General features: G+C 59.2%; 55 protein-coding genes (2 of these 55 only partly in view). 25 read left to right on the top strand and 30 right to left on the bottom strand.

Annotated features, from left to right (window positions below; translation table 11 throughout):
- The 4 genes in view from ACQZ6F_RS25530 to ACQZ6F_RS25515 are tightly spaced (at most 38 nt apart) and all read right to left on the bottom strand, a layout consistent with a single transcriptional unit that may run on beyond the window.
- Positions 1-257: the beginning of a dipeptide ABC transporter ATP-binding protein gene (locus ACQZ6F_RS25530; RefSeq protein WP_449094542.1), read on the bottom strand. It extends 1,474 nt beyond the left edge of the window; 257 of the gene's 1,731 nt are visible here — the first part of the coding sequence; the start codon lies at positions 255-257; its stop codon lies off the left edge, out of view.
- Positions 236-1,084: an ABC transporter permease gene (locus ACQZ6F_RS25525; protein WP_449094541.1), complete on the bottom strand. Its 849-nt coding sequence runs from the start codon at positions 1,082-1,084 to the stop codon at positions 236-238. The genes ACQZ6F_RS25530 and ACQZ6F_RS25525 overlap by 22 nt, the downstream gene beginning before the upstream one ends.
- Complete coding sequence (locus ACQZ6F_RS25520) at positions 1,081-2,091, bottom strand: ABC transporter permease (protein ID WP_449094540.1); 1,011 nt, start codon at positions 2,089-2,091, stop codon at positions 1,081-1,083. The genes ACQZ6F_RS25525 and ACQZ6F_RS25520 overlap by 4 nt, the downstream gene beginning before the upstream one ends.
- A 38-nt stretch (positions 2,092-2,129) precedes the next feature.
- Positions 2,130-3,782: an ABC transporter substrate-binding protein gene (locus tag ACQZ6F_RS25515; protein WP_449094539.1), complete on the bottom strand. Its 1,653-nt coding sequence runs from the start codon at positions 3,780-3,782 to the stop codon at positions 2,130-2,132.
- A 421-nt stretch (positions 3,783-4,203) separates the two neighbouring features.
- Here ACQZ6F_RS25515 and ACQZ6F_RS25510 point away from each other — a divergent pair, with 421 nt between their 5' ends.
- The 8 genes from ACQZ6F_RS25510 (at position 4,204) to ACQZ6F_RS25475 (ending at position 13,595) form a co-directional block, all read left to right on the top strand.
- The gene (locus tag ACQZ6F_RS25510; protein ID WP_449094538.1) at positions 4,204-5,568 is read left to right on the top strand and encodes an LLM class flavin-dependent oxidoreductase; all 1,365 of its coding nucleotides are present in this window, start codon (positions 4,204-4,206) and stop codon (positions 5,566-5,568) included.
- Between the two features lie 341 nt (positions 5,569-5,909).
- Entirely contained in the window at positions 5,910-7,121 is a 1,212-nt protein-coding gene (locus ACQZ6F_RS25505; protein WP_449094537.1) for an ROK family transcriptional regulator, read from the top strand.
- On the top strand, positions 7,121-8,377 hold the full coding sequence (locus ACQZ6F_RS25500) for a M20 family metallopeptidase (protein WP_449094536.1): 1,257 nt from the start codon (positions 7,121-7,123) through the stop codon (positions 8,375-8,377). Before ACQZ6F_RS25505 ends, ACQZ6F_RS25500 begins: the two co-directional genes overlap by 1 nt.
- 37 nt (positions 8,378-8,414) lie before the next feature.
- A complete protein-coding gene (locus ACQZ6F_RS25495; protein ID WP_174073260.1) occupies positions 8,415-9,479 on the top strand; it encodes a substrate-binding domain-containing protein in 1,065 nt (354 codons plus the stop codon).
- 64 nt (positions 9,480-9,543) lie between these two features.
- Positions 9,544-10,608 carry a substrate-binding domain-containing protein gene (locus ACQZ6F_RS25490; protein ID WP_449094535.1) on the top strand — a complete coding sequence of 355 codons (1,065 nt, stop codon included), beginning with the start codon at positions 9,544-9,546 and terminating at the stop codon, positions 10,606-10,608.
- 85 nt (positions 10,609-10,693) lie between these two features.
- Positions 10,694-11,635, top strand: a complete 942-nt coding sequence (locus ACQZ6F_RS25485; RefSeq protein ID WP_449094534.1) for an ABC transporter permease — start codon at positions 10,694-10,696, stop codon at positions 11,633-11,635.
- A gap of 14 nt (positions 11,636-11,649) precedes the next feature.
- Positions 11,650-12,849, top strand: a complete 1,200-nt coding sequence (locus ACQZ6F_RS25480; protein WP_449094533.1) for an alanine racemase — start codon at positions 11,650-11,652, stop codon at positions 12,847-12,849.
- An 11-nt stretch (positions 12,850-12,860) separates the two neighbouring features.
- On the top strand, positions 12,861-13,595 hold the full coding sequence (locus tag ACQZ6F_RS25475) for an ATP-binding cassette domain-containing protein (protein WP_068399492.1): 735 nt from the start codon (positions 12,861-12,863) through the stop codon (positions 13,593-13,595).
- Between the two features lie 716 nt (positions 13,596-14,311).
- Here ACQZ6F_RS25475 and ACQZ6F_RS25470 read toward each other — a convergent pair.
- The gene (locus tag ACQZ6F_RS25470; RefSeq protein ID WP_449094532.1) at positions 14,312-14,743 is read right to left on the bottom strand and encodes a DUF3846 domain-containing protein; all 432 of its coding nucleotides are present in this window, start codon (positions 14,741-14,743) and stop codon (positions 14,312-14,314) included.
- Between the two features lie 629 nt (positions 14,744-15,372).
- Entirely contained in the window at positions 15,373-16,317 is a 945-nt protein-coding gene (locus ACQZ6F_RS25465) for a LysR family transcriptional regulator (RefSeq protein ID WP_449094531.1), read from the bottom strand.
- Between the two features lie 95 nt (positions 16,318-16,412).
- Between ACQZ6F_RS25465 and ACQZ6F_RS25460 the strand changes: the two genes are divergently transcribed.
- The 5 genes from ACQZ6F_RS25460 to ACQZ6F_RS25440 all read left to right on the top strand — a co-directional run bounded on the left by ACQZ6F_RS25460 (position 16,413) and on the right by ACQZ6F_RS25440 (position 20,931).
- A complete protein-coding gene (locus tag ACQZ6F_RS25460) occupies positions 16,413-17,162 on the top strand; it encodes a phosphoribosyltransferase family protein (protein WP_449094530.1) in 750 nt (249 codons plus the stop codon).
- 354 nt (positions 17,163-17,516) lie between these two features.
- Complete coding sequence (locus tag ACQZ6F_RS25455; RefSeq protein ID WP_077467372.1) at positions 17,517-18,089, top strand: aminotriazole resistance protein; 573 nt, start codon at positions 17,517-17,519, stop codon at positions 18,087-18,089.
- Between the two features lie 19 nt (positions 18,090-18,108).
- Positions 18,109-19,632 (top strand): ABC transporter ATP-binding protein, encoded by a 1,524-nt coding sequence (locus tag ACQZ6F_RS25450; protein WP_449094529.1) that lies wholly within the window; start codon positions 18,109-18,111, stop codon positions 19,630-19,632.
- Positions 19,629-20,309: an energy-coupling factor transporter transmembrane component T family protein gene (locus ACQZ6F_RS25445; protein ID WP_449094528.1), complete on the top strand. Its 681-nt coding sequence runs from the start codon at positions 19,629-19,631 to the stop codon at positions 20,307-20,309. The genes ACQZ6F_RS25450 and ACQZ6F_RS25445 overlap by 4 nt, the downstream gene beginning before the upstream one ends.
- A complete protein-coding gene (locus ACQZ6F_RS25440; RefSeq protein WP_449094527.1) occupies positions 20,299-20,931 on the top strand; it encodes a phosphoribosyltransferase family protein in 633 nt (210 codons plus the stop codon). The genes ACQZ6F_RS25445 and ACQZ6F_RS25440 overlap by 11 nt, the downstream gene beginning before the upstream one ends.
- Positions 20,932-20,982: 51 nt before the next feature.
- Here the strand turns inward: ACQZ6F_RS25440 and ACQZ6F_RS25435 are convergent, their stop codons facing one another.
- The 8 genes from ACQZ6F_RS25435 to ACQZ6F_RS25400 all read right to left on the bottom strand — a co-directional run bounded on the left by ACQZ6F_RS25435 (position 20,983) and on the right by ACQZ6F_RS25400 (position 29,252).
- Positions 20,983-22,296, bottom strand: coding sequence for an ROK family transcriptional regulator (locus ACQZ6F_RS25435; RefSeq protein WP_449094526.1), 1,314 nt, complete (start codon positions 22,294-22,296; stop codon positions 20,983-20,985).
- Between the two features lie 11 nt (positions 22,297-22,307).
- Positions 22,308-23,441: an ABC transporter ATP-binding protein gene (locus tag ACQZ6F_RS25430; RefSeq protein WP_449094525.1), complete on the bottom strand. Its 1,134-nt coding sequence runs from the start codon at positions 23,439-23,441 to the stop codon at positions 22,308-22,310.
- 30 nt (positions 23,442-23,471) lie between these two features.
- Positions 23,472-24,293, bottom strand: a complete 822-nt coding sequence (locus ACQZ6F_RS25425) for a carbohydrate ABC transporter permease (RefSeq protein WP_449094524.1) — start codon at positions 24,291-24,293, stop codon at positions 23,472-23,474.
- A gap of 8 nt (positions 24,294-24,301) precedes the next feature.
- Entirely contained in the window at positions 24,302-25,201 is a 900-nt protein-coding gene (locus ACQZ6F_RS25420) for a carbohydrate ABC transporter permease (protein ID WP_449094523.1), read from the bottom strand.
- Positions 25,198-26,184 (bottom strand): ROK family protein, encoded by a 987-nt coding sequence (locus ACQZ6F_RS25415; protein ID WP_449094522.1) that lies wholly within the window; start codon positions 26,182-26,184, stop codon positions 25,198-25,200. Before ACQZ6F_RS25415 ends, ACQZ6F_RS25420 begins: the two co-directional genes overlap by 4 nt.
- The gene (locus tag ACQZ6F_RS25410) at positions 26,181-26,975 is read right to left on the bottom strand and encodes a 6-phosphogluconolactonase (RefSeq protein WP_449094521.1); all 795 of its coding nucleotides are present in this window, start codon (positions 26,973-26,975) and stop codon (positions 26,181-26,183) included. The genes ACQZ6F_RS25415 and ACQZ6F_RS25410 overlap by 4 nt, the downstream gene beginning before the upstream one ends.
- A 50-nt stretch (positions 26,976-27,025) precedes the next feature.
- Entirely contained in the window at positions 27,026-27,898 is an 873-nt protein-coding gene (locus tag ACQZ6F_RS25405) for a sugar phosphate isomerase/epimerase family protein (protein WP_449094520.1), read from the bottom strand.
- Between the two features lie 76 nt (positions 27,899-27,974).
- Positions 27,975-29,252 carry an ABC transporter substrate-binding protein gene (locus ACQZ6F_RS25400; RefSeq protein ID WP_449094519.1) on the bottom strand — a complete coding sequence of 426 codons (1,278 nt, stop codon included), beginning with the start codon at positions 29,250-29,252 and terminating at the stop codon, positions 27,975-27,977.
- Between the two features lie 201 nt (positions 29,253-29,453).
- On the opposite strand from ACQZ6F_RS25400, the gene ACQZ6F_RS25395 reads away from it, so the two are divergent.
- On the top strand, positions 29,454-30,542 hold the full coding sequence (locus ACQZ6F_RS25395; RefSeq protein WP_449094518.1) for a Gfo/Idh/MocA family protein: 1,089 nt from the start codon (positions 29,454-29,456) through the stop codon (positions 30,540-30,542).
- Positions 30,543-30,761: 219 nt separating this feature from the next.
- Here the strand turns inward: ACQZ6F_RS25395 and ACQZ6F_RS25390 are convergent, their stop codons facing one another.
- Positions 30,762-31,547, bottom strand: coding sequence for an IclR family transcriptional regulator (locus tag ACQZ6F_RS25390; protein WP_449094517.1), 786 nt, complete (start codon positions 31,545-31,547; stop codon positions 30,762-30,764).
- Between the two features lie 142 nt (positions 31,548-31,689).
- Between ACQZ6F_RS25390 and ACQZ6F_RS25385 the strand changes: the two genes are divergently transcribed.
- The 6 genes from ACQZ6F_RS25385 to ACQZ6F_RS25360 all read left to right on the top strand — a co-directional run bounded on the left by ACQZ6F_RS25385 (position 31,690) and on the right by ACQZ6F_RS25360 (position 36,459).
- Complete coding sequence (locus ACQZ6F_RS25385) at positions 31,690-32,571, top strand: transporter substrate-binding domain-containing protein (protein ID WP_449094516.1); 882 nt, start codon at positions 31,690-31,692, stop codon at positions 32,569-32,571.
- A 78-nt stretch (positions 32,572-32,649) separates the two neighbouring features.
- Positions 32,650-33,315 carry an amino acid ABC transporter permease gene (locus ACQZ6F_RS25380; RefSeq protein ID WP_077467361.1) on the top strand — a complete coding sequence of 222 codons (666 nt, stop codon included), beginning with the start codon at positions 32,650-32,652 and terminating at the stop codon, positions 33,313-33,315.
- A complete protein-coding gene (locus tag ACQZ6F_RS25375; RefSeq protein WP_449094515.1) occupies positions 33,316-33,963 on the top strand; it encodes an amino acid ABC transporter permease in 648 nt (215 codons plus the stop codon). It abuts the gene before it with no gap.
- A gap of 4 nt (positions 33,964-33,967) precedes the next feature.
- Positions 33,968-34,753: an amino acid ABC transporter ATP-binding protein gene (locus ACQZ6F_RS25370; RefSeq protein WP_068399540.1), complete on the top strand. Its 786-nt coding sequence runs from the start codon at positions 33,968-33,970 to the stop codon at positions 34,751-34,753.
- 19 nt (positions 34,754-34,772) lie between these two features.
- On the top strand, positions 34,773-35,234 hold the full coding sequence (locus ACQZ6F_RS25365; protein ID WP_449094514.1) for a RidA family protein: 462 nt from the start codon (positions 34,773-34,775) through the stop codon (positions 35,232-35,234).
- A gap of 19 nt (positions 35,235-35,253) precedes the next feature.
- On the top strand, positions 35,254-36,459 hold the full coding sequence (locus tag ACQZ6F_RS25360; RefSeq protein WP_449094513.1) for an aminotransferase class V-fold PLP-dependent enzyme: 1,206 nt from the start codon (positions 35,254-35,256) through the stop codon (positions 36,457-36,459).
- Positions 36,460-36,528: 69 nt separating this feature from the next.
- On the opposite strand, the gene ACQZ6F_RS25355 is transcribed toward ACQZ6F_RS25360, so the two are convergent.
- The 9 genes from ACQZ6F_RS25355 to ACQZ6F_RS25315 all read right to left on the bottom strand — a co-directional run bounded on the left by ACQZ6F_RS25355 (position 36,529) and on the right by ACQZ6F_RS25315 (position 45,609).
- Positions 36,529-37,137, bottom strand: a complete 609-nt coding sequence (locus tag ACQZ6F_RS25355) for a J domain-containing protein (RefSeq protein WP_449094512.1) — start codon at positions 37,135-37,137, stop codon at positions 36,529-36,531.
- A gap of 188 nt (positions 37,138-37,325) precedes the next feature.
- On the bottom strand, positions 37,326-39,611 hold the full coding sequence (locus ACQZ6F_RS25350) for a molybdopterin cofactor-binding domain-containing protein (protein WP_449094511.1): 2,286 nt from the start codon (positions 39,609-39,611) through the stop codon (positions 37,326-37,328).
- Positions 39,604-40,974 (bottom strand): c-type cytochrome, encoded by a 1,371-nt coding sequence (locus ACQZ6F_RS25345; protein ID WP_449094510.1) that lies wholly within the window; start codon positions 40,972-40,974, stop codon positions 39,604-39,606. Before ACQZ6F_RS25345 ends, ACQZ6F_RS25350 begins: the two co-directional genes overlap by 8 nt.
- Positions 40,975-40,976: 2 nt before the next feature.
- The gene (locus ACQZ6F_RS25340) at positions 40,977-41,435 is read right to left on the bottom strand and encodes a (2Fe-2S)-binding protein (RefSeq protein ID WP_449094509.1); all 459 of its coding nucleotides are present in this window, start codon (positions 41,433-41,435) and stop codon (positions 40,977-40,979) included.
- 315 nt (positions 41,436-41,750) lie between these two features.
- Positions 41,751-42,140: a hypothetical protein gene (locus ACQZ6F_RS25335; protein WP_449094508.1), complete on the bottom strand. Its 390-nt coding sequence runs from the start codon at positions 42,138-42,140 to the stop codon at positions 41,751-41,753.
- Positions 42,141-42,337: 197 nt separating this feature from the next.
- Positions 42,338-43,117 carry an anti-sigma factor family protein gene (locus tag ACQZ6F_RS25330; protein WP_449094507.1) on the bottom strand — a complete coding sequence of 260 codons (780 nt, stop codon included), beginning with the start codon at positions 43,115-43,117 and terminating at the stop codon, positions 42,338-42,340.
- Positions 43,114-43,641, bottom strand: a complete 528-nt coding sequence (locus ACQZ6F_RS25325) for an RNA polymerase sigma factor (RefSeq protein ID WP_449094506.1) — start codon at positions 43,639-43,641, stop codon at positions 43,114-43,116. The genes ACQZ6F_RS25330 and ACQZ6F_RS25325 overlap by 4 nt, the downstream gene beginning before the upstream one ends.
- Positions 43,642-43,692: 51 nt before the next feature.
- Positions 43,693-45,144 (bottom strand): YncE family protein, encoded by a 1,452-nt coding sequence (locus tag ACQZ6F_RS25320; RefSeq protein ID WP_449094505.1) that lies wholly within the window; start codon positions 45,142-45,144, stop codon positions 43,693-43,695.
- A gap of 15 nt (positions 45,145-45,159) precedes the next feature.
- On the bottom strand, positions 45,160-45,609 hold the full coding sequence (locus ACQZ6F_RS25315; RefSeq protein ID WP_449094504.1) for a DUF305 domain-containing protein: 450 nt from the start codon (positions 45,607-45,609) through the stop codon (positions 45,160-45,162).
- 239 nt (positions 45,610-45,848) lie between these two features.
- Here ACQZ6F_RS25315 and ACQZ6F_RS25310 point away from each other — a divergent pair, with 239 nt between their 5' ends.
- A complete protein-coding gene (locus ACQZ6F_RS25310) occupies positions 45,849-46,409 on the top strand; it encodes a class I SAM-dependent methyltransferase (RefSeq protein WP_449094503.1) in 561 nt (186 codons plus the stop codon).
- Between the two features lie 536 nt (positions 46,410-46,945).
- Here the strand turns inward: ACQZ6F_RS25310 and rpsU are convergent.
- Entirely contained in the window at positions 46,946-47,185 is a 240-nt protein-coding gene (gene rpsU, locus ACQZ6F_RS25305) for a 30S ribosomal protein S21 (RefSeq protein WP_077467344.1), read from the bottom strand.
- 157 nt (positions 47,186-47,342) lie between these two features.
- Entirely contained in the window at positions 47,343-48,041 is a 699-nt protein-coding gene (locus ACQZ6F_RS25300) for a TetR/AcrR family transcriptional regulator (protein WP_449094502.1), read from the bottom strand.
- A 142-nt stretch (positions 48,042-48,183) separates the two neighbouring features.
- Between ACQZ6F_RS25300 and ACQZ6F_RS25295 the strand changes: the two genes are divergently transcribed.
- Together ACQZ6F_RS25295 and ACQZ6F_RS25290 are read left to right on the top strand one after the other, a co-directional pair.
- Positions 48,184-49,443: an HlyD family secretion protein gene (locus tag ACQZ6F_RS25295; RefSeq protein WP_267553496.1), complete on the top strand. Its 1,260-nt coding sequence runs from the start codon at positions 48,184-48,186 to the stop codon at positions 49,441-49,443.
- Positions 49,440-51,023 (top strand): DHA2 family efflux MFS transporter permease subunit, encoded by a 1,584-nt coding sequence (locus ACQZ6F_RS25290; RefSeq protein ID WP_449094501.1) that lies wholly within the window; start codon positions 49,440-49,442, stop codon positions 51,021-51,023. The genes ACQZ6F_RS25295 and ACQZ6F_RS25290 overlap by 4 nt, the downstream gene beginning before the upstream one ends.
- Before the next feature lie 193 nt (positions 51,024-51,216).
- Here the strand turns inward: ACQZ6F_RS25290 and ACQZ6F_RS25285 are convergent, their stop codons facing one another.
- Positions 51,217-51,729, bottom strand: coding sequence for an NUDIX hydrolase (locus ACQZ6F_RS25285; protein ID WP_077467341.1), 513 nt, complete (start codon positions 51,727-51,729; stop codon positions 51,217-51,219).
- A gap of 343 nt (positions 51,730-52,072) precedes the next feature.
- Positions 52,073-53,893, bottom strand: coding sequence for an ABC transporter ATP-binding protein (locus tag ACQZ6F_RS25280; protein WP_449094500.1), 1,821 nt, complete (start codon positions 53,891-53,893; stop codon positions 52,073-52,075).
- A gap of 2 nt (positions 53,894-53,895) precedes the next feature.
- On the opposite strand from ACQZ6F_RS25280, the gene ACQZ6F_RS25275 reads away from it, so the two are divergent.
- Both ACQZ6F_RS25275 and ACQZ6F_RS25270 read left to right on the top strand, forming a co-directional pair.
- Complete coding sequence (locus tag ACQZ6F_RS25275) at positions 53,896-54,174, top strand: hypothetical protein (RefSeq protein ID WP_169055462.1); 279 nt, start codon at positions 53,896-53,898, stop codon at positions 54,172-54,174.
- A 181-nt stretch (positions 54,175-54,355) separates the two neighbouring features.
- A complete protein-coding gene (locus tag ACQZ6F_RS25270; protein ID WP_449094499.1) occupies positions 54,356-55,189 on the top strand; it encodes a DUF4118 domain-containing protein in 834 nt (277 codons plus the stop codon).
- 36 nt (positions 55,190-55,225) lie between these two features.
- Here ACQZ6F_RS25270 and ACQZ6F_RS25265 read toward each other — a convergent pair whose 3' ends face one another.
- Together ACQZ6F_RS25265 and ACQZ6F_RS25260 are read right to left on the bottom strand one after the other, a co-directional pair.
- Complete coding sequence (locus ACQZ6F_RS25265) at positions 55,226-55,408, bottom strand: hypothetical protein (RefSeq protein WP_449094498.1); 183 nt, start codon at positions 55,406-55,408, stop codon at positions 55,226-55,228.
- 189 nt (positions 55,409-55,597) lie between these two features.
- A protein-coding gene (locus ACQZ6F_RS25260; RefSeq protein ID WP_449094497.1) for a 2-keto-4-pentenoate hydratase crosses the window boundary here: on the bottom strand, positions 55,598-56,231 show its 3' portion. The gene runs 137 nt beyond the window's last position; the window shows 634 of its 771 coding nt (coding positions 138-771); its start codon lies off the right edge, out of view; its stop codon occupies positions 55,598-55,600.

The raw sequence follows: 56,231 nt of genomic DNA, 5'->3' as shown, positions 1-56,231 counted from the left end.
CGGCCGGTGGCGTAACCTCCACTCGGAAGCAGCCGCAGCACGGCGCGAGCGATGGTCGACTTGCCGGAGCCGGACTCTCCGATCAAGGCGAGGCTCTTGCCGCGACCCAGCTCGAACCCGACGTCGGTAACGACCTCATGCGGCCCGTAGGAGACCGACAGGCCGTCGATCCGCAGCAAGGGTTTTGCCGTCTGGGTGGAAAGCTCGATTGCTTCGGCGTGGTGAAGGGCGAGGGTCAGTCTGTCTTGCGTAGCCATCGGCTGATCCTGTTCACGGAGAGGACGGTCGCGATCGTGATGAAGGCGGGCGCATATACGAGCCACGGCCATTTGAGGTAGTCCTTGCCGATCGAGATCAGCAGGCCCCAGTCGGAGGCGGGGGGTGGGTCGCCGTAGCCGAGGAAGGCTAGGCTGGCGATCACCAGGATCGAGTCGCCGAACTGCAGCACTGCAAGGGGAAGCACCGAGCGCGACGCGTTCGGCAGCACGTGGCGCCACAGAATGTGCCAGCGCGAGCCGCCCTGCAGAAACGAAGCCTCGACGAACGTTGCCTGCCGGGTTTTGATAACCTCCGAGCGCATGACGCGGGCGAAGACGGCCACCGCCGAGACACCTGTGGCAATGGCGGCGTTCGTCGTGTCGAAGCCGATTGCGGTTACCACAATGACGGCCAGCAGGAATTTCGGGATCGCCAGCAGCACGTCGACCAGACGAGCGAATAGGATATCGACCCAGCCGCCGAGGAAGCCGGCCAGCAGGCCGATGAAGCCGCCGGCGACAACGCCAATGACGACGGCGATGAGCGCGCTCCTCACCGATGAGGCCGTGCCGTAGACGACGCGCGTATAGACATCGCGACCCAGCTGGTCGGTGCCGAACCAATGCTCGATACCGGGGCGGAGCAGTTTGTGAGCGGGAACACCGATGGCCGGGTCATGGCTCGTGAACAGGCTCGGTACGAGCGACCAGGCAATCACGAGCGCGATGATGGCGAAGGCGAGCGCAACGGTTGGCGGTATCCGAAGGGCTGCCTGCCGGCTCTTTACCTTGATATGCGTCGTGGAACTGACGGAGGCGAGGGTCATGATGTCACCTCGTGGGAAATGCCGGTCGTGTCGTCGTCAGCGGTGACAGGGCGCCGGTCGGAATTGCCAAGCAGCTTCACGCGCGGATCCAGCAACGGATAGGCAAGGTCTGCGATCAGATTGACGAGGACGAAGATCACCGCCGCCAGCGAGACGACCGCTTGTAGGACAGGCAGGTCCTGGGTGCTGACCGAACGCTGCACCAGGCTGCCGACGCCGGTGCGGCCAAAGACCGCCTCCGTGATCAGCGAGCCGCCGAGCAGTTCACCGATGGTGAGTGCGATGATCGTAATGACGGGGAGGGAGGATGGCTTCAGCAGATGTTTGGCAAAAAGGCGCATCTGCCCGAGGCCGCGACTGCGCGCGACGGCGGCGTATTCCTGCCGGGACTCGTGATCGAGGTTGGCGATCAGCACTTCGGCGATTTGTGCCGAGATGGGGATGCCGAGCGCGATAGCCGCAAAAAGGGTCGCCCAGACGCTGTCGGGCTCGATGACGCGGAAGAGACCGAGCTGAAAGCCGAAGATGTGAATCAGCACCAGACCGATCACGAAATTGGGCACGGACAGGAACAGGGATGGAAAGCCGCGCAGCAGGCCTTGGCCAAGCCGTTTCGGAAGAAACTGGGTGCCGTAAGCGATCACCATCGCCAATAGCAGCGCCACGACAAGACCCGTAGAGGCGAGGATCAGTGTCGAGGGCAGCACCTCGCCGATCAGGGTTGTCACGGGCCGGTTGGTTCGCATCGACAAGCCAAGATCGCCGGTCAGGAAGTTCGAGAGGGATGTCGACAACTGCACCAGGACCGGCTTGTCCAAACCCTGAGCGGCGATGATCTCCTGGATCTCTTCCTCGGTGAACCCGTTCTGCGGGTTACGCAGAACGTTGGTCACGGGGTCACCGGGCAGGACACTGACAACGACGAAGGTCAGGACATAGGCCAGCAGGATGACGACCACGGCCTGGACGAAGCGCTTTGCGGCGTAGTTTATGTAGGCATTCCTCATGCCGCTCACATCCTTCCGTTGCTCGATTGCATTGCGGGTTAATCGGTGATCGTCGCCGTGTAGTAGCTGGCATAGGCGACGCCGTTGTACGTCTCGCCCTTGAGCTTCGGCGACTGCACATAGATCCGCTGGACGATCTGCGTGCGCGGGATGAAATAGCCCTGTTCGAGGACATACTTCTGCAGTTCGTCGAGGAGCGGCGCACGGATTTCGGCAGAGCCGGCGCTGGCAATCTTGTCGCGCAGCTCGTTGATCCTCTGGTCCCTCTCATCAAGAGCGAACCAGTTCTCGCCGTTATTGGCGTTGGTGAGGATGCCGGCGACGGTGCCGGCGTCGATGAAGCTGCGTGTCACCTCATAGGCCGCCACAGCCGGGCCGCCGAACGCGACCTTTTGGCCAAACGTCACGACGTCATAGGCCCGGATATCGACCTTCCAGCCGATCTTGCCAAGCTGCTGGGCGATGAGCTCATCGATTGACTTGGAGGTTGCGAGATAGGGGTTGGAGTAGATTGTCAGCGACAGCTGCTTGCCATCCTTCGCGCGAATGCCGCCGGAGCCCTTGATCCAGCCCGCCTCATCGAGGAGTTTCTCTGCCTTGCCCGGGTCGTAGGCCAGCAGATCGCTGTGGTCGGTCGCGCCGGGCACGTTGCTCTGGATGAAGGATGTCGCCAGCTTCCAGTCGGGCGTATAGACGGTGTCGATGATTTCCTGACGATTGATGCCGGCCTGCAGGGCCTGGCGTACCTTTACGTCATCATAGGGAGCGAGCTTGGTGTTGACCGCCCAGCCGTTGACGAAGCCGAGATAGCGCGGTGTTGCGATGGTGAAGCCGTCGGCCTTGAGAGACTGCAATTCCTGCGGCGAAGCATTGTAGGCAACATCGGCCTGGCCGGACTGGACAGAGGCGACGCGCAGCGACGGCTCGGATACCAGTTTGTAGGTGATTGAATCGAGATAGGCCGGGCCGGTATGGCCGACAGCCGGGGGACCCCAGTTATAGTCCTTGCGCTTAACCAGTTTGACGAAGTCACCTTCCTTCCAGGAGCTGACCAGATAAGGGCCGCTGCCGGAGGTCTTGCTGAGATCAGCCTGTTGCGGTGCAGGCTGCGCGATGGTCTTCGGAGAGATCAGGATCGAGCCGTGATAGCCGAGTGTCGGGATGAAACCGAGTGTCGGCTTCTTGAAGATGACTTTTACGGTACTGGTGTTGACCGCCTCGGCGTGGTCGTAGGTCTTCGGAAAGAGCCCGATCGGGTTGATGCCTTCCTTCTTGCGGCCGGCATACCAGATATCGAGATTGGCGACGACGGCGGCTGCGTCGAGCGGGGTACCGTCGGAGAAGGTCACGCCGCTCTTCAGGTGGAGCGTGAATTCGGTGGCGCTGTTGTTCTGCTCCCATCGCTCGGCAATCCAGGGGCTGACCTTGCCGTCTGCATCGACGTAAACAAGCTTATCGGTGACGTGGCCCCAGATATGGCCTTGAAAGCTGGAGATCGCGCTGTTGTTCGGGATCCAGGTATCGCCGAGGGAATCGATGAGGAAGGTGATGTCACCACCGTTGCGCGGGCTGTCGGCACTCAGAGCTGGGCCAAGCCCTGCCGCCGTCACCAGGGCACCGGTTGCGAGCGCGGAGGTGGCAATCAGAAGGCGGCGCCGACTAAGAGAAAGCGAAGAAAAGGGTTTGGTCATGAAAAGATCCTGCATTGCTGGACGGGAAGATCATGGCCCATAGCGTAAGGAGACGGATTGCTGAGAGAAAGACCAGTTGTTCTTTTTCTACTAAATTTGTAGATTATTTTAGCCCCATTTTCGTGTTCGAACGGATCAGCTTTTCCGGGCGTGGCTTAAACTTCTGACGTTAAAGCGCTTTTGGTAACGGGTAGCAGTCTAATTCCGCCGACCAAGGCAAGCCTGCTTGCCGCCAGCGAGTTGTTCGAATTATCGGGAGCTTTCCCGACGCTCGTGGGCGACAATTTCGATCGCCATTGGCGCAATGTACGTACACATACGCTTCACGACCCGGTAGGCTGGAAATATCAAGTCGTCGGCAATTACTATCTCAACGGCAAGCGGCCGCCGCGCCATCTAGACCGGAATGACGGACACTATCATGACCAAGAAGAAAAAGATCCTGCTCAACGCCTTCAACATGAACTGTGTGGGTCACATCAATCACGGATTATGGGCGCATCCAAGGGATCAGTCCGATCGTTACAAGACCCTCAACTACTGGACCTCGCTTGCGGCCACTTTGGAACGCGGCCTGTTCGACGGCATATTCCTCGCCGACATTCTCGGCGTCTACGACGTCTATCAGAACTCGGTCGATCTGACGTTGCGAGAATCCATTCAGTTGCCGGTCAACGATCCCTTGATGCTGGTGTCGGCCATGGCGGCTGTGACTGAGCATCTCGGCTTCGGCGTTACCGTCAATGCCAGCGCCGATGCGCCCTATATTTTTGCCAGGCGTATGTCGACGCTCGATCATCTGACGAACGGGCGTATCGGCTGGAATATCGTCACCGGTTACCTCGATAGCGCGGCGCGGGGCCTGGGTCTCGACACGCAGCTCGAGCATGATAGCCGCTACGATCGCGCCGATGATTATATGAGCGTGCTCTACAAGCTCTGGGAAGGCAGTTGGGAGGATGACGCCGTTTTGCTGGACAAGGAGAAGCGCATCTATGCCGATCCGAACAAGGTCCATGCTATCGATCACCAGGGGCAGTTCTATCGCTCGCAGGGCTATCACCTCGCCGAGCCCTCGGTGCAGCGCACGCCGGTACTCTATCAGGCGGGTACATCCGGTCGCGGTCGTCAGTTCGCTGGCCGTCACGCCGAATGTATCTTCATCGGCGCGACCGACAAGAATGCAGCGCGGGCGACCTCCCGTACACTGCGCGAAGCCGTGGTTGCGGCCGGGCGAAAGCCCGATGACATCAAGATATTTCTTGGCATGACTGTTATCGCCGATCGTTCCACCGTTGCCGCCAAAGAAAAGCACGCGGAATATTTGCGCTATGCCAATCCGGAGGCGGGGCTTGCACATTTCTCGGCGAGCACCGGCATCGATTTTTCGCGGTACGATCTCGACGAGACCATTACCTATGGCACGTCCAATGCCAGCCAGTCGGCGACGCAAATCGCGCAGCAGCGTGGCTGGACGAAGCGGCAGCTGCTGCAGGAGCTTGCCATGGGCGGCCGCTATCCGGTCGTCGTCGGCGATGCCACAACCGTTGCCGATGAGCTCGCTTCCTGGGTGGACGAGGGAGAAATCGACGGCTTCAATCTGACGCGCACGGTCATGCCGGAAAGCTTCGAAGATTTCATCGATATCGTCGTGCCCGCGCTGCAGGATCGCGGCATCTACAAAACGGCCTATGCGGAAGGTGCGCTTCGGCGAAAACTCTTCAACGAAGGCGATCGGTTGCCGGATCGCCACGCAGGCGCATCCTATCGCCACCAGAGATCCTAGCGTCTTGAATCATGTGCATTTGAGACCGCTCGAAGCTTAGGCTCATGATCGAATCTATCCAGCGCCAACCGGGTTCAGTTCCTTGCTATCGCGGGGGAGATTGAGCAGCACCTGCATAAGGAGGTGAACAACCGATTTGGAATGGGCTTGATCTGTGGCGGTGGGCTATGCCTGCAACTCGATTGGAAAACACGACGGCAGACCTGGGTTTTCCTCGCTCGCACAGGGGCACTTCGAGTGCCGGATAGGGTCAAATCTAGGCTTTCATCGATGACCCGCTCTTGACGGAGACCTGCAAGTCCTATTTAGTTCGGTGACAGAACGAATTAATTGAGGACGCCGTGAGCGAAACCCAGCGCATCTCCAGAAAGTTTTCGCAGCGTGCCGTCATGGAGGCGATCGTTCAGAATGGGCCGATCTCGCGGGCCTCGATTGCCAAGCAGACCGGCCTTTCCAAGCAGACGATCTCCGAGATCGTCCGCCAGCTCGAACTGGATGGCTGGGTGCAGGAAACCGGCCGTACCTCGGGTCACATCGGCCGAACCGCAGTCACCTACGAGCTTATCCCGGACGCGGCGTATATCGCCGCTGTCGATCTTGGTGGTACCAAGGTTCGCGTGGCGATTGCCGATCTCGCCTGCCAGGTCTTTGCTGAGGAAGTGGCTCCGACTGATCGTAGGGGAGGGCAGTTCGTCATCGACCAGATTGCGGCGCTCTGCTGGCAGGCCGCGGCGCATCAGAATATTCCTCGAGAAAAGATCCGCATGGCCGTCGTCGGCGCACCCGGTGCGCCGGAGCAGTCGACGGGCCGCATTCTTCTGGCGCCAAACATTCCGGGAATCGACAAGATGAATGTCGCGGCAGCCCTTGAGACGGCGCTCGGCTTCGCCGTGGCGCTGGAAAATGACGTCAATCTCTGTGTCATCGGCGAGAACTGGCTCGGTCAGGGTCAGGGTATCGATAACCTTGCCTATATTGCTGTTGGCACGGGTATCGGTGGCGGGCTGATGGTCAATGGTCAGCTGGTGCGCGGCGTCAGCAATGCCGCTGGCGAGCTTGGTTTCCTGCCGTTCGGCGCGGATCCGTTCGATCCGGAATCCTTGCGGGCCGGTGCTTACGAGCGGGTCGTCGCTTCATTCGGGATCATCGAGCGCTATCAGGAACTGGCTGGTCACGCCGCGACAGTTCCCGAGATTTTCGAGAAGGCTGCAGCTGGCGACAACAACGCCGCGACAGTGCTCGACGAAACCGCCAGGCTTCTGGCGCGGGGTATTGCCGCGATCGCGGCGATCGCCAATCCGCAGAAGGTCATCCTCGGCGGCTCAATTGGCCTGCGCGAAGAGCTGATCGAGCGGGTGCGAAAGTTCCTGCCGCAGTGCTTTCCCTATCCGGTGCAGATCGAGACGAGCGTCCTCGGCGCGCGTGCCGCAATCGTCGGAGCGACCGCGATCGGCCTTAGCCATCTGCACAACGCGCTTTTCGGTGCCGATGCGCCCGATAGCCGCATGTCGTTGCCGCCGGCCGAGACGGTATCCTTCAGGGAGGCCGTGTGATGATCGCCGATGACCTCACCGAACGGCTCGCCGCAGCGCTGGATAGAGACGATGCGATAGCGTTGCTGCGCGCCGCGATCGGCCGGGAGAGCATCACTGGCAATGAGGCAAATTTCGTCTCGCTGCTCCAGGCTGAGATGCAGTCTCGCGGGGTCGAGAACGTCCAGACAGCTGATTTCCTTCCCGGCCGCCCAAATGTCTGGGGTGAGCGCAAGGGTGCAGGCGGCGGCAAGCGGCTGCAGTTCATCGGCCATACCGACACGGTGCATGTCGACGGCTGGCGGGAGCATTGGGCCAGCACGGAGCGCGAGGATCCATTCGGTGCGCCTATGATTGACGGGCAGATCTGGGGGCGGGGCTCGGGGGATCTCAAGGCCGGTATCTGCACGTCGCTTGCAGCCCTGTCATTGCTCGATAAAGCTGGAATCAGGCTCAAGGGCGATCTCGCCTTCGCCTATGTCGGCGACGAGGAAAGCGGCCAGCCCGGCACGGGAGTTTCCGCCGGCGTCAAGGACTACGTTGCCCGCATCGAAGCCGGCGAAATCGCCAGGCCGGATTTCGTTGTCTATACGGAGCCGACCCAGCTTGCCGTTTATTCCGCTCAGATCGGTTTCTTCATCGCCGACATTACGATCACCGGCAAATCCGCTTATTTCGGCGTACCGGAGCTTGGCAAGGATGCGCTGAAAGCCAGCCATGCCGTCATGTCGGCGCTTTGGAAGCATTCCGACGAAATCTCGGCGCGCGCCGAGCATCCGCTGATTGGGCGTGGCTTTCTGCTGATCACCGGGCTTACAGGTGGTGGCTTCATTGCCGTGCCGGAGGAATGCAAGCTCTCGCTGATCCGCAAGCTGCTGCCGGGCGAATCGCTTGACGATGCTGCGAACCAGATGGAGATGGTCATTCGCGCGGCGATCGCCGATCCCGACATCAAGGTCGACATCTCCTATCCAGCCGGCCGCGACCACAAGGTGGGCGGCTCAGCGGCGGAGATCGATCCCGATCTGCCTGCCGTATCGATGCTTTGCGCTGCTGTTGCCGAAGCCATGGCCGGCCGCGGTGAAATCCAGGGCGCTCCGTTCTGGTCGGAATCGCCGTTCTTCGTCAACCGCTTGGGTATTCCGGCTGTTTATTGCGCGCCGGGTGATATCCGCAACTGCCACACATTTGAGGAACACGTCGAGATAGAGGAATACCTCGCCGGGATAGTCGCGTTTGCCAGCTTCATGGCGCGCTATTGCGGCGTGGCGGAATAGAGACTGCAAATCAATAAATCAAAAAGGGAACCCAACAATGCTGATGAGGAAAATGTTGAATGCAGCGCTGCTGGCCAGCGCCTTGATTGCGGCACCGCTGCTTGCGCATGCGGAGACCACCGGTCCGTCGGGCGAAACCGCCACGAAAAGCGCCGAAGTCAAACTCTCCGACGCCGATCTCGCCAAGCTCAAGGGCAAGGGCTACAAGGCGGCACTGCTCTGGCATACGTCATCGGATTTTACCAACGCGGTCTCAGCCGGTGCCAAGGATGAGTTCGCCAAGGCGGGCGTCGATGTCGTGGTCACCACGGATGCCGGCTTCGATGCCGCCAAGCAGCGCAGCGACATCGAGACGGCGCTCGCGGCCAAGCCGAATGTCATCCTGGCGCTGCCGCTCGATCCGACCACCTCAGCCGAAGCGTTCAAGCAGGCGGTCAAGGACGGCACGAAGCTCGTGTTCCTGTCCAACCTGCCGACGGGCTACAAGCACGACACCGATTATGCCGCCATCGTCACCGACGACCTATTCCAGATGGGCAAGCAGGCAGCTGACGCGCTCGCAACGGCGATCGGCAAGAAGGGCAAGGTCGGTTATATTTTCCACGACGCGACCTATTATGTGACCAACCAGCGCGACCAGGCGTTCAAGTCAACGATCGAGAAGGATTACCCCGATATCAAGATCGTCGCCGAGCAGGGGATTTCCGATCCGGCTCGCGCCGAGGAACTGGCCAACGCCATGCTGCTGCAGCATCCCGATCTCGACGGCATCTATGTGACCTGGGCCGAACCGGCCGATGGCGTGCTGGCTGCACTTCGCAGCGCCGGCAACAAGCATACCAAGGTCGTCACGCTCGACCTTTCCGAGCCTGTTGGCCTCGACATGGTGAAGGGCGGCAATGTCACGGCGATCGTCGCCGACAAGGCCTATGAACTTGGCCGGGCGATGGCGGCAACCGGAATGAAGTCGCTGATCGGCGAAAAGACCCCGCCCTTCATCGTCGCGCCCGCGCTGACCGTCACCAAGGCCAATGTCGCCGAGGGTTGGAAGGAATCGCTTAATCGCGATGCGCCGAAGTCGGTTCTCGACGCCGCGAAGTGATCGCGCATTGCCGGCGACCAGATGCGCCGCCGGCTCCCTGGCACATTCTTTCGGAGTAAACCTGATGCGCATGTTTTCCATGCTTTCGCTCGGCCTTGCGGCTGCCTTCGTCTCGGGCCACGCCTTTGCGGCTGAAGGCCAGACCTCTGGCCCGCATGGCGAGAAGCCGACGCCCGCCGCAAGCTACACCCTGACGTCTGCGGAAGAGCAGAAGATCAAGGACGGCAAGTTCTCCGCCGCGCTCGTCTGGCACGAAATGAGCGAATATACGACAGCCGTCAATGCCGGTGCTCGCGACGAGTTCAAGCGCCTGGGTATCGAGGTGATCGCCGAGACCAATGCCGGTTTCGACGCTGCCCGCCAGAAGTCCGATATCGAGACCGTGCTCGCCAAGAAGCCATCCATTATCCTTTCGCTACCTGTCGATCCTGCTTCGGCGGCGAATGTCTACGATCCAGCGCTCAAGGCCGGCGTCAAGCTCGGCTTCGTCGACAATTCTCCGGCTGGCTATGTGCAGGGCAAGGATTACGTGACGATCGTCTCCGACGACCTGTTCCAGATGGGCCACAAGGCTGGCATCGCGATGGCGACCGCTCTCGGAAGCAAGGGCAAGGTTGGTTACATCTTCCACGATGCCGATTTCTACGTGACCAACCAGCGCGACCAGGCTTTCAAGAAGACCATCGAGCAGGATTATCCCGAGATGAGGATCGTAGCCGAGCAGGGCATGGCCGACCCGGCGCGCGCCGAGGAAATCGCCCAGGCGATGGTGACGCAGCACCCCGACCTCGACGGTATCTATGTCACCTGGGCCGAGCCAGCGCTCAGCGTGCTTTCGACGCTGCGCTCCGCCGGCAATACCCATACCAGGATCGTCGCGCTCGACCTCAACGAACCCGCGGCACTCGATATGGTCAAGGGCGGTAATGTGGCGGCGCTGGTCGCCGACGAGGCCTACAATATCGGCGTCACTGCGGCCCGCGCAACGGCTGGATCACTTGTGGGCAAGCAGGCCGCTCCGTTCCTGGTGGTCGATTCTCTCGCCGTCACGAAGGGTACCGTGAGGGAAGGCTGGCAGAAGTCGCTGCACAGGGATGTCCCGGCGAGCATCGCCAGCGCCCTGAAGTAACTGCGCGGCGGGAGGCGTCGCCGCCCGCCCATCCCTATTCGGAAGAACCGATATGTCTATCGCTAGCAAAACAGGCGCGCCGGTCATGACCATGAAAAGCCGCATCAATCTTCAGCAATATGTCGTCTATTTCGGCTTCGTCGCAATCTTCCTGTTCTTCGCTATCGTGTTGAAGGATAGCGGCTTTCTGACGGCGCGGAACCTCTCCAACATCGTGCTGCAGACCGCGCCGGTGACGATCATGGCCATCGGCCTGGTCTTCGTGCTGTCGGCGGGCGAAATCGACCTTTCCATCGGGTCGATCGTCGCGGTTTCCGCGCTGAGCGCCGCCGTGGTCATAGAGAACTACGGCATGGTGCCCGGTATTCTTGCGGGAATGGGCGCGGGGCTGGCAATCGGTTTTGCCAACGGCATGCTGGTTGCCTTCGTGCGCCTGCCGTCCTTTCTCGTCACCCTTGCGACGATGGGTCTGTTTGCCGGCGTGGCGCGATCGCTGACCAATCTGCGCTCGGTGCCCGTGACCGACGAGATGTTCACCGGTTTCTTCGGCTCGGGTTCGCTTCTCGGTATCCCGTCGTTGATCTGGTGGACCATCCTCGCCATCATCGTCGGGCATGTCATCTATCGCGAAACCCGCTTCGGCGCGCATGTGCTTGCGGTGGGCGACAATGCCCGCGCGGCCGGCGTCTCCGGCATCAAGGTGCCGCGTATCCGCCTTGCGGTCATGATGCTGAGTGGCGGTCTCGCCGGGCTCGCAGGGCTGCTTTACGCCGGCCGGCTGCAGGCCGCCAAATATACGCTCGGCGAAACCGATCTCATGACTGTTATCGCAGCCGTCATCGTCGGCGGCACGCTGCTCAATGGCGGCAGGGGGTCGATCGTCGGCGCGCTCGTGGGTTCGCTGATGATGGGCATGCTCAACAATGGCCTGATCCTGATGGGACTTTCGGTGTCCGATCAAATGATCGTGCGTGGCTTCATCATTCTCGCGGCGGTGGCCGTGTCGCTGCGCGAAAAGCAGCGCTAAGGAAGGGTTTTCCGATGTTTCTCGACGTTCTCCGCCGCCGCAATCCCAAATTCATCGAGGCCGCCATCGCGCTGCATCGTGAGGGCAGGATTCCCGCCAATTCCTACGTGCTCGATCTTGATACGGTCGAGACCAATGCCCGCGTGCTGAAGACCGAAGCCGAGCGGCTGGGTCTGAAGATCTTCGCGATGACCAAGCAGGTTGGCCGCGCCAGTTCTTTTGCGCATGCCGTCATGCGCGGCGGGATCGACCGCTCGGTCGCCGTCGACATGGCCTGCGCCCGCGCCACGCATCGCGCCGGCCTCAAGGTCGGCCATCTCGGCCATCTCCAGCAGGTGGCGCGTCATGAGGCGAAGGCTGCCGCCGCAAACTTCCGCCCCGATTACTGGACTGTGTTCAACGACGAGAAAGCCGCCGAAGCAGCAGCCGGTGCCAAGGCTGCGGGATACACGCAGAACCTGCTCGCCCGTATCAAGGCCGAAGGCGACACCTTCTATCGCGGTCATGAAGGCGGCTTCGATGCCGCTGATGTGGCTGATGTCGCCGATGGCTTCGACAGGCTGGATGGCGGCCGGTTTGCCGGCATCACCACTTTCCCGGCGCTGCTATTCGATCACGAGACGCGCAAGGTTATCCCGACCCATAACCTCGCCACGCTGACCAAGGCGGCAGAGGCGCTGGCGAAAGCCGGCCGCACGAATATCGAGGTCAATGCGCCGGGCACGACCTCGTCGATCTTGTTGCAGGCGCTTGCCGATGCCGGCGCCACTCAATGCGAACCCGGCAATGGGTTGCACGGCACCACGGCACTGCATGCCGTCGAGGACCTGCCGGAACTGCCTGCCGTCTGCTATCTGACCGAAGTATCGCATCTGTCGGGTGGCAAGGCTTATTGCCTCGGCGGCGGCTTCTACATCGATCCGATCTTCCCGGATTACGACGTCAAGGCGATCGTCTCGGACGAGCCGACTGTGGCGGCGTCGGCGCTCCGCAGCGTCGAGGTCCCGCCGCCATCGATGATCGATTACTACGCAATGATCGATGCCGCCGGCCCCAACGCACCGAAGCCGGGCGACACTGCCGTGTTCGGTTTCCGCGGTCAGGCCTTTGTCACCCGCGCCTATGTCGTAGGCATATCCGGCATTTCCAAGGGGCAGCCCAAGGTCGAAACCATCGAGAACAGTTTCGGCGAAGCCGAATCCTGGCCGGTTTAAAGGTATATGAGATGAATGCTTCCGCTCCCGTCCTCGAGCTCAAGGACATCAAGAAGAACTTCGATGCCGTCGTGGCGATCGAAAACTTCTCGCTCGATATTCATCCCGGTGAGATCGTGGCGCTGGTCGGCGACAATGGCGCCGGCAAGTCGACGCTGATCAAGATCATCTCGGGTGTCTACGCCCCGTCTTCGGGGACGATTACCATCGAGGGCGATACTGTGAGCATGTCGAGCGCGACGATGGCGCGTTCGCATGGCATCGAGGTCGTCTATCAGGATCTGGCTCTCGCCGATCAGCAGACCGTCTACATGAACATGTTTCTCGGGCGCGAGTTGACCAATGGCCTTGGCTTGCTCGATCGCAAGACGATGATCGCGGAAACTGAGAAGCTGGTTCAGGAACTCGATGTCCGCATTCCCTCGGCACATGCGACGATCAAGGATCTTTCCGGCGGCCAGCGGCAGGGCGTGGCAATCGCCCGGGCCACTCGCTGGGCAAAGAAGCTGATCCTGCTCGATGAGCCCACGGCAGCACTCGGTGTCGCCGAAACTGCGAAGGTCGAGGCGATCGTGCAATCACTGAAATCCCGCAATATCGGCGTGCTGATCATCAGCCACAGCCTCGATCAGGTGTTCAAGCTTTCCGACCGTATCTGCGTGCTCCGCCGTGGTAAGCAGATCGGCATCCGCAAGACATCGGAGACCGACAAGAACGAGATCGTTTCGATGATCACGGGAGTGTAACGATCAACCGCATCGATGTCGCAGCTTTCCCGGTGAAAACCGACAGAGCGCCGTCCGCTTAAAGGGCCTACTCAAGTTGCCGCGCGACAAGTCAATCGCGAGAGATCGCTCCTGCCCATCGCTGTTGGCCAACCCGTGAAAAAGCTCTCATCAGGTTTCAACCGAAAGCGTAATAACGGCAACGCGAGCCCCCGAAGCATCCTGTAGTTCGACTGAAGTGCTCGGAGGTGCCCTGGTGTCGAAGGTAAAAACTGCCAGAGCCATTGCAACAGATCGGCAGGCTGTCAGGTGATCGACTTCCTCGATATCATTTTCTGCCAGAACGCGTTTGAATTCATCTCGAACCTTGAAATAATATCGTGCCACCAGTCACCACCATCACGTAATTTACTCGCACATATAACGTAGATGCTAATGTATTCAATGGTTGTAGATGGGGCGGGCAAGGATCACGGTATCCTTGTGGCGGATTGAGTTAGCCCTTAATATTAGTGGGCTCAGTGTATATTCGCATTCGGCACATCCGCGGTGCATTTTTCCAGGGAAATCGATTGAACCTCGCGTCGACCCTCATTCGCATTGGCGAGCGTGGAATCGGGCCTAATGCTCAGATTCCGCGCGGGAAAGGAGCAGCACGCTCCACATAAGCAAATGTTTTTTGCAGACGAAACCAGCCAGAGAACGTCGCCAAACCATGACGAGCTGCTCTTTTGCAACTACCCGATAACGTTCGGTGCTGAGCGCTCAATGCGGACATCCAGGCGAATGACCCGGAGCTCGACGCTTTGAGATTCGCGTACTGTCTCGAAAACAGGCAGGAACACTGGGCGAATTATGGTGAACCACGAAGCGACGTCGTCAATGCTGGCGCTGACGCTTGCGGTGTCGCTGCTTTCGTCATTGCCGACGATCAGCAGATTGCCGGCGAACGGCGAGGGGTGGCCCTTCATGTCCGTTACGCTTGGAAGTCCGTCGGCCAGGCGATTGTTATCGGCATAGACAAGATGCGAGTCCTTGACGCGAACGATATCGACCATATCGGATCCGATCAGTTCGTGAATATGTTTGGTCCGATTGCGCGCGGGAAGCATCACTGTTCGGATCGTTCCACTCGCCGTGTTCAAGAGATATGATTTGGCCTTAGGCATACGGATTTCTCCAATTTGCCGGTCCGTGGAGCACGGTTTCTGCCTCCAGCGACATTGGTGCATCGCGTCTTTTCCCAAGCGCGAGGGATTCGTCAGCCTGCGGAACAGAGGAAATGAGGCGGAGCCGCCTGCGGACGCAGAGAGCTAGGGGCCGACTTCCTTCGACCTCCATTGACGACGCAGAGTTGACGACGAAATCCCATGAAAGATTTAGATCGCCAACCGGTGTGGCTGGTTCGGATGGGCTAAAATCAACAGCCACTCCCGTGCTACCTCGAGAATTAGCATTAGAAGATATTGCCTCTATAGGGCTGGCGTCATACAACTTTTACAAGCATTAATATTCGCGCGGTGTGTTTCCTTTTTCTCAACAGAAGGAGAGACTTACGGGCCGGCAGCCGAATAAGGCGATCGACGATATGTCGGTCTTTCCTGATAAGGTCGAGGTAGTCGGCGAGGATGAGAAAAGCTGTCAAAAGATCGACGTGCCCGAGTTTGGTCGATGGAGACAGCAACGTCAGGTCAGATGAAAGAAACTGTCGAAATTCACCGCCAGCTAAATATCATTTATCATTTCGGCGGATGTTTGCCGAACTTCGAGTGCTCACTTTTATTCCTGTAAAATTCAATTATTCGGGTGAGTGCTCGGATGATTTTCCTGCGCGAAATGCGATCTCATCAAGATATTCTTCAAAGTATCTGCGTGCGATGATCGACGTCATCGAAAGGCTGCGACGCGGATCCACGATCAGCGAAAGCACCATTGGCGGCAGACCACCATCATCTATGCGGGCATAGTGCAATCCACCCTCATGTTCGAGGGGCATGCCGGAAGCTATGGCCGTTACACCGAAACCGCAGCCTTCACGCACCATGGAACGCATAAGCGCCAGGCTATTGGTCGTCAGGACGGGCTGAAATCTGGTGTTGATACGCGCCGCGGCGATGTCGACAACATCGCGCAGGTGACTGCTAGCATCGGGAACGATCGTCGGCTTCTTGAAGAATTCGTCCATGGATATTCGATCCGGCTGCTCCGCACCCGCAGTGCTCGGCAGGATCGCCACGAGCTGGAAGTCGGTCGAGCGCGTGACGCTGACACCTGGCAGGGGCAGGGGGCTGAATGTCAGCCCGAAGTCTGCGCCTCCCTCCCTGACCAGTTGGCGCACGCGGTCCGACTCCACCACCGTGACTGAATTTCGAATGCGAGGATGATCCTTCATGAACCGCGCGATCACCGCAGGCAGAAAGTCGGGCGCAGTTTCCTGGGAGGCAGCAATTTTGACCTCGCCGCGGCGAAGTCCTTTCAATTCCTCTATCTCGGATTTGATCCGAGATAGATCCTTGTTCCATTCTCGATAGCCGTTGACGAGCAACTCGCCCGCCGAGGTCAACCGCATCCCGCGCGGCAGGCGCTCGAACAAGGGAACGCCGAACTCCTCTTCGGCGCCGATGAGCTGTTTGTTGATGGCCGAAGCCGACACATTCAGCTTCTCCGCGGCTTTCCGGATCGAGCCGCGATTGGCGATCTCGTCGAGGTAATGTGCGAAGCGGGAAAACAGGAGCCTGCTCATTCGGGAGGTATGCCTCGTTGAAGAAAAGGAAACGCACCGGACGAATTTTTCTGTTTGTAAAAATTGTGTGACCTAGTGTCTACTAAGACAGTAATTTGAATGCAAACACCGATGGCACGAAGGCCGCGATCATGTATCTGGAGACCCCGCAAACCTATCAGATCGAGATTGCCGGCGAAGATTTCAACCTGCCAATTATCCAGCTAAGCGATCGGCGAGCCATTGCATTGCTGATGGTCATCGACATGGGAATCCGGTTTGGCGACATTGTCGGCGATGCACTTGCTCAACATTTTGCGCAGACGCAGCCGGATATAGTGGTTGGCAGCGCCACATTGGGTGTTCCGGTCGCCATCGAGGTCTCACGGCGCCTTGGCATCGACCAATATGTCGTCTTGCAGAAGTCGCCGAAATTTCATCTTGCCGACGCGCTGGTGGAGGATGTCCGTTCCATCACGACTGCAGTGCCCCAGCGTCTTCTGCTCGATCGCCGTTCGATCGCCCTGCTTCAGGGCCGGCGCGTTCTCGTTGTCGATGATGTCATCGCCACCGGTTCCAGCATGGCGGCGGCAATCAGGCTCGTGCGGCGAGCCGGAGGACACATAGTTGGCGCCGGCGCCATCCTGACCGAGGGCCACACCTGGCGAGACCTGCTCGGCGATGACGCCAGATTGGTGACCAGCCTGGGTCATATTCCTCAGTTCGACATTATCGACGGCGTGGCCACACCGGATAGCGCGACGGAGAAAAATGCCTGGACTGGTGAACGGGTTTCGAGCGTCAGGGGTTTGCCGCAGACCCGGCGGGCACGCTCTGCAGCCGCAAAAAGCGTGGCGGGAATGTAAGCATGGCGCCGACGTTTTGCCTGCATCATCCTGCCATGGTCATAGACCGATCTGGGCATGTTTGCATTGGATTGGCCCGCTGAAATTCAATGGACTAAATCACACTTTAAATACAATCTGGAATGGTTTTCGTGATTTGCATTTCCTATAAGTCGCTTACGTCCTGGAAAGCGCGTTCTTTGGATTGCCAATCGCTTCCCATGACTGAAGAAACCCGAGAAAGCTGGGGCATCTCAAGAGGAGGAATTCCCAGGATGTCACTTCGGGACCAAATGTGCGTCTGACTCATCACGGAGAGCCGTTCCAGCCGGCTTTCAGGAATTTCCGGAAATTACTTTCAAAGGGGCAAGAAACATGCAGCAAGCGACCGCGTCTCAGACTGACGGCAATACTCTCTTTCCCATCGTGCTTTCGATCGTGGCGGCTGCCGCCACCGGCGTGCTCTGGGCTTATGCCAATCCAATCCAGCTCGTGCCCGGCGTCATCCAGTGGCGCATTTTCGCGTTTCTGCCGCCGGTGATCGGCATCCTGCTTGGTTGGCGCAGCGGCTTCATCTGCGGCTATCTCGGTACTATCGTTTGGTCGCTTCTGGCCGGCACGTTCATTCCCGCGCATTCGCTCATCGTCGACGGCATCATGGTCGGCCTGACCGGCCTTGTGCCGGGCCTACTCTTCGATCCCGCCAAGACTGTTTTTGATCGTCTGGCACTGATCAAGATCGCCGTGGCTTGCCTTGTTGTCGGTCTGGTTATGGTGATAGCCGTGTCCGCAAGCCTTGCCTATCTTGGGATTTTCCCGTTCTGGTGGGGTTTTGGTTATCTCGGCCTGTCCGACATCGTCCCGATGGTCATCGGCACGCCGCTTCTGATCATTCCTGCAATGAAAATTCTGAAGAGCGCGCATCCGGCCGGCTTCAAGCGTTTCTGAACCCGACCTGGATCAACAAGTGCTCAATATCGCAAATCTGACGATCGGTTTCGGCGGTCCTGTACCGGTGCTTGCCGAAGCCAATTGTACGCTTGACGAGGGGCAGCGCCTTCTCGTCTGTGGCGAAGCCGGCAGCGGCAAGTCGACGCTGCTCGGCGTTGCCGCCGGTCTGATCCCGCGTCTCATACACGCCGCCGAATTCTCCGGCCGCGTGGAGCTCGCGGGCCGCCCGCTCCTCTCTTTTACCAAGAAAGAGCTGTTCGGCACGATCGGTTTCGTGTCGCAAAATAGCGAAGACCAGCTTTGGGACATCTGCGTCGAGGATGTCATCGCCTTTCCCTTGGAGAACAGGGGCGTCGAGCGAAGCGCAATCCGCAATCGACTTGCCGAGCTCATTGCGGAATTCGAGCTGGAGGAGCTGCGGGGCCGTCGCGTGCTGACGCTTTCGGGTGGCGAACGGCGAATGGTCACCATTGCCGCGGCGCTGGCTTCGAACCCGAAAATTCTGGTGCTGGACGAGCCCACGACCGGGCTCGATCCCGCCGCCCGTATGCGGCTCTCCAATATCCTGCAGAAGGTGTCCGGTAGCGTTTCGACCCTATTGATCTCGGAGCAGGACCCTTTGGCACTCTATTCCGTGATCGACAGCATAGCCTTGTTGCATGGAGGCAATGTTTCTCCCAGCATGCCGCCAAAAACCGTTCTGACACAGCATGCAGCCTGGGCCGAAGCCGGCATTTTGCCGCCGATGCGTGCCCGGCCTGAACGACGGGCCAGCGAGACTGGCCGGCCGCTGTTGACTGTTTTGGGGCTGACAAGCCAGCTCGCCCGGTCTCGTGGAAACCCGGTGTTGAAGGATGTAGGTTTCGATGTCCGTGCCGGCGAAGTGCTCGCGCTCATCGGCCGCAACGGTGCCGGCAAGACGACGCTGTTCAAATCGATCCTCGGGCTTCTGAAAACCACCTCGGGTACGATCCTCTTTGACGGCACGAACGCGAATGAATGGTCCGTCGCCGCACGAGCCCACAAGATTGCCTATATTCCGCAAAACATGCGCCACATTCTATTCAACATGAGCGTGCTCGGTGAAGTGATCTTCGCCATCACGGCTTCGAGTGCCTCATCAAGCGATCCGGCGGTGATCGAACGTGCCAAGGCTGCGCTCGCGCGCTACGGGCTCTCCGACCTCGCCGAGGCCAATCCCTTTGCTCTGTCAGCCCGTCAGCAGGCGTTGCTGGGGCTGGCTTGCGCCGATGCGACCGGAGCACTTGTCGCCATTATCGATGAGCCGCTGTTGAGCAGGGACATCAAGGGTCGGCAGATGCTGGAGCTCTTCATCTCGTCAATGCAGTCCTCGGGACGTGCGGTCATGTTGATCTCGCACGATCTCGAACTGGTCGATGATCTGGCCACGCGCCTGATGGTCCTCGACAATGGCAAGATCGCATTCGAGGGAAGCTCCAAAGACGGATGGCAAAGCGACACCTTCCGCTCTCTCGGCTGGCAAGCGCCCTATGATGTGGCCGCATGGAGCATGGCATGACCCGGCTGCACGAGCTCAATTTTTTCATCAAGCTGGGAATTGCCTTCATCATCATGCTGGCTGCCTGGTTTGCTCCGGATTGGCGCTTCGGCCTGCTCCTTGCGCTTGTTTGCCTGTTTCTTCTGTGGGTGCTGAAGGTTCCCGGTCTTCGCGGTTATCTCAAGGGCGCCGCTCTGCTCACCGGCATGGTCATAGCGAGCTGGATGATCAACCTGTGGCTACAGGGCCTTTCGACGCCTCAAGCCCTGTCTGTCGCCATGGCGATGGCGGCAAGGCTGGTCACGACGACCGCAGCCTTCTACTTCGTCATGGAGACGAGTTCTCCGGGCGCGATATTGGCAGCGTCAAGTGCTGCACGGCTGCCGCCGATCGCCACACTTGTTCTCTCGCTGACCTTCGGTGTCATTCCGATGTTGCGGGATGATTTCGAGCGTATCGCGGATGCCCAGCGTTCCCGCGGCATGGAGATAGACGACGTCAGTCTACCCACGAAGATGCGGTTCGCGCTGGCGCGCGGCATTCCGCTGCTGGTTCAGGCGATCCGCATGGCACATGCAATTTCATTTTCCCTGACCCTCTATGGGTATGATCTGAAACACAAGCGAACAACCTGGCGAGAGGTCGGCCTGATGGTCGAGCAGCGCCTCAGCATGAAGGATAGAGCCAATGACTTCTGAGACCATGGAGCCAAGAACGGGGCAGAACTGGAGCGTCGATGTTTCCGGCTATGCCGTCGATCTGCCGATCGTGGCGATCAAGCCGGATTTTGCCATTTCGCTCATGATGGTCATCGATCTCGGCGTGAAATTCGGCGAACATGTCGGCGTCAAGCTTGCCGCCAAATTCGCATCGCTCAAGCCCGATATCGTGGTGGGCACCGCGACGCTCGGCATTCCGGTCGCTATCGAGGTCACCCGTGCGCTCGGCCTCAACAACTATGTCGTCCTGCAGAAGTCGCCAAAAATCCATCTGGCGAATGCATTGGAGCAGCGCATCTCTTCCATCACCTCCAAGGGTGAACAGCGTCTGCTGCTGGACCGCGCCGCGATCCCTCTTCTCAAGGGCAAGCGCGTGCTGGTCGTCGACGACGTGGTCGCTTCCGGATCGAGCCTCAAGGGCTCGCTGGAGCTGGTGCGCAAGGCCGGCGCCGAAGTTGTCGGTATCGGCGTCATCCTCACGGAAGCTCGCGATTGGCGGGAGACGTTGGGATCTGACTGTGACCTCGTTCAGGGCCTCGCCCATATCCCGCAGTTTTCCAAGACCGGTGATTTGGCATGGGAGCCAATTCCCGGCACCTGATGCCTCCTGTCCTCAGCCGTCGGCACCAGGAACATCCGGGTGACGATCCCGCTAACCTCTCGTCTGTTGTTCGAAAGGGCGTTGCTCGTCACCGAGCTGGCGGATGTAGAGGTGGCGGAAATTCGGATTGGTCGTGACGAAGATAGGCAGGCTCGCCGCACCGATAACCGGTGCATCATCCGTCAGCTGGCCAACCAGGAGTCGCGGCCAGAGCCTGTCCTTGCGCTCGCTCAGCGAGCGATGCAGCGGATAGGCGCGCTCCACCAGGGCAGCGATAATCGAGGGTGGCAGCGATCCTCCCACAGTGATGAATTCGGGGTCCGTCGTGCTTTCGAGTATGGCGGTGAGAAAGCGCAGACAAAGCCCAGCCTCTTCCATCCAGCTCGAAAGCCGCGGGTCGCGCTGGCTGTGAAGATCGGCAAGGATTGAAAGGTCGGCAACGGCCGCATCGGCCTCCTCGATGCTCCATTCAAGCGCTGCCGCAATACCGCTTAGCGACAAGACGGAATCGATGATCGGCGGTTCGCCATTGTCGCGCATTCGCTTTGGCTGAAAGGGCAGCAGCCCCAATTCACCGGCATTGCCCCAGACGCCCTTCAAGGGCATGCCGTCGATGATCACGCCGGCGCCGACGCCGTAACCTATATAGAGATGGGCGAAATTGCGCTTGTCCCTGTCGCTGCGGGCGAAATGCTCGCCAATCGCCGCTGCTGTCGCGTCGTTCTCCACGAGCACCGTCAGGCCGCAAAGGTCTTTCAGGCGCTGGGCGACCGGAACGTTGGCCCAGGCGTCCCATCCAGGCTGCTTGGTGGCAAAGTCGTAAATGTCTTCATCCAGCGTCGGCAGCACCAGGCCGATGCTCCAGATCTTGTCGCGCGGCACGGCGGCCTCGGCGATCAGATCATCAGTAAGGCGGGCAATGTGTTTCAATGTCGAATCGGGATCGCGGGTGTCGCCTGCCCAGATTTTGCGGCCGATGACTTCAAGCAGCAGATTGCAGACGACCATGACGACGCGATTGCGATCGAGATGGATACCGATGGAGAAGCCGGCAACCGGGTTGGGGCCGAGATAGATTTGCGGTTGCCCGCGCTGGCCTTGCGAGCGCCCGGTCTCGATGATGAACTGCTGGTCGAGCAGTTCCCTCGTGATGCCGGAGACGGTCTGCGGCGTTAGCCCGACCCGCTTGGCGATGTCGATCCGGCTGAGCGGGCCGGACTGATGCAGCGCCTCGAAGATGAGGCGCCGGTTGAAAATGCGGGTATGCTCGAGATTGGTGCCGGTAATGTCAGGCAGCCTTTGCCGTCCACCGGCAAGCTTGGTCAACTTGGCCGCTCCTGACCCTTTCCTTGGCGTATCGGTCATTCCATTTCCATTCAGCGTGCCCGAAATTCCTGGCCGAGGATGCCATAGGCCGGACTTGAGCGACGCCCGAGCATAGCCTGTCCAGCCTCGTTGAAAAGATGCACCGCAGCCGCCGGTGCGTCGGCCACAAACCGATCTCCGGCCACACAGAAAATATCGCCGGGATAGCGCACGGTGATCATCTGCCCATCGGCAAGCCTGAGATAGACGATGCTGGTTTCGCCCAGATGCTCTACGAGGTCAACTATGCCCTCGATCTTCACCGAAGGGCCGTCGCCGGGGATCCAGTGCTCGGGTCGAATACCGACTGTGACCTTTGTACCGGACGGGATAGCAGGCTCCTCGTAGGGGAGCGCAATATTTTGGTCACCGATCGAAAGCTGCAGATTACCATCCTCAAGGGATGTGACCCGAGCATCGATCAGATTCATCGCCGGGGAGCCGATGAAGCCAGCAACGAATAGGTTTGCCGGTGCGTGGTAGAGATCCAGCGGCGTTCCCACCTGTTCGATGCGGCCGCTATTGAGCACGACGATCTTGTCGGCCAATGTCATCGCCTCGACCTGATCGTGCGTCACATAGATCATCGTCGCGCCGAGTTCGCGGTGCAGCTTGGCGATCTCGATGCGGGTATTGACCCTGAGCGCTGCGTCGAGGTTCGACAGCGGCTCATCGAACAAAAAGACTTTCGGTTGCCGGACGATGGCGCGGCCGATGGCGACGCGCTGGCGCTGGCCGCCTGAAAGGGCGCCGGGCTTGCGGTCGAGAACCGCGTCGAGCTTCAGGATCGATGCTGCCTTGCGGACGCGCTGATCAATCTCATCCTTGGGGATTTTTGCGAATTTTAGGCCGAAGGCCATGTTCTTGTAGACATCCATATGCGGATAGAGCGCATAGGATTGGAACACCATGGCGATCTGTCGTTCCGCCGGGGCGACGTGGTTGACCAACTGGCCGCCGATGCGGATATCGCCGCCGCTGATCTCCTCCAGTCCGGCGATTGCCCGAAGCAGGGTGGACTTGCCGCAACCGGACGGACCGACAAAAACGACCAGCTCGCCGTCTTCAATCGTAAGGTCGATGCCATGCAGCACCGTCAGGGCGCCGAACGCCTTGCGCACATTGGTGAGGGACAGATCAGCCATCGATGTTTCTTTCCTTGATAGTAATGCGCATCATTTTACCGCTCCCGCCGTCAGGCCGGAGACGATGCGGCGCTGGAAGATCAAAACCAGCAGGATCAGGGGCACGGTGACGATGACGGAAGCCGCCATGATCGTCCCGAAGGGAAGCTCGAAACGGCTCGATCCGGAAATCAGCGCCAGGCCGACCGGAACGGTACGGACCGTATCGCTGAGTGTGAAGGTGAGGGCAAAGAGGAACTCATTCCACGAGGCGATGAAGGCGAGCAGGCCGGTGCTTGCCAGCGCCGGTGCCAGCAGCGGGAAATAGATCTGCCAGATCATTGCCCAGGTCGAGCAGCCGTCCATCCGGGCGGCGTCCTCCAGTTCGGCCGGAATCTGACGGATGAAGCTGGTCATCACCCAGACGGTGAAGGGCAGGCTGAAGATCATGTAGGAGAGAACGAGGCTGCCGAGGCTGTTGTAGAGCCCGAGCCAGCGGATCGTTCCGAACAGGCCAGAGAGCACGACGATCTGCGGAAACATCGAAGCGCCGAGGATCCCGGCCAGCACGACGCCGCGGCCGCGGAACTTCAGCTTTCCGAGCGCATAGGCCGAGGTGATCGCAAAGATCAGCGATAGTGTCACGACCGATACCGCGACGATCGCGGAATTCAGGATGTTACGCAGGAAATTGCCGTTGGTCAGCAGGTCGCGGTAATTGCTGAGGTCGATCGGCGGGAAGAAATCGACCGAGAACAGGGCTGACCCCGATTTGAACGACGAGACGATCGCCCAGTAGAACGGGAAGACCGTATAGAACACGACGACGATCTTGAGGAGGGTCAGCGCGATGGTTTTGGCAAGGCGTTTCATCGGCATCCTCACTCGCTGATCAATCGGATCTTGGTCAGCTGGATATAAACAGCCGCCACCAGGGAGATCATCAGGAAGACCAGCATCGCCACCGCCGAGCCGTAGCCGACATCCTGGAAGTCGACGAGCTGCTGGCGGGCGTAGATCGAGATGGTCGCGGTTTCGCGGCTTTTGGAGCTGAGCACATAGGCAAGGTCGAACATGCGCACCGCATCCAGCAGGCGAAAGAGGATGGCGACGGCAAGGGTCGGCCAGAGCAGCGGCAGGGTGATATAGAAGAACTGTGCCCAGCCGGGAGCGCCATCGACCTTGGCGGCCTCGTAGAGATCGCGTGGAATAATCTGCAGGCCGGCAAGGATCAGGAGCACCATGAAGGGTGTCGTCTGCCAGACATCGACGGCGATGATCGCTGCCATGGCCGTGCCGGTTCCGGCAGTCCATGCGATACCATGGTTGATGAGACCAAGCTTGATGAGGAGCGCGTTGACCACGCCATATTGGTCATGCAGCATCCATTGCCACATCTGCGCGGAGACCACCGTCGGGATCGCCCAGGGGATCAGCATGACGGCCCGCAATGCGCCGCGACCCTTGATCTGGCTGTCGATCAGAAGCGCGATGCCGACACCGGCGAGCGTTTCGAGCGTCACCGACGTCGCTGCAAAGAAAGCGGTGTTGCGCACTGCATGCCACCAGTCGCCGTCCTTCATCAGCGCCAGATAATTGCCAAGGCCGATGAAGCGCGGCAGGTCGCCGGCGTCGAGCGTCGCGTGCATGAAGGAGAGATAGGCGGTGCGGGCGAGCGGCCATGCGGTGACCGTTGCCAGCACGATCAGCATCGGGGCAAGCAGAAGCCATGGCTCGATACGCTTGGCCCAGCTGGAGTGAGATGCCGACTGCGCCATCATGCCGTAACCCTGGTTGTTTGCCGGAAATTGCCTGACGGGGTTGCAAGCGCGGCGCCGACGACGCCCGCACCCTCGCCGAGGGCAGCAAGAAGGAGCGGGATCGACCGGCAGCGCTTCGCCCAGATATTGTCGCGCATGTGTTCTTCCAGTTTTTCGCGATAGCGGCCCGTTGAACAGCCGAGGCCACCGCCGAGAACGATAGCCTCGGGGTCGATCATATTGACCATCTGCGCGACCAGCCGGCCGGTCACCTCCGCAGCCTCGTCAATGACGCGGGTGCTTAAAGGATCGCCTTCAACACTCAGGGATTCCAGCGTGCGAACGCCGTCGTCAAGAGACCGTCCGCTGCGGCGGGCAAAGGAAAGCTGCATGCCCTTGCCTGAGGCAAAATCCTCGCCATTTGCGACCGTCAGGCCGGTATCATCGTCTTTCGGAAGCGCCAGCGACGAGCTTGCGAAATGGATGGCGAAACCGTTGGCGCCCGCCCATGGCCGTCCATCGATGACGAGAGTGTAGCTCATGCCGGTGCCGAGCGACACATAGATGAAACTGCGATGAGGCATGCCGGCGCCGAAGCGTGCTTCGGCATGGGCAGCCGCACGCACGTCGCTATCGACCATCGCAGGAATGCCGAGTAGCGCTTCAATCTCGGTGCGGATCGTCTCGATCGAGAAATTCCAGTCGCTACAGACGCGGCCTTCGAGGTCCACAAGCTCGGGTACGGCGATGCCGACCGATGCGGGTATTCTGCCCTCGGCGTTTGCCAGCATGATGATATCGGCAGCGACATCGGCGACATCGCGGATGATGGCGGCCGGACCCTCGGCAACGGGAGTTGGCCTGCGCCGAAAATGCGTCACTGCGCCCGTTTCGATATCGACCAGACCGGCAGCAATCTTGGTGCCGCCAAGATCGATGCCGATGCGATAGCCTCTATTCCGGGGAGCAGGAACTCCGGGTTCCTCGAAACCGGCGGCTGTCATGCTGTCCCCGCTGCTGCGGTATCGAGCAGGATCCGCACCTGTTTGCAGTGATGGATGATGGTTGCCGGCCAATGCGGATCGAAACCATCGCTTTCCATCAGGCGCTTGGCGGCGCTCCGCTTGTGGGTGCCGTGGATGACCATGGCGACGGCCTTGGACAGAGTGGCGATGGTGCCGAGACCGACGGTCAGGCCGTGATGCGGCACAGCATCGAGCGAGGGGAAGTCGGGGAAGGTGCCGAGATTATCGCGCCGCGTCTCCTCGGCGAGCTCGACGATGGAGCTTGGCCCGTCAGCCGGGCTGCCGGGTGGATTGAAGGCAACGTGGCCATCCGTTGCGCCGGAGGCGAGAATAAAGAGGTCGACACCGCCGGCCGCCTTGATGCGGGCATCATAGGCGCTCGGATCCTTGGCATCTGGAAACCAGACATGCTCCTTTGGAACCTGATGGGCAGCGTCGATCCCGGCGTTCAGCCGCTGGCGGATATCGTGTTCGGCAAAGCGGCGGCAGCTATTGTGGGCGTCCGGTGGGCAAAGGCCGAGACCGTCATCGCCGCCGCCAAGATATTCATCCATCATGACCAGCACGAGATTGGAAAGGTCGAGATTGCCAGCGGCGGCCTTGTTGGCCATCGCATCATAGACCGGCTTCGGCGACCGGCCGCTCGGGCAACCCAGCAGAAACAGCTTGCCATCGGCGCGTGCGGCCGCGATCCCGGCCAGAATGTCGGTAGCAAGCACGTCGCCGATCTCGGCCGAGGTGTTCAGGATTTCAGCGGAATGGGCGGGCAAGTTCATTCTCCGGTCGGATCGAGTAGGGCCGGCGGCCATGTTGCCCGGCCTTAAAGGCCGAGCGTCTTCAGATAGTCGCGATTGTGCTTGGCGATCGGGTAAGGCTTTTCTGGCGGGCAGGGATACATGTCCTGCTCGACCACGGCGAAACCATCATAGTTCCTGGCCTTAAGGAATTTCACCACCTCGGCGAAATCGATGACGCCTTTGTCGAGCTCGCACATGACGCCCATCTGGAAAGCGTCCATGAAGGGAATGTTCTCATCGGTGATGCGCTTGCGCAAAGCACCATCCATGTTCTTGAAGTGATAGTAGGGAATGCGGTCGGCGTGACGCTCCATGAAGGCAAGCGGATCGGCGCCGGTATAGATGTGATGGCCGAGATCGAAGCAAAGCCCGACATGCTCCGGCCTTGTATCGGCCAGAAGTCGCTCGATTTCCGCTTCGGTCTCGATGCAGGTGCCGACATGCGGGTGGAAGACGAACTTCATGCCGTATTCTTCGACGACGCGCTTCGCGGTGGCGCTGACGATGGCGATCATCTTGGCCCAGTCCCTATCGTCGAGCAGCCGATCGCCGGGCGCGGCATAGGATTCGGATTCGTCCATCAGCACGAACCATTCCGCGCCTGCCGCCTTTAGGAGCGCGCAGATCGGCCCGACGCGGGCGGCGAGCGTTTCAGCGGAATCGACAAGCGAGAGCGGATGGACTACGCCGGTGCCGCAGAGCTTGATGTCGCGGCGGCCAAGTTCGGAAAGCAGCGTTTCAGGATCGGTCGGCAGATAGCCCCATGGGCCGAGTTCGGTCCAGCCGTAGCCAGCCTTCTGCACCTCGTCGAGATAGCGTTCCCAACCGACCTGCTTTTCGTCCTTCGGATACCAGACGCCCCAGGAATCCGGCGCTGTCGCCACTTTAATCGTCATTATCTGTCACCTAGAATTTGGAATGGGCGGTCCGCGCCGCGCTTCACAGGGCGCGGACCGTGATTGTCGGGAAATATTACCAGCCGCCGCGCGACTTCAGCGCATCAAGCTTGGATGCCAGGTCGTCGATGGCCGCATCACTTGCCGAAGGGTCCGCGAGAGCCGTGTGAAGGCTGTTGGAAATTTCCGTCGAGATGCGGGGGTAATCGCTGCCGGTCACGCTGGTCGGCCGGGTCACGACATTCTCGAACGCTGCCTTGGCGGTCGTCAGGAACGGAATGGCCTTCAGGACATCTGCGTCGGAAAACAGCGACGAGATGCTCGGAATGTAGGAGCCGGCCAATGCCCGGCGCTTTTCTTCCTTTTCTCCGGCGAGATAGGCGATCAGCGCGGCTGCCTCCTTCGGATGGGTCGAGTATTTCGACACGCCGAGATAGGCGGCGCCATCGATGCCGACATGCTGGCCATTCGCGCCCTTCGGCAGCGGCGCCACGCCAACCTTGTCCTTGATGGCGCTGTCGGCGCCATTGGCAAGCGACCATGCATAGGCCCAGTTGCGCATGAAGACGGCATCGCCGTTCTGAAAGACGCCGCGTGAGCCTTCTTCGTCGTAGTTGAGGACGCCCTGGGGCGAGATGGTTCCGGCCCAACCGGCGGCAGTCTTCAATATTTCCTTGGCGGCAGGCGAGCCAATGGTGACCTTGCCGTCCGCATCGATGAAGGTGCCGGCGCCGCTGCTGGCAAACCATTCGGTGGCGTTGCAGACGAGACCTTCATAGGCGCGGCCCTGCCAGACATAGCCCCACATCTTGTCGTTGCCGGCCTTGCGTTCGCCGTCCTGCACAAGCTGCGCCGTCGTCGTCAGGTCAGCCCAGGTTTCCGGAACTTTGGCGCCATATTTGTCGAGCAGGTCCTTGCGATAGAAGAGCAGCCCGGTATCCATATACCAAGGCATGGCGATGAATTTGCCATTGACGGTGCCGGCAGCGACCGCCGAAGGGAAATATTTGTCGACGCTGCCGGCGGGCAGGGCGTCCTTCAGATCAAGCAGGTGGCTCTTCAGCGGACCGACCCAGACGCCGTCGAGGATCATCACGTCGACATCGGTCGATTGAGCTGAAAGCAGCTGCTGATAGAGAGACAGCACATCATCCCAGTTTGCCGGCATCGTGGTGATCTTCACCTCGTTGCCGCTTTCCTTGGCCCAGGCTTCCGTGCCTTCCTTGCACAATTGCAGTTCAATGCCGGAGGACGAGCAGAAGATGTTGATGGTCGCGGCCTGCGAGAGGGCGGGATAGGCGGCGGTAAAGCCGAGCGCTGCAATTCCGAATGCGAATGCCTTGCTGATGGTCATGACGTACTCCCCTTTTATTAAATCCAGATTATGGATCATAATACCGAGAAGCTTGCGCCTGTAAATGGAATATTCCGACGTTTTGGAGAAAAAGATCGAATATTCATTCCATTTTGCGCTTGAGGAAGCCTCTCGCTTTCGATAATTAAATGCGCAGTCTGAATTTAATTCGCGGCTTAAAGCGCAGCATAGGAGCGGAACATGCGATTGAGGGTTGGCCTAGTTGGGCTTGGAGAAGTGGCGCAACTGATGCACATTCCGACGCTTCACAAGCTGCAGGAACAGTTCGAGCTTGCCGCCGTCCACGATGTTTCGCCGTCGGTGCTGGCGCGGGTGGCCGATCATTGGAAAATCGCCAAGCGCTATGACACGGCGGCGGCGCTGTTTGCCGATCCCGAGATCGACGCCGTACTGATCCTCAGCCCCGATCAGCACCACGGCGAGCAGGCAAGGGCGGCGATCGCTGCCGGCAAGCATGTTTTCATTGAAAAGCCGGCCTGCCTGACGGCGGCTGATCTGGAAACGCTCGTCGCCGCCGAAGCGGCATCCGATCGTGTCGTCATGGTTGGTTACATGCGCCGCTTCGCACCGGCCTTCATGGCAGCCAAGCAGGAGTTGGCAAGCTTTGGGCCGATTTCCTACGTCCGCGTCCGCGACGTGATCTGCGAAGGACCATGGTTCTTCAATCAGACCGACAAGGTCGTCACGCCGAGCGGCGATATTCCGGCCGCGCTGATCGATGAAAGCCGGGCGCTTCGCAAGGTGATGATGGACGCCATGTGCGGTGCTGATGCGCCGGCGATTGTCAGGCGTGGGTATGAAGTCATGACCGGGCTCTGCTCGCACTCGCTATCGGCGATGCGCGATCTCTTGGGCGGCTCGCCCAAGCGGGTGATCGGCGCGCAGCTGTCGCAGAATGGCGAACAGCTGACGGCCATGTTCGACTATGGCAGTTTCACGGCTATCTACGAATGCCTCATCGACGATATCGCGCGCTTCGACGCCGGCATCGAAGTGTTCTCGAAGACCAAGCGTCTGAATTTCCGCTACAACACGCCGTATCTGCGCAATCTGCCGATGACACTGGAAGTGCAGGAAAGTACTGCCGACAGCAATGTCGTGCGCGCTCTTGGGCCATTCCATAAGGACGCGTTCCAGATCGAGCTCGAAGCCTTCCATGCCTCGATCGTAAACGGCGCACTAAACCGCACGCCGCCGTCTGACTCAAGGGAAGACATCGAGCTCTTCTCGAAAATCCTTGCAGTGGCTAAGTCGACGCTTGCGGAGTAAGCGCCGATATACCTGCTCCTGAAAGGTGGTTTGCCTCTAACGTATCTGTGGGCACCTGCCTCTGGCATAGGATGCATTGCTATCGCTCTTGATAGTTGGTCACATCCCCCCTTCATAGCGATTCAATCTATGAAGGGGATATTGATGTCAGCCTCCGGTGCTCGGTGCCCCGTACTCGAAATCACACTCGCTGTATTCGAGGGCAATGTGGTATATCGGCTAGCCGCTGACCGATAGGCGCTGCCCGGCCTTCGCCAATTGCTCCTCAAGCTCAATACGTCTTTCTGGCCCGATGTCGATCGGGATCACCAGGCATATTGTCGCCTCGACGACGCCCCGAACACCCACAATCGGTGCCGCGAGGCACTGGCTGAAGCTGTTGATCAGACCCGTGGTGACGACGATTTTCCGGCCACCCGAATTTCGGCAATCGGCGATGAAGTCGTCGATTGCGACCTTGCGTCCGTCTGGGAGGACAAGATCTTCCGGAGTTACCAGCTGCTTGATCTCCGCGTCGGTGAGGTGAGCAAGAAGCAGCCTGCCGGACGCAGTCCACGGAATGGGAATTTGCGCCCCCACTTCGGAGCTGATGCCCATCGGGCGAGAGCCGGCATGGGTGTGCACGATCGCCTGCCTGTTCCGATAGAGCACGCAAAGCTCGCCGGTTTCGCCTGTGGCTCGCGATAGCCGGTCGACTTCGGCCGTGCCGCGGCGCACCAGATCGTTCTCGCGTATATAGTTGGTGCCGTAGAGATACATCAGCTTGCCGAAGAACACCTTGTTGTCATCGCCGCTGACCTCGAGCATCCCGGATTCCGTCAACACCCTCACCAATTCGTAGATCGTCGAGCGCGGTGCGCCGAGCGCTTTTGGCAATTCGGCCACGCGAACCGGATGTCCATGCGCGTCGAGGAAGGCAAACAGCTTCAGTATGCGGTCGATGCCGCGCTCTCGGCCATTCTGGTCACCTGGTTGGGCCAGCCCTTGATCAAGATTCAGATTCATTACGCACAGCTCTTCTTTCGCAGTTGCCAATCACTGGCCTTCGTTATATCGTCCTAAATACGGGACTATTGTCCTATATACCAGACAAAAATAATAAGAGCGCAAAGCTCTTTGGGAACTTTAGCAAAAATCGGAGGTCGCCATGAGCGATAATTCGCAGCGCAGAGATTTCTTGAAATTGGGCATGGGCAGCATCGCAATCGCGGGCGCCGCTGCCAGCATGGTCGCCGTCAGCGGCAAGCAAGCCGCGGCACAATCGGCCGGCGACAGCCTGCTTCGTACGATCATCGACCGCGGTCATCTGATCGTCGGTACCGGCAGCACCAATGCGCCGTGGCACTTTGAAAATGACGCCGGCGAACTGGTCGGCATGGATATCACCATGGGCCGCATTCTCGCCAAGGGCCTGTTCGATGACGCGACCAAGGTTGAATTCGTCAAGCAGGATGCTGCCCAGCGCGTGCCGAATGTCGTGACTGGGAAGGTCGACATCTCGATCCAGTTCATGACGATGTCATCGCAGCGCGCGCAGCTCGTAAACTTCTCGCGGCCCTATTACGTCGAGGGCGTGGCGCTCCTGACCCGACCTGATGCAGACAACAAGACCTTCGACAAGCTTCTGGCCGGAGGCAGTGCGACGCGCGTCTCCATTCTCCAGAATGTCGATGCGGAATCCGGTGTCCATAAGGTTCTCCCGGATGCGCAGGTCATGCAGATCGACACGCAGGCCAATGTTCTGCAGGCCCTGGAAGCCAAGCGCGTCGATGCTGCCGCAGTCGATCTTTCGACCGTCCGGTGGCTGGTGTCGCGCGATCCGAACCGTTATTTCGACGCCGGCAAGACCTGGAACGCCATGCTTTACGGCGCGGCGCTGAAGCAGGGCGATCTCGACTGGCTGCAGTTTGTCGATGCATGCTTCACGATCGCCATGTTCGGCCATGAAAATGACCTCTACGACGCCGGCTTCAAGGATTTCTTCGGGCTGGAGCCGCCGGTTCGCAAGCCGGGTTTCCCCACGATCTGACGATTGTTGCAGGGCGTCGCTCGGTGTCGCGGCGTCCTGCCTTCTCCTCACTAGAATCGTCTAAGGATACGTCACGGAATGGGGTATCACCTCAATTTCAACCTGATCTGGCGCCACTTCGACAAATTGTCGAATGGTCTGCTGCTGAGTGTCGAGCTGGCGATTATATCGATCGCTATTGGTGCGCTGATAGGCCTGATCCTTGCGATCTGCTATGTCTCCGCGGGTCGCGCGGTTCGAGCGCTGATCGCTGCCTATGTGGAGTTCGTCCGAAACGTTCCGCTGATACTGCTCGTCTACCTCGTATTCTATGGTCTGCCAACAGCAGTCGACATCGCCTATAGTCCGACAGTCTCATTCATTCTTACCCTGTCACTCTATGCCGGTGCCTATCTTGTCGAGGTATTTCGCTCTGGCCTGGAGGCCGTACCGCGTGGGCAGATTGATGCGGGAAAGGCAATCGGCCTGACGCCGTGGCAACGATTGCTCTATGTGCGGCTTCCGACAATGACACGTATCACTTTGCCGGCGTTGTCGAATACCTTCATTTCCCTGTTCAAGGATACCTCTGTCGCCTCGGTCATTGCCGTTCCAGAGCTTACATACGGTGCGCAGTGGATCAACTTCAGCACATTTCGCATCATCGAAGTCTATCTGGTTACAACCGTTCTCTACCTCGTCACCGGTTATGTGATCCTGTTTGGGCTGCGCCAGATGGAACGTTATTTTCGAGTGGAGCGCTAGATGCAACAGGTTATCTACGCCATCCCCTTTCTGCTGCATGGTCTATACATAACCCTGCTGGTATCGGCGATTGTCATCTTTGTATCACTCGTCCTGGGTGTTGTTCTGGGGGCAGGCCTGGTCTACGGACCACGGCCCATCGCTATCCTGGTCCGGCTTTTCAGCGATTGCATCCGCGGGATTCCTATCCTCGTTCTGATTTTCTTTGTCTACTACGTGTTTCCGCAGCTCGGCCTCGATCTGAGTGCATTCTGGGCGGCAATCGTCGCGCTTTCACTTTTCAAGACGGCGCAGGTGGTCGAATATTTCCGCGGCGCGGTGGTTTCCATTCCACGCGGGCAGATGGAAGCCGGCATATCGATCGGCCTGATATTTCGCGACCGGCTGCGTTACGTCATCTTTCCGCAGGCGCTGCGCCGCTTTCTGCCGCCATGGATCAACGGTGTTACGGACGCCATAAAGGGCAGCGCGCTCGTATCGCTGCTGGGCGTCGTCGACCTCATGCAGGCAATCAATCAGGTCATCGGGCGAACCTATGAACCGATGCCGCTCTATATTCTAGGCGCGCTGATGTACTTCGCCATCAACTACAGCCTTTCCAGCCTCAGCCGTATGCTGGAGCGCCGCTACTCCTATATCCGGGATTAAGATCATGGCAGAACCCCATCTTCTCGAAATACAGAAGCTCGCTAAATCCTTCGCATCCAATCTGGTGCTGAAATCGGTCGATCTGCATGTTGCCAAGGGCGAAGTCGTCACCATCATCGGCCCCTCGGGCAGCGGCAAAACAACGCTTTTGCGCTGCGTCAATTTTCTCGAAGTCTATAATGGCGGCTCGATCAGGATTGACGGTCGTGAGGTCGGTTACCGTGAAGGCGCTGAACGGCGTAAGCGCAGCGAGGTCGATCTTGCCCGGATGCGTGCTGAAACCGGCATGGTGTTTCAGAGCTTCAATCTGTTCCCCCATTTGACGGCCGCAGAAAATGTCATGCTCGGCCTGCGACGTGTGCGTCGCAAGCCCCTCAAGGAGGCAAGGGAGATCGCCTTGCACTGGCTTGGGCGCGTCGGGCTTTCTCAGAAGGTTGACAGCCTGCCCTCGGAACTATCGGGTGGGCAGCAGCAGCGGGTCGGGATCGCACGCGCTGTGGCCATGGAGCCCAAAATCCTTCTGCTGGACGAAATTACCTCCGCCCTTGATCCCGAACTCGTCAACGAGGTGCTCGACGTCGTCAAGCAGTTGGCAGCCGAGGGCATGACCATGCTGATGGTGACGCATGAAATAGCGTTCGCGCGCGATGCCAGCCACCGCATCATCTTCATGGCCGATGGGATGGTATCCGCACAGGGTTCGCCCGCCGAACTGATGCGACAAGTCGAAGACAATGAGCGGTTGCGGGCTTTTCTGTCCCGCTTCAGCGCCGCATCGCATATCCATTGACGATCAGGAACATAGATCAATGACATTCACCGACCGCCTGCAATCGCTTGGCCTGGAGATTTTGCCGCCGCCACCGCCGATCGCCAATTTCCGAAATTTCGTCAGGGTCGGATCATTGGTCTTCTTGTCGGGGCAGGGCCCACGCGAAGCCGACGGCCGATTGCACACGGGTAAAGTCGGAACCGACGTCAGCGTCGAAGAGGCGTATCAGCACGCAAGGCTGACCGGCCTCAATCTGCTCTCCGTGGTGGCGGGTGCGGCCAACGGCCTGAACAATGTCAGGCAGATCGTAAAGCTGTTGGGCTTCGTCAACGCCGCCAGTGATTTCGCCGACCATCCCGCCGTCATCAACGGCTGTTCGGATCTTTTCGTCAGCGTATTCGGCGATGCCGGCCATCATGCCCGTTCGGCGATTGGCGTCGGCTCGTTGCCAAACAACATCAGCGTAGAAATCGAAGCCATCTTTGAGTTGAATGCTTAACTTGCAAAGGTCTCCAGCCATGCCGTCGACACCGCATCAGCTTTCCAACCTGCCCATCCGCGAGAGACTGGGTCTGCGCCCGATCATCAACGTATCCGGAACGATGACGACCCTTGGAGCCTCCATCATCGTACCCGAGGCCATCCAGGCAATGGCCGAGATCGCGCCGCAATTCGTCGAAATGGACGATCTCCAGCGCAAGGCGAGCGCTGTCATAGCCAAGCTGACGGGCGGCGAAGCGGGTTTCATCACGGCATCAGCGGCGAGCGGCATCGCCATGTCCGTGGCAGCAACGATGACCGGCACCGGCCTCCTGGCGATCGAGCGCCTGCCTGACGATACCGACCGCCTGAAAAACGAGGTGATCGTCCAGCTCGGCCATGTGGTCAATTACGGAGGCGTCATCGACCAGTCGATCCGGCAATGCGGTGCCAAGGCTATTCTGGCGGGCACGGTCAGTGTTGTGCAGGCCTATCACGTGGCCGAGGCGATTAACGAGAAGACGGTCGCCGGTCTATACGTGGTTGCCCATCATACCGTGCAATACGGGATGCTTTCTTTGCCCGAGTTCGCCGAGATCTGCCACGCCAAAGGCGTGCCTGTCATCGTCGATGCGGCTTCGGAATACGATCTGCGCCGCTTCCTGGAAGAGGGCGCGGATCTGGTGATCTATAGCGGACACAAGTTCCTTGGAGGCCCGACGAGCGGCATCGTCGCCGGGCGCAAGGATCTGGTTCGGGCAGGCTACCTGCAAAACCGCGGCATTGGTCGCGGCATGAAGGTTGGCAAGGAAAGTGTCGCCGGTGTCATGGCCGCACTTGAAGCCTGGGCGGTGCGTGACCACGACGGCATTCGTGCCCGCGAACAGTCGGCCCTTGATTTATGGCTGACTTCGCTCTCGGCTCTCAAAGGCCTCGCTGTCAGGATCGTGCCTGATCCGACCAACAATCCTCTCGACCGGATCGAGATCAAGGTGCTGCCGGAAAGCGGTTATTCCGCCAATGGCCTAGCAGCAGCCTTGGCCGCAGGTACGCCGCCGATCATCGTGCGCAATCATGAGGTCGAGCGCGGGCATTTCTTCCTCGATCCCTGCAATCTGCATCCGGGTGAAGAGCATATTGTCGCGGAACAGATTACCAAGCTGCTGAACCAGAAAGAGCGTCCCGAGGGCGCCATGGCGCGACCGGTAAAATCCACGGCGAGCGCGCTGAGGTGGCCCGACTAGAGCAATTCCAGGAAAGGTGCACAGCAAGTTTTCGTCCGGAATTGCGGAAAAGCAACGAGCTAGAGCCGTTCAGCAAAATCCGTTCAGTTTAAGGATCTTATGCGCTTCGATCGATGCTCGAAGTTGATCTTCGGACGTGCGGTCACCCTGGTTGGCATCCGGATGGTGCATTTTGAGCCGTTCCTTATAGCGGCTTCTGATTTCCTCCGGCGTTGCATCCGGGGAGAGGCCTAGCGTCTCAAATGCCTTGGCTTCGAGTACTTTGAGTTTGCGCATCTGCAAATCGGCTTTTTGCGCCTGGCGTTGCGCGGCAGTCTTACGGGCATTCAATGCTTTGGCAGAACCGGAACGGACATTGCCAGGGAGCGGAGCCTCGGAAGCCTGATTGACGCTGGTCCCCCAGGTCTGGCGGCCGCCGGCGGCTGCTTCCCTCTGATAGCGGGCAACGTCCTTGTCGGAGAGGTCCGTCGAGAAATTGTATCCCTTGTTATACTCCTTCACGTGCTCAAGACAGAAGAGCAGATAAAGGCCCTCCGCATCCCGTCCGACCGGCGCACGGTGCGCACCATGCTTGTCGCAACCGTCCCATTGGCATTTGGGACCAGTGGGTTCACTTTGCGCAGTAGGCTTCTTACGGGTCGACCTCAGGCCAACGAATATCTTCGAATCAAGCGTCATGGTGCCCTATATGGCCGCCACGCTTCGTTTCGGCAAGAAATAGCATGGTGGCTGTCCACGGATTCCGACCAATCTGTCGATCTATTAGAGGAATGACGAATATGGCGGATTGCCGCCTGGCCAAAATCAATACAGCAAAACCAGGATGTGCCACCTAAGATTCTGCGGTTTGAACACAATGCGATCTGTCAGATTGCCAGCGAGTAGCCCAGATCGCGCAGCGGGAGGCGGCGCACCCGCTCCCCCGTTGCGGCAAATATGGCATTGCCCAGTGCGGGCGCTAGTGCCGGGAAGGCGGGTTCGCCCATGCCTGTGGGCGGATTGTCCGACTGGATGAAATAGGCATCGATCGTCATCGGTGCAAAGGGCAGGCGCAGGATCGGATAGGCATTGTAGTTCTGCTCCCGGATCCGGCCGTTTTCGATGGTGATCTTGAGGCCCATGGCGGTGGAAAGAGCGTCGGTAGAGGCGCCCTGTGCCTGGGCTTCCGAGCCTGCCATATCGATGATGGGTCCGACATCAAGCACCACCACGATGCGATGGACCTTGATCTGCTTCCTGTCATCGATGCTCAGCTCGACCGCCTGCGCGACATGGCCGGCGTGGGAATAGCACCAGGCGAGGCCCAGTCCGCTGCCTTTGGGCAGTTCCTTGCCCCAGCCGGCCTTCTCGGCGCACATCCTGATCACGTCGCTCGCCCGCTTGGGGCTGAAGTTGACACTCGGGTCCTTGGGCGTCAACTCAGGCACGTCCCTGTTCACCGCATCGAGAATGAAGGCGACGTGGTCGCGGCCTGAAGCGAGCGATAGTTCATGCATGAAGCTCTGTGCGGCGAAAACCTGGGCGTTATCACCAGGCGCGCGCCAGGCGCCGGTGGGAATCCTCAGCGGCAGCATCGTCTTGCCGCGACGCAGGTTGGGTGCCTTGATGGAATATCTCAGATTGTCGGTGAGGTTGGCGCCCGAGGCTTCTTTCTTGCCGTCGGCGGTGAAGGTGATGAAATGCTCCTGCCAGGCGTCGAGCCTGCCATCGCCGTCGATCGCGCCCTTGAACTGGTGGTAGCCGGCGGGACGGTAAAAGTCGTGGCTGAAATCATCCTCCCGCGTCCACTGCAACTTGACCGGGGCGTTGACCCTTTTCGCGATAGCGGCTGCCTCGCATGTATAGTCATTGACCAGACGGCGCCCGAAACCGCCGCCGACGCGGGTCTGGTGCATCACGATCTTTTCCTGCGGTATGCCGGCCGCCTTCGCCACCAGCGGCAGGCCGCGATCGGGCTGCTGGGTGGGCACCCACATTTCCATCACCCCGTCATGCCAATGTGCTGTGGTGTTCATCGGTTCCAGCGGCACATGAGCGGCGAAGGGATATTCGTAATAGGCCTCCACGGTTTTCGCGGCACTGGCGAAGGACTTGTCCACGTCGCCGACGTTATCGTCGGGTTTTTTCGGGAAACTGGTTGCCAGCTTCTTGGCCTCGGTGGAGAATTTCGAGCTGGAATCCGTCGATGCCTCGCTCAGATCCCAATCCACCTTGAGCTTGTCCTTCGCCTGGAAGGCGCTCCATGTGTCCTTGGCGATGATGGCAATCCCCGGCATGACCTCAACGAACATGCCGGTTCCATCCAGCGCGAAGGCGTCGAGCACGCCGCGCTGGGCCTTGATCTCTTCTACATTGAAGGACCGGACTTTGCCGCCTGCTGCCGGGCATTTGGTGTAGCTGGCATAGACCATGCCGGGACGTTGGACGTCGATGCCGAACAGTGGCTGACCGCTGACGACCTTGGGATCGTCGACGCCGTGATAGCGTTTGCCGATCAGGCGATATTCGGCACGGGTCTTCAGCTTCAGGCTCCGAGGATCGGGCACTGGCATTCTTGCTGCCGCCACCGCAAGTGATCCATAGGTTGCGGATTTGCCGCTCGCAGCATGGGTCAAGACCGAATCCTGAGCGGTGATCTGCGATGGATCCGCCCCCCACTGCTCGGCTGCTGCGGCAATCAGCATCGCCTTGGCGCTGGCACCTGCCTGGCGTAGCTGGTCCCAGGCGCGTGGAATCGAGGTCGAACCTCCGGCGCCCTGGCTGCCATAGACCTTGGGATTGATGTCGGCCTGCTCCATCACGACATGGCTCCAGTCGGCATCGAGTTCGTCGGCGATGATCACACCGAACGAGGTCTTGATTCCCTGACCAATCTCCGGACATTTGGAGTAGATGGTAATCACATTGTCTGGAGCGATGCGGATGAAAGCGTTCAGCCCCGGATCTTTGCTGTCAGCCATCTCGGCTGCGAAGGCCGCGTCTCCGAGATGAAATCCCAGCATCAGTCCCGCGGCGCCCCCGCCGGCCAGCTTGAAGAAGGTGCGCCGTCCCATCGTGAGAAGGCTACTGTTTGCAGGTGTAGAACGGACCTCGCGTATCAGCGTCGAGAGATAGGCATCGGACTCGGCAAAATTGGGCTTGGTTTCAGCCATTGTGTGCCTCCGGGGAATTGGATTGCTGGGTCGCCTGCTTTCGCAGTTTCTCCACGTCTTCGCGGGTCAAATGCGCACCCTTGGCGCCGAACCGGGCTGTGACGTAGTTGGCCACTGCCGCTATATCGTCGTCCGAATAGCCCTCGCCAAAAGCCGGCATGAAGATCCTGCCCTCGGCGGTGGTGCGGTCAACGCCATTGATAACAGTCTGCGCCACATTGGTGGCGCTCGGATCGTTCACCGCGCGCACGCCGGTGAGCGTGGCATAGCCGGTGACCGGGCTCACACCAGTCCAATCGTGGCAGCTGGCGCAGGCGCTGGCGAAGATCTTCTCGCCGCGCGAATTGATATCTATCGGTACACCTTCCTTGTGCGATGCCGGCGCAGCCGTGGTGACGGTGCGCGGAAGATCGGTGGCATGGGCGGGAATACTGCGCAGGTATGTCACCAGGGCATGCACGTCGTCCGGCACCAGATAGCTGAGACTGTCATCGGTGGCTTCACCCATCGGGCCAGCTGCGCCGCCATGCCCATTGGCATGTCCGGTCGACAAATAAAGATAGACATCCTCATCGCTCCAGTCACCGATGCCGGAATCCTTGTCGCCGGTAATGTTGTAGGCGCGCCAACCAGCTGTGACGGCGCCGGCGAATTTCTGGTGATTGTCCAGTGCAAAGGCTGGGTTGCGCGGCGTATGGCATTCGCCGCAATGGCCCATCGCCTCGGCGAGATAAGCCCCCCGGTTCCATTGCGGGCTCTGCCCGGTATTGGGACGGAAGCGTGCATCGGTATTGAACATGACGTTCCAGAGCGCCAATAGGCTGCGCTGGTCGAAGGGCCATGAAAGCTGGTTTGGCCTGGCCGGTGCATGTGTCGGCGCCAGCGTGAAGAGATAGGCCTTGATGGCCAATACGTCGGCATCCGTCATGTAGGTGTAGGAGGTGTAAGGCATCGCGGGATAAAGCTTCTCGCCATCGGCGCGTATGCCCTTGTGCACAGCTGCCAGGAATTGCGCATCGGTGTAAGCGCCGATACCGGTTTCCTTGTCCGGCGTGATGTTGGTGGAATAGATGGTGCCGAATGGCATATTGAAGGCGAAACCGCCTGCGAAGGGCGTGCCGCCGGGGGCGGTATGGCAGGCCTGACAGTCTGCGGCATGGATGAGATATTCGCCGCGCTTCACCACGTCAGCACTGGCAAGCTGCGCCGGTACGCCGGTCACATTGGCACCCTGGTAGTCTTCAAGGGCTACGGTTGAGCCGCCGGCAAAGGAAGTCGGGTCACGGCCAAGAAACAGCCATCCCGCAAAACCAAGCGTGATGATAACAAGAACTACGACGACGATGCCGATGATCTTTTTCATGGTCAGGCCGGTTTGGCGGCGGCGTTCTTGATCGCACGGCGGATACGAATATAGGTTCCGCATCGACAGAGATTGCCCGCCATGGCCGCGTCGATATCGGAATCGTCGGGTTGAGGATTGCTGTCCAGCAGCGCGGTGGCCGACATGATCTGACCGGCCTGACAGTAGCCGCATTGGGGAACGGCTGCCTCCATCCAGGCTTGCTGGACCTTGGCGCCATTGGGCGTGTCGCCGATCCCTTCTATGGTTACGACGGCGCGGGTGCCGACATCGCCAACCGCCAGCTGGCAGGAGCGCACCGGCTTGCCAGCCACATGCACGGTGCAAACGCCGCATTGGGCGATGCCGCAGCCATATTTGGTGCCGACCAGATTGAGATGGTCTCGCAACGCCCACAGAAGCGGCATGTCCTCCGGAACATCCACCTCGCGCAATTGCCCATTGATATTAAGAGTGAGCATGTCTCCATCCCTGCCTGACAGTGAGATCGATGCATCAACAGAACCGCTTTCCGGAATGCTACGCCGGTATCGCCGCCCGGTAACTTCAACAATGCGTTATCGCTGCCGTCTGGACACGCCGCTTGTTGTCACAATCGCTTGTGAGGGCTTTGGCCGGATGCGAGATCTCGATGCGGCCCGCCGTGTTTACATCGACCTCGCGTCAAGGTGATTGGCTCCAGTTCCGTGTGGCCAAGAACGTCAGTGACGCCCCGAACCAAACTCATTCAGGAGAGGGCGACGCGCAGCGAGCTTATGCTCTCGACGCTGCCTGGCTCAAATATCAATGCCGTTGGCTTTACAGCGATCACGCACATCCGCCGCCAATGGATCTGTCTGCCCATAGGCCATCAGGTTGAAGATGGTGATGCTCTGGCCGCCAAACTGACTTTGGACGAGCGTTCCGATGTAAAGGGCATTCGGATTGTCCTTGCCGAGGTTCGCCGTGCCGCAGGCATATGTCGCTCCGCCAGCCGCCGATCGAGCTTTGCCGCCGTTAATTGCCACTTGCTTCAGCGAGAGAGACTTTTGAAAGCCGTTTTGGACAGCGTTGGTTTCCTCTTGGGTCAGTGGACGCACGGATGAAGGCGGCGCCTCTGGAGCGGGTTTCAGTCCGTGGCACGATGCCAATAGGGTGCATACCAATATCGAGATGGCTCTTTTCATATTTCTCCTCCCAGAAACCCCTTTTGGATACAGGAGAGAGAGAAATTGCTCAACCTGTGTTGAACAATGGCACTCGCCGACTTCGCATAAAAATAGGCAAGATGGGCTGTTCTATGGGTCTGCCTCGCCAGCAGACACCAAATTTGTCGTGGGTGAATATCCAAGCGTCGAGGAGTTCCGAGGAGACCCAATCAAGCCTATAGCGAAGAGGTCGTCTGCGATCTTATTTCGTCCGCGATCGGATGGAGAGTATCCACGGGAGCGGATCCGACAAGACTGAACCCCATGCCATTGTCAGCCCAGCTCCATCCTCCAATCGATCCTTCGGAATATTCGGCCATCGGCTTGTTTTGGTCGATCAGCATGCGGCGCGACAGCATGACCAGGCGCATGCCCTTGTCGTCGTCGTACATGAACAGCACGCCCGGACCATGTGTCGTTGGCACCACGCGCGCACCCATCAGGCGGTATCCCGCCTTGCTGAGATCCGGAACGATGGCGCTTGGTCCGAGTGTCGCAGACACGAGCTGCGCCATGGAGCCAGTACCGTCGGCTTGGACTTCCACGGGGTGAAGCTTGTCGGGGGCGAACACCCTGTAGCTCGCCGAGGCCTCCTGTGCGAGCGCCGCAACGCCTTCAGTCGGAGGCAGAGAATAGCCTTTCATCGTCCAACCGCCGGCGGCGCCCACGGCAACTAGCACGACCGCTGCCGCAGCCATCTGCAGATATTGCCGGGAGAATGACCTTTTACTGTCAGCAACGATGTTGGAAAGGTTCAGCCTGCTCGGGACGGGTTCATGGGCGACAGGATCCATGGCCGCTCTCAAAGCGGAAGCGTGCCTCTCATAGGCGGAAACGCGGGCTGCAGCGTCTTCATTCGTCAGCAGATATTCGGCGACCTCCTGCCGCCGCTCCGCATCGAGCGCGCTGTCGACGAAGGCCTGAAGATCGTCCTCGGTGATCGGTCTCTTGGTCATTTCACCCTCCGTATATGCGTCACTCCAGACAAGGTGTTGGAGGGTGGCCTCTCGAGAAGTATCCGGAGCTGTTCGCGTGCCCGTGACAGCCGCGACATCACCGTGCCTATTGGAACGCCGAGAACCTCCGCAGCCTCTGCGTAGGTCAGATCCTCGACCGAAATCAACAGCAGGATGCTGCGCTGATCATGGGGTAGCCGTTCTATGGTGGCAATCACGTCATGGCTGAATACTGTCTGCTCTTGCGTCGGTGCACCGGTGTCGTTCGTTGCCGGCACGTCCTCGATGGGAACATTTCTTCCGCGCCGTTGTATCTGCCGTATCTTGTTGACCGCCAGATTGTGGAGGATCGCAAACATCCAGGAGCGAGGATCCTCGTTGCGGCGCCGGTGCCAGTTTGCGACGATCTTCTCCAGGCAGTCCTGAACAATATCGTCAGCAGTCTCGACATCGCGGACGAGACCGCGCGCATAGCGTCTCAGCGCCGGGATCATCGGTTCGACCTGTGCAAGCATATCGTCCATGTCAACGATCTCCATTGGACCTGCGTCACGCGACGCAGGTCCATTTCGGCATCAATCAGCCTGCACCTGCAGCACCCGCTCCGGCTTGCCATCGACCGAGGCGGCGACGACCAGATATCGCCGCTCGTCCTTGTGCTTGGCCGCTACAATCTGCCGGATCGGCCCGACGGCATTGACGATTGCCGACCCCGCTGGATTGGTCACGAAGTTTGCGAGCCCCTCCAGTGCTCCGCTGCCATCCGCCTTGTCGGACAGAGCAAGGACATAGGGCTTCTTCGGTTCAAGTCCCGTAACCGAGGCCTGCAGCACCTGAGTCAGGCCCTGGTCGAACAGGGACACACTCGTCGGAGCCTTGTCTTTCGAGCCTTTCGGGGCGAGCGTCAGATGCGCCGCTTCGCCGGCCTTGCCGAGTGGTACGAGGTTCTGTGTTCCATCCCCTTCCAGAACCGCGTTCGGAACATAGGCAACGGCTTGCGGTGCCTGGCCGATCGGAATATTGGCGATCACCTTGTTGGCGAGCGTGTCGATGACCGCAAATGCATCGGCGTTTTCCAGGCCGACATAGACGCGAGTGCCGTCACCCGATGGCCAGATGCCATGCGGAAGATTGCCGACCGGTATTGTTGCGACCTGCTCGAAGGTGTCGGTGCGGAAGACCTTGACCTCGTTCAAGCCGCCAACCGTCACATAGGCGAAGCTGCCGTTCTTGTTGGTGACGAGATTGACGTGGTTTGTGATCGGGCCGGTGTCGATGGTCTTGATCAGATCAAAGGGCGCCTGTGCGTTGAAGACCTGGGTCTTGCCGACGTCCTTCAAGGTGAACCAGACCTGCTTGCCGTCGGGAGACGCGGCGATGTTCGGGCAGAAGGGGCTTTCCTGCTTCACATGACCAACGATCTGATGATCGGCGACGGAAACCACAACAGTCTCCGGATTGAATGACGAGCAGATATAGCCGTACTTGCCATCGGGAGAGAAGATCTGCATTCCCGGACCTGCCGACACCTTGATCTGCATCTTTTCCCGGAAGGTCGCAGCGTCGATGACCGAGATATAGTCCTCACCGCGAACCGTGATCCAAACCTCCTTGCCATCAGGCGTGAAGAAAGCTTCATGCGGCGATCGCCCAACATAAGTCGTGTGCTTGACCGTATTGGTGGCCGTGTCGATGAAGGTCACGGAGTTTGACCCGATGGACACGACGGCCAGCGTCTTGTGGTCGGGCGAGAACCCCATGCCGTGGACCAGCACCTGGCCTTTATATAGCGGGCTGAAATTGCCGGGCTGTGGGTCGCCGAGCTTGATGACGCCCAGCAGCTTGTTCGTGGAGGGATCGCTCACGGAAACCGTGTTCGAAAACTGCTCGGCCGCATACACGCGGTCCTTGCTGCTGATCGCAATATCAGGATCGGAAGAGGAGGCCGGTGCCTGGCCTGCAAAGGCGGCCAATGGGGAAAGGATGCTGCCTGCAAGCAGCAGCGCTGCGAAGGATCTACGTATCATTGGGCAAGCCTTTCATCACATCTTCATGTTCGGATCCATGGATCCGGCGGGGGCGGTTTTCGGGGAGACCTGTGTCGGGGCTGGAGCGGAGGGCGGAAGGGCGTCGCCGATTGCAAGCTTCATCGCTGCGATCTCCTGCTGTTGGTCGACGATGATTTCCTGTGCAATGCGCTTCAACTGCTCGTTCTTGCCGTATTTGAGTACGGCCACGGCCATATCGATCGCGCCCTGATGATGAGGGGTCATCATCGCGACGAAATCGCGGTCGATGTCGCCGCTGGGTTTGACCTCCATGTCCGCCATCATCTTGTCCATGGCGGCATTGTTTTCAGCGAGATAGGCCGCTTCAGGGCTGTCCGCTGGTGTCGGGGAGGGATCCTGGGCCAAGGCCGTGCAGGCTCCTGCTGTTGCCAGGATGACGGCGGCAAGGATGGCTACGGGTTTTCGGGGGAACCTTATCGTCATCTGTCTTTCCTTGTTGTTGCATTGGAGTAGACAGCGGAGGTGGCGGCTTATTCCATCGAATGAGAAAAAATCTTATCGAGACCCTCAAGACGGCTTTCCCATGCCGGCAGGCGGTGTCCTCAGAATGCCGGCGATTCCCAGGAGTTGGTGGAACGGTATCTGGCAATTCCGCTTGACTGGGGTCTCTCCCCACAGATTAAGCTGCCCGAGACGAGATGATAACAAATATCGAATTGCCCATGACCGGACACGATCTTCTTTCCGCGATTTCCCTGCTGATCGTTTTGGCGCTTTGTTTATCGGTATTGATATTTCACGCCTTTACGGGGGTTCCGCCACTATCCTCGAATGCCACCGAGACTGCGGACGTTGTCGCCTTGTTGAAGCAGGCTGATTTGCCGGAACAGTCGATCGTTTATGAGCTTGGCTCCGGCTGGGGCTCGCTGGTCATCGCGCTGGCACGAGCTTTTCCGAATGCTCATATCCGGGGCATAGAGATATCGCCGCTTCCCTATTGGATTTCGCGGTTCCGCACCCGAAACCTACCCAATGTGTTGCTGCACAGGGGCAGTTTCTACAACTTCGATCTCTCGGACGCGCATGCGGTGACGTGCTACCTGATGATCAAGCCGATGCCGAAGCTGGCAGGCCTGCTCGATCGCATGCTCAAGCCTGGAACGCCGGTCGTGTCGCTTTCCTTCTGGTTCCGGGATAGGGAAGTTGTGGCTTCCAGGAAAAGCTCAGGGCTTCTTGGCGCGACTGCCCTGTATTACTGGCCGGCACGCAAAGCCGGTCGCTGACAGAAGACCTGCGATGGCGGGAGCGCCAAGATGATTCGGCACCTTCGCAATTTACTTGGGCAACTCAGCTGACGGGCTCCGGTACCGCGTCAACGGACGCAATTTCCTGCCGATAGCGCTTTGATTTAGTGGAGATGCAATCCCCCAATCCGAGCCGCGAACCTATCTTTTCGCGGATCACGGCGAGGCGGTCCGGAAGAAATTCGATAGCTTGTTCTTTGGAGGGCGGCGTGTCTTGATAGGTTCTTCAAGAGCCGGCTGATTTCTTTCAGCAAAAAGCTGAGCTGTTGCGCACCGCGAATCTTCTCTATCGTGTCGAGGGCCGCGTGATGGTCATCACAACAAATTTCGCTGCCCGAATCGCGAGGGCGGCGAAAGACTTGGAGTCAAGCTCCGCCACTGATGCCATCATCAAGGCGCAACAAGGCAATTCCCCATTTAACAATGGAGACCATTCGCCTGTCCTGCAGGCAGAGGCTATCTCGGGCGCGAAGAAGTCATATCCGTGGGATACGAAATCCGTCGCCCGATCGCCGTTAGCGGCCCGAAGTTCTTGCCTTCTTGGGAGCCGAAATGCCGCTTTCCCGCTCAAGCTTCTTGCGAGCGAGTTTGCGGACACGCCGGATACCCTCGGCCTTTTCACGGGCGCGCTTTTCGGAAGGCTTCTCAAAACGCTCCCGAAGCCGTGCTTCGCGGAAAACGCCTTCGCGCTGCAGCTTCTTCTTCAAGAAGCGGAGTGCTTGCTCAACATTGTTGTCACGTACCAGAACTTGCATTCTAAACTCCAAAGATCGTGGCGCCTTATTAGATGTATGTGTATCGATGATCAAGGCCTGTAAGACAGTTCGCCGAGATTATCTGTCGTGATGGCTTTCGCAGGCGTGTCTGTACCTCGCTCGCGGCTGTCGAGTAGAGACTGCAGGCCCTAAAGCCCTAGGCACCAAGGGGTTTGTAGCCGCAGCCGGACAGAAAAAAGGATGCCGCGTCGCGGGCATGCTCCTCCATCTGCGTCTTGATCGGCGTCAGATCTGCGTGGAAAAGCGAGGACATCATCATCGGCAGCAAGACCAGATCGATGAAGCGGCGAGTCGTTTCCGCAAGATTATCCGGTGCAAAAGCCGGGAGAGATCTGATCTCTTCGGCTTCCGCCAGTTCGGCGACCAGCTTCATCACCGTTGCCGTTCCATGCGCGCGCATGGCGTAGTGAATGGTGGTTGCCAGCTCCGGATGGCGCGTCGCTTCGCCCATCACGCTACGCATGAGCCCGATGGTCTCGTCCTTGATGGCGCGCTGCACGATCAGGATACCTGCGGTCTGAAAACGTTCCAGAATACTGCCTGAAGTCGTGGACGCCGTCATCTCGCTGGACTTCTGCACCCAACGCGAAACCACCTCCCTGAACAGGGTCTCCTTGCTGATGAAGCGGTTATAGATGCTCGGCTTCCCAGCTCTGGCAACTTCGGCGATCTCGTCAATGCTGGCGCCTTCGTAACCACGAGCGATGAAGACCTGGAGTGCGGCCTGCAGGATCCGGTCTTCGACTTCACCAGCCTTTTCCAGCGGCGGGCGACCACGCCGAGGCGTGCCTAGCTCCAGCTTCATGATCTTGGATTTGGTCGTTTCTCTCGCCAAAGCGGGCCTCACCGATTTTTGATTGGCATGAATGCGGGTCACTGCCTCCGAGGCTCTTGACTAGCATTCCGATCGGATCTACGTCAATAATTAAATGAAACGTTTCGTTTCTTTTATTGTGTCGCGACGAACGAGGTTCAACATGAGCGCGCATCAGGATGAGACTTTTGGAAAGCTGATCGTATTGGAGCCGAAGACCGGCGGTGCGGCGGCAAATACTGAGCAAGACGACATCGCGGCTCGGCAGGAGCGAGCGGAGGCGCCACTTACCGGCGATCAGGCTCACGTCGGTGACGATGCCGGGCGCGCAGGGCAGGCTTCCGAGACGGAAGAAGCCACGGACAAACCCTCTCGCCGCCTGAGGATGCTTCTGATCGGCGGAAGCGCGCTGGCCGTGGCGGTGGTTGCGGGCTACATATACTGGGATAACGGCGCGCATTACGAAAACACGGACGACGCCTTTATCGCTGCCCGTCAATATGCCGTGACGTCAAGGGTGTCCGGGTATATTTCTTCGGTCGCCGTGACCGATAACCAGCATGTGGCAGCAGGCGATGCGATCGCTCGGATCGACGACCGGGACTACCGTACCTCCCTGGAGCAGGCGCAGGCGCAAGTCGCCGCTGCACAGGCCAATCTCCAAAATACTCAGGCTCAGAAGCAGGTGCAGCAGGCGAACGTCGAACAGGCCAAGGCCCAGATTGAGCAGGCCAAGGCCAATCTCGTCTTTGCCCAGCAACAGGATAGTCGCTACCAGACAATGATGAAGAGCGGCTCCGGCACGCTTCAGGAAGCGCAGCAATATACGTCGCAGCTGCACCAGCAAGAGGCAGCGCTCAACACCGACCAGGCATCGCTGACCGCAGCGCAGCGCCAGCTCGATGCCTATGGCCCGCAGATCGCCAGCGCCGAGGCAACGGTGAAGCAGGATGAGGCGCAGCTGGATCAGGCCAAGCTCAATCTCTCCTACACGACAATTTCGGCGGCTCAGCCTGGTCGGGTGGTGCAGCTTTCGGCCGGCGATGGCCAGTATGTGCAAGCCGGCACGAACCTTGCCATGTTCGTGCCGGACAAGCTCTGGGTGACGGCCAACTTCAAGGAAACACAGCTCGATCACATGCGTCCTGGGCAGCCGGTGTCTCTGACGATCGATGCCTATGGTGGACGCACGATCTATGGCCATGTCGCAAGCGTGCAGCCGGGATCGGGAACGGCATTCTCCCTGCTTCCGGCCGAAAACGCCACCGGCAACTACGTCAAGATCGTTCAGCGCGTACCGGTGAAAATCGAGCTTGATGACGTGCCGAGTGACGTTGCGTTAGGCCCGGGCATGTCGGTCGTGCCCAGCGTGCGTACCGATGCAAGTCCTTCCGTATTGGAAAGCCTGAGGGACCTGCTGTGAGCACGAGCGCTGTTGCCAAACCCTCGGCAACCCCTTGGATCATCGCCATTGTCGTGGCACTCGCCAGTTTCATGGAAGTGCTCGATACGACGATCGCAAACGTTGCCCTGAATTACATTTCCGGCGGTCTTGGTGTCAGCCAGGACGAAGCCTCCTGGGTGGTGACCACCTATCTCGTCTCCAATGCGGTGATCGTGACGGCGACGAGCTATCTTGTGCGCATTTTTGGGCGCAAGACCTTTTTCCTTGCCTGCCTGGCATTGTTTACCATCAGTTCGGTCATGTGCGGCTTTGCGCCCAACCTGCAATTCCTGCTGCTCGCCCGGATATTGCAAGGCATCGGCGGCGGCGGCATGGTGCCGGTCGCGCAGTCCATCCTGGCCGACAGCTTTCCGCCGGAAAAGCGCGGGCAGGGCTTTGCCCTGTTCGGGGTCGCGGTTGTGGTTGCTCCCGTCGTCGGACCGACGTTGGGTGGCTGGCTCTCCGATAATTTCTCCTGGCATTGGTGTTTCCTGATCAATGGTCCTGTCGGCATTCTGACGCTTGCCGCCGTCGCCATGCTGATCAAGGAGCCCGAAGGCAGCGCCAAGGAGCGCGCCCGGTTGCGTAAGGAAAAGATTAGTTTCGACTGGATCGGCTTCGGCCTTGTAGCGACCTTCCTCGGCGCGCTGGAACTGACGCTGGATCGTGGTCTTGAGGACGACTGGTTTGGCTCGAGCTTCATCATCATGGCGGCTTCAATCAGCGCGCTGGCCTTTGTGCTGATGATCCCGTGGGAGCTGAAGCACAAGAATCCCGCCGTCGATATCCGGATGCTGGTTAGCCGGCAATTCGGAACCTGCTTCATAGTCATGATGGCGACGGGCGCGCTGCTGCTGGCGACAACCCAGTATCTACCGCAGTTGGTTCAGCAAAATCTTGGCTACACGGCAACATGGGCCGGCATGATGCTATCGCCGGGCGGTGTCGTGACCTTGGTCATGATGTTTGTCGTCGGCATTCTATCGTCGAAAGTGCAGCCGAAATATCTGATTGCGATCGGAGCCGGTTTTGTCGCCTTCTCGATGTATCGGGTGACCAGCGTCTATAGCGGTATCGGCTTCTGGTATCTTGCCGAAGCTCGCATGTTGCAGGGAATTGGTCTGCCCTTCATCTTCCTGCCGATCACCTCCGCTTCTTATGACGGTATCCCCTCCAGCAAAACCGACCAGGCATCGGCCTTGCTGAATGCGGCGCGCAATACCGGTGGTTCGATCGGTGTGTCGCTGATCTCAAACATCATCACCCATCGGGAGCAGTTTCATCAGAGCCGATTGGTGGAGCATGCCATTCCTTCGAATGGAGCCTATCAGGATACGCTGAACCAGGTGACGAACTATTTCGTTGGTCAGGGTAGTTCGCTGGTGGCGGCCCAACAGCAGGCGCTCGCCTGGATCAACCAGCAAGTGCAGAGTCAGGCCTCGCTTCTGTCCTACGTCGACGCCTTCTGGGTTCTGACGCTGATTTCCCTGGCGGCTATCCCCTTGGCCCTTACGCTACGCAATGTAACGCTCGGCAAGAAGGCATCGATGGGGCATTGAAAGCATCTTCGCAGTCAGGAGCAGGATTTTCCCAGGTAAAATCATTCTGATACCGGCCGTAAAACCTGCTCCGAGCACTGTGAATTCATGCTGATGACGGCATCGGCGCCTTCCCGTCCTTGCCTGCTATTGTTCCGCGACGGGAGGCGCATCGATGATGGCAAAACACGCCTCCTATTCCCGGATAGGGTCCTTATTTCGCAGTCGAATCCTTTGCCTTATTGTCTTTTGCAAGTGCGGTTTCGACCATGCGCAAAAGCCCCTTCAACTCGGGCTCGCGCACCAGGGCGGCTGCTTCATTGGGCTGAAGCCATCTCAGCTGACGCTGGCCATGTTCGGGAAATTGCGCGCTCATTCCGGCAACTTCGAGAAGATGGACCTGCACTACGGATGGAACGGTTTCGCCGGTGTCGAGGGATTTCAGATAGGTGTAGTAGCCAAAGCTTTTCTTCCGGGCCTTTCCACTGACGCCAGCCTCCTCCCAGGCTTCCCGCTCGGCGACTTGGTGAGGTAGTTTCCTGTCTATCGGCCATCCCTTTGGGATGACCCATCGACCGCTTTCCCGCGAAGTGATCAAGAGCACTTCTACATCCTGTTTGCCCGGGCGCCACCGATAGCAGATTGCGGCATATTGCTCGATTGTCTGTCCGGTGAAGAGCTTATCGGCTTCGCCCGCCAGCTGTCTGAGATAGGTCTTCTTTGTCATCTGCTGTCACGGCTGCATGTGCTGTCAACGTGAATGTGGGCTATGAACAGGCACTTCGGGTCGTTACGCGACCGGTCAGAATGTTCCACCAGGGCGACGGGGCTTGAATTAACCGCCATGGCGATCCTCCCTATGCTTACGCTGCACGGATGGAGACCGAGCAGCCATATCATCATCAGCTAAAATTCATTAGCCGACTATGTTTCATCTACTTCATGCCATTTGCAAGGCAATTTGTTACAAAACTATTTTTAATGTTTTAGATCAATATGATAGAGTTTATGATGCCCTACCATAAAGAGGGGCGCCAAGTCGGCGGGAAGCGTTGATCGGCGGAGTCCTATCAGCCGATCAACCCCTCGCTCGCGATGCCTTTCGTCAGCTCCAGTGCCTGACGCTCGAACAGCCCACGATAGATTCCGCTCTTGCGACGAATGAGGCTGGCATGGGTCCCTTCCTCGGCGATATTCCCGTGTTCGAAGACCAGCAGCCGGTCGAGCGCACGCACGGTCGACAGCCTGTGGGCGACGACGAGCGTCGTGCGTCCATCCATCAATCGTTCCATGGCCTGCTGGATCAGCATTTCCGATTCCGAGTCGAGGCTCGAAGTTGCCTCGTCGAGTATCAGGATCGGCGCATCGGCCAGGAATGCGCGGGCGATGGCGATGCGTTGCCGCTCGCCGCCGGAAAGCTTGATGCCGCGTTCTCCGACAAGCGTCGCATAGCCCTTAGGCAGGGCCTCGATGAAGTCGTGGGCGCTGGCAAGCTGCGCAGCCCTCTTGATCTCCGCATGCGTGGCCGTTGGCCGCGCATAGGCGATATTCTCCGCCAGCGAGCGGTGAAACAGGATGGGCTCCTGCTGCACGATGGCGATCTGGCGGCGAAGAGAGGTCTGCGCCACCTTCGAAATATCTTGTCCATCGATCGAGACCGTACCGTGATTGACGTCATGCAGGCGCTGAATCAGCTTGATGAAAGTCGTCTTTCCTGAGCCGGAATGGCCGACGAGACCGACCCGTTCGCCCGGCTTGATGGTGACCGAGAAGTCCTTGTAGAGCGGGTCATAGTGGTTGCCGTAATGAAAGGTGACGCGATCGAATTCGATCATGCCGGCCTTCACATGGAGCGCTGGAGCGCCTGGCACATCCTCGACACCCAGAGGCTGCGCATGGATGGAGACAAGCTCTTCCATGTCGTTGACCGAGCGCTGCAGGTTGCGGATATGCATGCCGATTTCTCGCAGATATCCCTGGAGGATGAAAAAGGCAGTCAGGACGAAGGTGATGTCGCCTGCATTGGCCTTGCCGTTGGCCCAGAGCCAAAGGGCAAGCCCCAGCACGCTGCCGCGCAAGAGGCTGAGCAGCGCGTTCTGCGACGTGCCGTTCACAGTGCCGCGCGTCCAGGTGCGTGCGGTGCGATCCCGCCACTTGCGCATGACCTTGGCGAGACGCTTGTCTTCCCGATCCTCGGCGCCAAAGGCCTTGACGACTGCGTTGCAGGTCACAGCATCGGCGAGCGCGCCGCCAAGGCGTGTATCCCAGCTATTGGCCATGCTGGCCATCGGCGCGACGTAGCGCAGAGCCATCGTCGCGGTGAAGGCGATAAAGAATACGGATCCGGCGCCGACCAGCAGTCCCATCATCGGCCAGTACCAGGTCATCAGAATGGTCGAGCCGATGAGCATGATCAGCGAGGGAAACAGCGCGATGAAGACGGTGTCGTTGAGCAGATCGAGCGCCCACATACCGCGCGTCACCTTGCGAACGGTCGAGCCGGCAAAGCTGTTGGCGTGCCAGTCGCTTGAAAAGCGCTGGATATGGAAGAAGGAATTCGCTGCAATCTCTGACATCGACTTCAGCGTGAAGCGGATGATTGCGATGAATGTGGCGTGCCGCAGGATGACGGCGCCAACTGACAGCGCCATCAGCCAGCAAAAGGCGTTGAAAGCATTGTTCCACGTTGCAGCGTCACTGGCCTGACCGGACACCACCGCGTCGACCAGACGGCCGGAGAACAATGGTGTCAGCACATCCGCAAGCGTAGACAGCATCGCCGTGAACAGCATGAAGGATGCGCGGCCCGGCTGATGCTTCCAATGAGCCCAGCAATAACGAAAAACGCTGCGAAAAGCACCGCCGCGGCGGGATTTGAAACCAAGAGCCATTGATGTATCCGGCTTTCGCCGGCTCCGTCATAGGGAAAGGAATGTTCGCGCAAAACCGCGCGAAATGGTTTGATGCGGAACGATCGACGGGAGATTTAGCGCCAGTCCATCACGTTCTATTGCGTTCGAAAACGCAGCCGGCTTCAGGCGATATTCGCGGAAGCCACTGGGGAGTTGGAAAAAACAGCCATCTAAAACCCCCTAGAACCGTGTTGATGATGACCAATCCTAGATTGATTGATCACTCAGGCCAAGTCGAATTTGGCGAAATTTTCGGCTAAATTTTGAAATGCGACATAGTTGCAACATCCGTGAGGTGATGAGCCCCTTCGAAAATCGGGCGTCCGGTGGTCAGTCAAGGCTGACGACGGGTCCATTTATGCAGTTTTTATAAATCTCGTCCGCCATCCATATGGAATTGATATGCGGATCTAGCCATCTCTCTTTCAGGAGGATTCCGCCATGTCCCTGGAAAAAGATTTCAGCCAATCTCAGACCGGCATTGTCGCAGATCCGTTTGTCATGCGCGACACAGGCCTCTCGGAGATGCCGCTGGTTATTCAGTATCTGGTGTCCCTCATTATGGCGGCAATGGCCACCGCGGTTGCCGCCGGTTTCGACCGATATGAGGCCATTCCCAATCTGTCGCTGATCTATGTCTTGCCCGTCGTCATCAGCAGCGTGGCATTCGGCCTCAGGCCGGCGCTGTTTTGCGCGCTCCTCGGCGCCTTGGCATATAATTTCTTCTTCACGGAGCCCCGCTTTTCGCTGGCGGTAGCGGACACCGCCAACATATGGGCGATTGCCTTGCTCTTCATCATCGGTTGCATAACCAGTGCCATCGCCTCCACGAGGCGGCGCGATGCGGCAGAGCTTGATCGCTACCGCCGGGGTCAGGAGAAGCTGCAGATTTATGCTCGACAGATGATCGTTGCCACCTCCATAGAGGAGGCGACACATCTTACCCGGTCTACCCTGGTCTCGCTCTTTCACGCTCCCGTCAGCATCATTGTCTCCGGCAAGGGTGACGACCTTAAGATTGAGGGTGAGAAGAACCTCTCCCCCATGGAGATCGAGGCGATAAGAACGGCATTGACTTCGAAGGCGATTGTCAATGGAGGCGTTTATCCATTCGATCAATCGCGGTTCGATTTCTGGCCGGCTCAAGTTTCAACCGATCGCGCAGTCGTTATCGGCGTTGCGTTTGATCCGGAGCGCCGTCCGGCCAATCCGGACGCGACGATCGAAATGATGGCCCTGATGCTGGTAGCAACGATCGCCCGCCGCGATGCCTGATGTGCCAAGCGGTACATCCTGCGCTGCCCGCATCACTCAGGCTGCTTCGTATATGAGATTGGGTGAAACGATCCACTCGCCTTCTTTTAGAGACAGCACATCGATCCTGCCGGCCCGATCCCGCTGCGCGACGCCGACGAAGTAGTAGCGACGCCCATAGGCGTCGGCGCGAATGCCTGAAAGAAGAAAGTACTCGAAAGGGATGCTCCGGCTGACCATCACGTACGCCCGTTCAGGCGAGAACCCCTTGGGCCCTCTTGCTTCGTCGCATGTGTCACGGTCAGCGCACGAATGCCGCCGTCTTGCTGGGATGGCGAGGCTTCCTTTCGGCGGCGGCTTCTCCGAATTTCTACGACGAATGGTTTCTGTTGAGGACGCATCTGCTGGCCTTCCGCTCCTGATTGTTCGTTACTCGAAGATGCATTCGACTTGGCCAAGCGGCCCGAAATCGGCTGCAACATGCTGTCCCGCGTGAACACAGAGGATCTTCGCGCATGCGCCCGTCGCGACAACGTCGCCGGCCTGCAGTTGCTTGCCACGGGAAGAGAGGGCGGCTGCAAGCCAGGCCACGGCATTCAGTGGATGCCCCATGACGGATGAAGCGCGCCCTGAAATCCCGGCCTCCTTGAACAGGAAGACGTTGACGTCGAGCTTTCCAAGTACGGAGAGATCGACGTGCACCGTCTGGCCGCCCTGAAGGGTTGCGACATGCAGGCCGAAATCCGCAATCGCGGCATTGTCACCGGCGATCGCCCGGATGGTACGGCGTCCAAGAATGCCGATCGCGGGTCGACATCCGGCAACAGCATCGGCAGCGGTTTCCGGCGAGATGCGCTCGTCAGCATCGGGAAAGGTGCGCCGCATCGTGAACGTGATTTCGCATTGCGCGCCGATGACGCCCGGCGGCAGCCGAAACGCCGTCGCCGCGGATGCAAGAGCGAGAGCCGGGATCTCGGAATAAATCGGTTTCGCCAGACCAAGCGCCTGGCGACAGGGCTCGCTGGAACCGACGATGGCGTATCCCTTTCGGCCAAAGCCGAGT

The sequence above is a fragment of the Rhizobium sp. A22-96 genome (assembly GCF_053521805.1).
Note: the sequence above shows the minus strand (reverse complement) of the source record. Positions and strands in the feature narration are given on the sequence as shown.

Excerpts from the sequence above, each read along its gene's own strand:
- ACQZ6F_RS25525 (WP_449094541.1), bottom strand. The coding sequence starts at position 1,084 with ATGACCCTCGCCTCCGTCAGTTCCACGACGCATATCAAGGTAAAGAGC.
- ACQZ6F_RS25520 (WP_449094540.1), bottom strand. The coding sequence starts at position 2,091 with ATGAGGAATGCCTACATAAACTACGCCGCAAAGCGCTTCGTCCAGGCC.
- ACQZ6F_RS25515 (WP_449094539.1), bottom strand. The coding sequence starts at position 3,782 with ATGACCAAACCCTTTTCTTCGCTTTCTCTTAGTCGGCGCCGCCTTCTG.
- ACQZ6F_RS25510 (WP_449094538.1), top strand. The coding sequence starts at position 4,204 with ATGACCAAGAAGAAAAAGATCCTGCTCAACGCCTTCAACATGAACTGT.
- ACQZ6F_RS25500 (WP_449094536.1), top strand. The coding sequence starts at position 7,121 with ATGATCGCCGATGACCTCACCGAACGGCTCGCCGCAGCGCTGGATAGA.
- ACQZ6F_RS25495 (WP_174073260.1), top strand. The coding sequence starts at position 8,415 with ATGCTGATGAGGAAAATGTTGAATGCAGCGCTGCTGGCCAGCGCCTTG.
- ACQZ6F_RS25490 (WP_449094535.1), top strand. The coding sequence starts at position 9,544 with ATGCGCATGTTTTCCATGCTTTCGCTCGGCCTTGCGGCTGCCTTCGTC.
- ACQZ6F_RS25485 (WP_449094534.1), top strand. The coding sequence starts at position 10,694 with ATGACCATGAAAAGCCGCATCAATCTTCAGCAATATGTCGTCTATTTC.
- ACQZ6F_RS25480 (WP_449094533.1), top strand. The coding sequence starts at position 11,650 with ATGTTTCTCGACGTTCTCCGCCGCCGCAATCCCAAATTCATCGAGGCC.
- ACQZ6F_RS25475 (WP_068399492.1), top strand. The coding sequence starts at position 12,861 with ATGAATGCTTCCGCTCCCGTCCTCGAGCTCAAGGACATCAAGAAGAAC.
- ACQZ6F_RS25470 (WP_449094532.1), bottom strand. The coding sequence starts at position 14,743 with ATGCCTAAGGCCAAATCATATCTCTTGAACACGGCGAGTGGAACGATC.
- ACQZ6F_RS25465 (WP_449094531.1), bottom strand. The coding sequence starts at position 16,317 with ATGAGCAGGCTCCTGTTTTCCCGCTTCGCACATTACCTCGACGAGATC.
- ACQZ6F_RS25455 (WP_077467372.1), top strand. The coding sequence starts at position 17,517 with ATGCAGCAAGCGACCGCGTCTCAGACTGACGGCAATACTCTCTTTCCC.
- ACQZ6F_RS25445 (WP_449094528.1), top strand. The coding sequence starts at position 19,629 with ATGACCCGGCTGCACGAGCTCAATTTTTTCATCAAGCTGGGAATTGCC.
- ACQZ6F_RS25440 (WP_449094527.1), top strand. The coding sequence starts at position 20,299 with ATGACTTCTGAGACCATGGAGCCAAGAACGGGGCAGAACTGGAGCGTC.
- ACQZ6F_RS25435 (WP_449094526.1), bottom strand. The coding sequence starts at position 22,296 with ATGACCGATACGCCAAGGAAAGGGTCAGGAGCGGCCAAGTTGACCAAG.
- ACQZ6F_RS25430 (WP_449094525.1), bottom strand. The coding sequence starts at position 23,441 with ATGGCTGATCTGTCCCTCACCAATGTGCGCAAGGCGTTCGGCGCCCTG.
- ACQZ6F_RS25425 (WP_449094524.1), bottom strand. The coding sequence starts at position 24,293 with ATGAAACGCCTTGCCAAAACCATCGCGCTGACCCTCCTCAAGATCGTC.
- ACQZ6F_RS25420 (WP_449094523.1), bottom strand. The coding sequence starts at position 25,201 with ATGATGGCGCAGTCGGCATCTCACTCCAGCTGGGCCAAGCGTATCGAG.
- ACQZ6F_RS25415 (WP_449094522.1), bottom strand. The coding sequence starts at position 26,184 with ATGACAGCCGCCGGTTTCGAGGAACCCGGAGTTCCTGCTCCCCGGAAT.
- ACQZ6F_RS25405 (WP_449094520.1), bottom strand. The coding sequence starts at position 27,898 with ATGACGATTAAAGTGGCGACAGCGCCGGATTCCTGGGGCGTCTGGTAT.
- ACQZ6F_RS25400 (WP_449094519.1), bottom strand. The coding sequence starts at position 29,252 with ATGACCATCAGCAAGGCATTCGCATTCGGAATTGCAGCGCTCGGCTTT.
- ACQZ6F_RS25395 (WP_449094518.1), top strand. The coding sequence starts at position 29,454 with ATGCGATTGAGGGTTGGCCTAGTTGGGCTTGGAGAAGTGGCGCAACTG.
- ACQZ6F_RS25390 (WP_449094517.1), bottom strand. The coding sequence starts at position 31,547 with ATGAATCTGAATCTTGATCAAGGGCTGGCCCAACCAGGTGACCAGAAT.
- ACQZ6F_RS25385 (WP_449094516.1), top strand. The coding sequence starts at position 31,690 with ATGAGCGATAATTCGCAGCGCAGAGATTTCTTGAAATTGGGCATGGGC.
- ACQZ6F_RS25380 (WP_077467361.1), top strand. The coding sequence starts at position 32,650 with ATGGGGTATCACCTCAATTTCAACCTGATCTGGCGCCACTTCGACAAA.
- ACQZ6F_RS25375 (WP_449094515.1), top strand. The coding sequence starts at position 33,316 with ATGCAACAGGTTATCTACGCCATCCCCTTTCTGCTGCATGGTCTATAC.
- ACQZ6F_RS25370 (WP_068399540.1), top strand. The coding sequence starts at position 33,968 with ATGGCAGAACCCCATCTTCTCGAAATACAGAAGCTCGCTAAATCCTTC.
- ACQZ6F_RS25365 (WP_449094514.1), top strand. The coding sequence starts at position 34,773 with ATGACATTCACCGACCGCCTGCAATCGCTTGGCCTGGAGATTTTGCCG.
- ACQZ6F_RS25360 (WP_449094513.1), top strand. The coding sequence starts at position 35,254 with ATGCCGTCGACACCGCATCAGCTTTCCAACCTGCCCATCCGCGAGAGA.
- ACQZ6F_RS25355 (WP_449094512.1), bottom strand. The coding sequence starts at position 37,137 with ATGACGCTTGATTCGAAGATATTCGTTGGCCTGAGGTCGACCCGTAAG.
- ACQZ6F_RS25350 (WP_449094511.1), bottom strand. The coding sequence starts at position 39,611 with ATGGCTGAAACCAAGCCCAATTTTGCCGAGTCCGATGCCTATCTCTCG.
- ACQZ6F_RS25345 (WP_449094510.1), bottom strand. The coding sequence starts at position 40,974 with ATGAAAAAGATCATCGGCATCGTCGTCGTAGTTCTTGTTATCATCACG.
- ACQZ6F_RS25340 (WP_449094509.1), bottom strand. The coding sequence starts at position 41,435 with ATGCTCACTCTTAATATCAATGGGCAATTGCGCGAGGTGGATGTTCCG.
- ACQZ6F_RS25335 (WP_449094508.1), bottom strand. The coding sequence starts at position 42,140 with ATGAAAAGAGCCATCTCGATATTGGTATGCACCCTATTGGCATCGTGC.
- ACQZ6F_RS25330 (WP_449094507.1), bottom strand. The coding sequence starts at position 43,117 with ATGACCAAGAGACCGATCACCGAGGACGATCTTCAGGCCTTCGTCGAC.
- ACQZ6F_RS25325 (WP_449094506.1), bottom strand. The coding sequence starts at position 43,641 with ATGGACGATATGCTTGCACAGGTCGAACCGATGATCCCGGCGCTGAGA.
- ACQZ6F_RS25320 (WP_449094505.1), bottom strand. The coding sequence starts at position 45,144 with ATGATACGTAGATCCTTCGCAGCGCTGCTGCTTGCAGGCAGCATCCTT.
- ACQZ6F_RS25315 (WP_449094504.1), bottom strand. The coding sequence starts at position 45,609 with ATGACGATAAGGTTCCCCCGAAAACCCGTAGCCATCCTTGCCGCCGTC.
- ACQZ6F_RS25310 (WP_449094503.1), top strand. The coding sequence starts at position 45,849 with ATGACCGGACACGATCTTCTTTCCGCGATTTCCCTGCTGATCGTTTTG.
- rpsU (WP_077467344.1), bottom strand. The coding sequence starts at position 47,185 with ATGCAAGTTCTGGTACGTGACAACAATGTTGAGCAAGCACTCCGCTTC.
- ACQZ6F_RS25295 (WP_267553496.1), top strand. The coding sequence starts at position 48,184 with ATGAGCGCGCATCAGGATGAGACTTTTGGAAAGCTGATCGTATTGGAG.
- ACQZ6F_RS25285 (WP_077467341.1), bottom strand. The coding sequence starts at position 51,729 with ATGACAAAGAAGACCTATCTCAGACAGCTGGCGGGCGAAGCCGATAAG.
- ACQZ6F_RS25280 (WP_449094500.1), bottom strand. The coding sequence starts at position 53,893 with ATGGCTCTTGGTTTCAAATCCCGCCGCGGCGGTGCTTTTCGCAGCGTT.
- ACQZ6F_RS25275 (WP_169055462.1), top strand. The coding sequence starts at position 53,896 with ATGTATCCGGCTTTCGCCGGCTCCGTCATAGGGAAAGGAATGTTCGCG.
- ACQZ6F_RS25270 (WP_449094499.1), top strand. The coding sequence starts at position 54,356 with ATGTCCCTGGAAAAAGATTTCAGCCAATCTCAGACCGGCATTGTCGCA.
- ACQZ6F_RS25265 (WP_449094498.1), bottom strand. The coding sequence starts at position 55,408 with ATGGTCAGCCGGAGCATCCCTTTCGAGTACTTTCTTCTTTCAGGCATT.